At 56.7% G+C, this 55,245-nt stretch carries 57 protein-coding genes and 1 tRNA gene (2 of these 58 only partly in view); 36 read left to right on the top strand and 22 right to left on the bottom strand.

All coding sequences use genetic code 11. The annotated features are described in order from the left end of the window. From phoR to B9Z51_RS10030, 3 genes are all read left to right on the top strand, one after another. Positions 1-1,041, top strand: partial view of a phosphate regulon sensor histidine kinase PhoR gene (gene phoR, locus B9Z51_RS10040; RefSeq protein ID WP_108374162.1) — the 3' portion only. Its footprint begins 288 nt before the window's first position; only the last 1,041 of its 1,329 coding nucleotides appear in the window; the start codon falls outside the window, past its left edge; it ends in the stop codon at positions 1,039-1,041. Between the two features lie 399 nt (positions 1,042-1,440). Beyond that, entirely contained in the window at positions 1,441-2,325 is an 885-nt protein-coding gene (locus tag B9Z51_RS10035) for a sterol desaturase family protein (protein WP_108374160.1), read from the top strand. Positions 2,326-2,431: 106 nt separating this feature from the next. Next, positions 2,432-3,880 carry a coniferyl aldehyde dehydrogenase gene (locus B9Z51_RS10030; RefSeq protein ID WP_108374937.1) on the top strand — a complete coding sequence of 483 codons (1,449 nt, stop codon included), beginning with the start codon at positions 2,432-2,434 and terminating at the stop codon, positions 3,878-3,880. Between the two features lie 42 nt (positions 3,881-3,922). Here the strand turns inward: B9Z51_RS10030 and B9Z51_RS10025 are convergent, their stop codons facing one another. Continuing rightward, positions 3,923-6,532, bottom strand: coding sequence for a cation-translocating P-type ATPase (locus B9Z51_RS10025; protein WP_108374935.1), 2,610 nt, complete (start codon positions 6,530-6,532; stop codon positions 3,923-3,925). Positions 6,533-7,306: 774 nt separating this feature from the next. Here B9Z51_RS10025 and B9Z51_RS10015 point away from each other — a divergent pair. Continuing rightward, positions 7,307-7,762, top strand: a complete 456-nt coding sequence (locus tag B9Z51_RS10015; RefSeq protein ID WP_108374933.1) for a MaoC family dehydratase — start codon at positions 7,307-7,309, stop codon at positions 7,760-7,762. Here B9Z51_RS10015 and trmL read toward each other — a convergent pair. Both trmL and B9Z51_RS10005 read right to left on the bottom strand, forming a co-directional pair. Continuing rightward, the gene (gene trmL / locus B9Z51_RS10010; RefSeq protein ID WP_108374158.1) at positions 7,753-8,247 is read right to left on the bottom strand and encodes a tRNA (uridine(34)/cytosine(34)/5-carboxymethylaminomethyluridine(34)-2'-O)-methyltransferase TrmL; all 495 of its coding nucleotides are present in this window, start codon (positions 8,245-8,247) and stop codon (positions 7,753-7,755) included. The two genes, B9Z51_RS10015 and trmL, sit on opposite strands and share 10 nt — an antisense overlap. A gap of 46 nt (positions 8,248-8,293) precedes the next feature. Further along, entirely contained in the window at positions 8,294-9,052 is a 759-nt protein-coding gene (locus B9Z51_RS10005) for a ComF family protein (RefSeq protein WP_108374155.1), read from the bottom strand. 101 nt (positions 9,053-9,153) lie between these two features. On the opposite strand from B9Z51_RS10005, the gene B9Z51_RS10000 reads away from it, so the two are divergent. From B9Z51_RS10000 to B9Z51_RS09970, 8 genes are all read left to right on the top strand, one after another. Then, positions 9,154-10,071, top strand: a complete 918-nt coding sequence (locus tag B9Z51_RS10000; protein ID WP_108374153.1) for a biotin synthase — start codon at positions 9,154-9,156, stop codon at positions 10,069-10,071. Between the two features lie 95 nt (positions 10,072-10,166). Next, positions 10,167-10,643, top strand: coding sequence for a DUF2244 domain-containing protein (locus B9Z51_RS09995; protein WP_108374151.1), 477 nt, complete (start codon positions 10,167-10,169; stop codon positions 10,641-10,643). Between the two features lie 78 nt (positions 10,644-10,721). Next, complete coding sequence (gene coxB / locus B9Z51_RS09990) at positions 10,722-11,894, top strand: cytochrome c oxidase subunit II (RefSeq protein ID WP_108374149.1); 1,173 nt, start codon at positions 10,722-10,724, stop codon at positions 11,892-11,894. Positions 11,895-11,928: 34 nt separating this feature from the next. Further along, a complete protein-coding gene (gene ctaD, locus B9Z51_RS09985) occupies positions 11,929-13,545 on the top strand; it encodes a cytochrome c oxidase subunit I (protein ID WP_108374147.1) in 1,617 nt (538 codons plus the stop codon). A gap of 19 nt (positions 13,546-13,564) precedes the next feature. Next, positions 13,565-13,675, top strand: a complete 111-nt coding sequence (locus B9Z51_RS18815) for a cytochrome oxidase small assembly protein (protein ID WP_233254941.1) — start codon at positions 13,565-13,567, stop codon at positions 13,673-13,675. A gap of 10 nt (positions 13,676-13,685) precedes the next feature. Continuing rightward, a complete protein-coding gene (locus tag B9Z51_RS09980) occupies positions 13,686-14,300 on the top strand; it encodes a cytochrome c oxidase assembly protein (protein WP_108374145.1) in 615 nt (204 codons plus the stop codon). Continuing rightward, positions 14,297-14,521 (top strand): DUF2970 domain-containing protein, encoded by a 225-nt coding sequence (locus tag B9Z51_RS09975; RefSeq protein ID WP_108374143.1) that lies wholly within the window; start codon positions 14,297-14,299, stop codon positions 14,519-14,521. The genes B9Z51_RS09980 and B9Z51_RS09975 overlap by 4 nt, the downstream gene beginning before the upstream one ends. Positions 14,522-14,563: 42 nt before the next feature. Next, complete coding sequence (locus B9Z51_RS09970) at positions 14,564-15,445, top strand: cytochrome c oxidase subunit 3 (protein ID WP_108374141.1); 882 nt, start codon at positions 14,564-14,566, stop codon at positions 15,443-15,445. A gap of 65 nt (positions 15,446-15,510) precedes the next feature. Here B9Z51_RS09970 and B9Z51_RS09965 read toward each other — a convergent pair whose 3' ends face one another. Beyond that, a complete protein-coding gene (locus B9Z51_RS09965) occupies positions 15,511-15,744 on the bottom strand; it encodes a twin transmembrane helix small protein (RefSeq protein ID WP_108374139.1) in 234 nt (77 codons plus the stop codon). Positions 15,745-15,759: 15 nt separating this feature from the next. Here B9Z51_RS09965 and B9Z51_RS09960 point away from each other — a divergent pair, with 15 nt between their 5' ends. Genes B9Z51_RS09960 through B9Z51_RS09940 form a run of 5 tightly spaced genes read left to right on the top strand, consistent with a single transcriptional unit; the run spans position 15,760 to position 19,821 of the window. Then, positions 15,760-16,503, top strand: coding sequence for an SURF1 family protein (locus tag B9Z51_RS09960; RefSeq protein WP_108374137.1), 744 nt, complete (start codon positions 15,760-15,762; stop codon positions 16,501-16,503). Further along, positions 16,454-17,167, top strand: coding sequence for a hypothetical protein (locus tag B9Z51_RS09955; protein ID WP_108374135.1), 714 nt, complete (start codon positions 16,454-16,456; stop codon positions 17,165-17,167). Before B9Z51_RS09960 ends, B9Z51_RS09955 begins: the two co-directional genes overlap by 50 nt. 3 nt (positions 17,168-17,170) lie before the next feature. Then, complete coding sequence (locus B9Z51_RS09950) at positions 17,171-18,334, top strand: heme A synthase (protein WP_108374133.1); 1,164 nt, start codon at positions 17,171-17,173, stop codon at positions 18,332-18,334. Next, positions 18,331-19,221: a heme o synthase gene (gene cyoE / locus B9Z51_RS09945; protein ID WP_108374131.1), complete on the top strand. Its 891-nt coding sequence runs from the start codon at positions 18,331-18,333 to the stop codon at positions 19,219-19,221. The genes B9Z51_RS09950 and cyoE overlap by 4 nt, the downstream gene beginning before the upstream one ends. Before the next feature lie 6 nt (positions 19,222-19,227). Continuing rightward, the gene (locus B9Z51_RS09940) at positions 19,228-19,821 is read left to right on the top strand and encodes an SCO family protein (protein ID WP_108374129.1); all 594 of its coding nucleotides are present in this window, start codon (positions 19,228-19,230) and stop codon (positions 19,819-19,821) included. Between the two features lie 107 nt (positions 19,822-19,928). Here the strand turns inward: B9Z51_RS09940 and B9Z51_RS09935 are convergent, their stop codons facing one another. From B9Z51_RS09935 to B9Z51_RS09910, 6 genes are all read right to left on the bottom strand, one after another. Next, positions 19,929-20,555, bottom strand: coding sequence for a 50S ribosomal protein L25/general stress protein Ctc (locus B9Z51_RS09935; protein ID WP_108374127.1), 627 nt, complete (start codon positions 20,553-20,555; stop codon positions 19,929-19,931). A gap of 100 nt (positions 20,556-20,655) precedes the next feature. Further along, positions 20,656-21,633, bottom strand: a complete 978-nt coding sequence (locus B9Z51_RS09930; RefSeq protein WP_369958930.1) for a ribose-phosphate pyrophosphokinase — start codon at positions 21,631-21,633, stop codon at positions 20,656-20,658. A 41-nt stretch (positions 21,634-21,674) separates the two neighbouring features. Beyond that, positions 21,675-21,751: transfer RNA gene (locus B9Z51_RS09925), tRNA-Gln, on the bottom strand. Positions 21,752-21,778: 27 nt separating this feature from the next. Then, complete coding sequence (gene ispE / locus B9Z51_RS09920; RefSeq protein ID WP_108374125.1) at positions 21,779-22,630, bottom strand: 4-(cytidine 5'-diphospho)-2-C-methyl-D-erythritol kinase; 852 nt, start codon at positions 22,628-22,630, stop codon at positions 21,779-21,781. Between the two features lie 48 nt (positions 22,631-22,678). Beyond that, a complete protein-coding gene (locus B9Z51_RS09915) occupies positions 22,679-23,176 on the bottom strand; it encodes a lipoprotein insertase outer membrane protein LolB (RefSeq protein ID WP_108374123.1) in 498 nt (165 codons plus the stop codon). Further along, the gene (locus tag B9Z51_RS09910; RefSeq protein ID WP_233254899.1) at positions 23,173-25,059 is read right to left on the bottom strand and encodes a lipopolysaccharide assembly protein LapB; all 1,887 of its coding nucleotides are present in this window, start codon (positions 25,057-25,059) and stop codon (positions 23,173-23,175) included. The genes B9Z51_RS09915 and B9Z51_RS09910 overlap by 4 nt, the downstream gene beginning before the upstream one ends. Here B9Z51_RS09910 and mutM point away from each other — a divergent pair. Continuing rightward, entirely contained in the window at positions 24,971-25,786 is an 816-nt protein-coding gene (gene mutM / locus B9Z51_RS09905; RefSeq protein ID WP_108374119.1) for a bifunctional DNA-formamidopyrimidine glycosylase/DNA-(apurinic or apyrimidinic site) lyase, read from the top strand. The two genes, B9Z51_RS09910 and mutM, sit on opposite strands and share 89 nt — an antisense overlap. Beyond that, on the top strand, positions 25,771-26,811 hold the full coding sequence (gene mutY / locus B9Z51_RS09900) for an A/G-specific adenine glycosylase (protein ID WP_108374117.1): 1,041 nt from the start codon (positions 25,771-25,773) through the stop codon (positions 26,809-26,811). The genes mutM and mutY overlap by 16 nt, the downstream gene beginning before the upstream one ends. A gap of 89 nt (positions 26,812-26,900) precedes the next feature. On the opposite strand, the gene rapZ is transcribed toward mutY, so the two are convergent. From rapZ to B9Z51_RS09885, 3 genes are read right to left on the bottom strand one after another with little or no spacing between them, the layout of a single operon-like run. Then, positions 26,901-27,758: an RNase adapter RapZ gene (rapZ, locus tag B9Z51_RS09895; protein ID WP_108374115.1), complete on the bottom strand. Its 858-nt coding sequence runs from the start codon at positions 27,756-27,758 to the stop codon at positions 26,901-26,903. A gap of 2 nt (positions 27,759-27,760) precedes the next feature. Then, on the bottom strand, positions 27,761-29,446 hold the full coding sequence (recN, locus tag B9Z51_RS09890; RefSeq protein WP_108374113.1) for a DNA repair protein RecN: 1,686 nt from the start codon (positions 29,444-29,446) through the stop codon (positions 27,761-27,763). 5 nt (positions 29,447-29,451) lie between these two features. Beyond that, on the bottom strand, positions 29,452-30,345 hold the full coding sequence (locus B9Z51_RS09885; protein ID WP_108374111.1) for an NAD kinase: 894 nt from the start codon (positions 30,343-30,345) through the stop codon (positions 29,452-29,454). A gap of 29 nt (positions 30,346-30,374) precedes the next feature. Here B9Z51_RS09885 and hrcA point away from each other — a divergent pair, with 29 nt between their 5' ends. Further along, the gene (gene hrcA / locus B9Z51_RS09880) at positions 30,375-31,379 is read left to right on the top strand and encodes a heat-inducible transcriptional repressor HrcA (protein ID WP_108374109.1); all 1,005 of its coding nucleotides are present in this window, start codon (positions 30,375-30,377) and stop codon (positions 31,377-31,379) included. Between the two features lie 368 nt (positions 31,380-31,747). On the opposite strand, the gene B9Z51_RS09875 is transcribed toward hrcA, so the two are convergent. Next, positions 31,748-32,515, bottom strand: a complete 768-nt coding sequence (locus tag B9Z51_RS09875) for a Crp/Fnr family transcriptional regulator (RefSeq protein WP_233254898.1) — start codon at positions 32,513-32,515, stop codon at positions 31,748-31,750. Between the two features lie 113 nt (positions 32,516-32,628). On the opposite strand from B9Z51_RS09875, the gene cysM reads away from it, so the two are divergent. From cysM to B9Z51_RS09860, 3 genes are read left to right on the top strand one after another with little or no spacing between them, the layout of a single operon-like run. Beyond that, positions 32,629-33,531, top strand: a complete 903-nt coding sequence (gene cysM, locus B9Z51_RS09870) for a cysteine synthase CysM (RefSeq protein WP_108374105.1) — start codon at positions 32,629-32,631, stop codon at positions 33,529-33,531. 14 nt (positions 33,532-33,545) lie between these two features. Then, positions 33,546-34,103, top strand: coding sequence for an NUDIX domain-containing protein (locus B9Z51_RS09865; RefSeq protein ID WP_108374103.1), 558 nt, complete (start codon positions 33,546-33,548; stop codon positions 34,101-34,103). Then, a complete protein-coding gene (locus B9Z51_RS09860; RefSeq protein WP_199227501.1) occupies positions 34,103-34,330 on the top strand; it encodes a sulfurtransferase TusA family protein in 228 nt (75 codons plus the stop codon). Before B9Z51_RS09865 ends, B9Z51_RS09860 begins: the two co-directional genes overlap by 1 nt. A 141-nt stretch (positions 34,331-34,471) precedes the next feature. Here B9Z51_RS09860 and galU read toward each other — a convergent pair whose 3' ends face one another. The 5 genes from galU to B9Z51_RS09835 form a co-directional block, all read right to left on the bottom strand. Beyond that, positions 34,472-35,356 carry a UTP--glucose-1-phosphate uridylyltransferase GalU gene (galU, locus tag B9Z51_RS09855; RefSeq protein ID WP_108374099.1) on the bottom strand — a complete coding sequence of 295 codons (885 nt, stop codon included), beginning with the start codon at positions 35,354-35,356 and terminating at the stop codon, positions 34,472-34,474. A 28-nt stretch (positions 35,357-35,384) separates the two neighbouring features. After that, positions 35,385-38,282: a valine--tRNA ligase gene (locus B9Z51_RS09850; RefSeq protein ID WP_108374097.1), complete on the bottom strand. Its 2,898-nt coding sequence runs from the start codon at positions 38,280-38,282 to the stop codon at positions 35,385-35,387. Between the two features lie 108 nt (positions 38,283-38,390). Continuing rightward, positions 38,391-39,014: an L-threonylcarbamoyladenylate synthase gene (locus B9Z51_RS09845; protein WP_108374095.1), complete on the bottom strand. Its 624-nt coding sequence runs from the start codon at positions 39,012-39,014 to the stop codon at positions 38,391-38,393. Between the two features lie 17 nt (positions 39,015-39,031). After that, on the bottom strand, positions 39,032-39,928 hold the full coding sequence (locus B9Z51_RS09840; RefSeq protein ID WP_108374093.1) for a DMT family transporter: 897 nt from the start codon (positions 39,926-39,928) through the stop codon (positions 39,032-39,034). Continuing rightward, on the bottom strand, positions 39,925-40,767 hold the full coding sequence (locus tag B9Z51_RS09835; protein ID WP_108374091.1) for a 3',5'-nucleoside bisphosphate phosphatase: 843 nt from the start codon (positions 40,765-40,767) through the stop codon (positions 39,925-39,927). The genes B9Z51_RS09840 and B9Z51_RS09835 overlap by 4 nt, the downstream gene beginning before the upstream one ends. Before the next feature lie 188 nt (positions 40,768-40,955). Here B9Z51_RS09835 and B9Z51_RS09830 point away from each other — a divergent pair, with 188 nt between their 5' ends. Then, complete coding sequence (locus B9Z51_RS09830; RefSeq protein WP_108374089.1) at positions 40,956-41,204, top strand: YfhL family 4Fe-4S dicluster ferredoxin; 249 nt, start codon at positions 40,956-40,958, stop codon at positions 41,202-41,204. A 57-nt stretch (positions 41,205-41,261) separates the two neighbouring features. Here the strand turns inward: B9Z51_RS09830 and pth are convergent, their stop codons facing one another. From pth to ftsY, 3 genes are all read right to left on the bottom strand, one after another. After that, positions 41,262-41,897, bottom strand: a complete 636-nt coding sequence (pth, locus tag B9Z51_RS09825; protein WP_108374087.1) for an aminoacyl-tRNA hydrolase — start codon at positions 41,895-41,897, stop codon at positions 41,262-41,264. Between the two features lie 259 nt (positions 41,898-42,156). Then, the gene (rpoH, locus tag B9Z51_RS09820) at positions 42,157-43,089 is read right to left on the bottom strand and encodes an RNA polymerase sigma factor RpoH (protein ID WP_108374085.1); all 933 of its coding nucleotides are present in this window, start codon (positions 43,087-43,089) and stop codon (positions 42,157-42,159) included. A gap of 135 nt (positions 43,090-43,224) precedes the next feature. After that, a complete protein-coding gene (ftsY, locus tag B9Z51_RS09815; protein ID WP_108374929.1) occupies positions 43,225-44,289 on the bottom strand; it encodes a signal recognition particle-docking protein FtsY in 1,065 nt (354 codons plus the stop codon). A 28-nt stretch (positions 44,290-44,317) separates the two neighbouring features. Between ftsY and B9Z51_RS09810 the strand changes: the two genes are divergently transcribed. The 12 genes from B9Z51_RS09810 to B9Z51_RS09755 all read left to right on the top strand — a co-directional run. Next, positions 44,318-45,769, top strand: a complete 1,452-nt coding sequence (locus B9Z51_RS09810; protein WP_108374083.1) for a pitrilysin family protein — start codon at positions 44,318-44,320, stop codon at positions 45,767-45,769. A 55-nt stretch (positions 45,770-45,824) separates the two neighbouring features. Then, a complete protein-coding gene (locus tag B9Z51_RS09805; RefSeq protein WP_369959060.1) occupies positions 45,825-47,195 on the top strand; it encodes a M16 family metallopeptidase in 1,371 nt (456 codons plus the stop codon). Between the two features lie 124 nt (positions 47,196-47,319). Then, positions 47,320-47,637: a cell envelope biogenesis protein TolA gene (locus tag B9Z51_RS09800; RefSeq protein ID WP_108374081.1), complete on the top strand. Its 318-nt coding sequence runs from the start codon at positions 47,320-47,322 to the stop codon at positions 47,635-47,637. A 329-nt stretch (positions 47,638-47,966) separates the two neighbouring features. Continuing rightward, positions 47,967-48,611, top strand: a complete 645-nt coding sequence (gene rsmD / locus B9Z51_RS09795) for a 16S rRNA (guanine(966)-N(2))-methyltransferase RsmD (RefSeq protein WP_108374079.1) — start codon at positions 47,967-47,969, stop codon at positions 48,609-48,611. A gap of 45 nt (positions 48,612-48,656) precedes the next feature. After that, a complete protein-coding gene (gene coaD, locus B9Z51_RS09790; protein WP_108374077.1) occupies positions 48,657-49,151 on the top strand; it encodes a pantetheine-phosphate adenylyltransferase in 495 nt (164 codons plus the stop codon). A 141-nt stretch (positions 49,152-49,292) separates the two neighbouring features. Further along, the gene (locus B9Z51_RS09785; RefSeq protein WP_199227500.1) at positions 49,293-50,096 is read left to right on the top strand and encodes a GntR family transcriptional regulator; all 804 of its coding nucleotides are present in this window, start codon (positions 49,293-49,295) and stop codon (positions 50,094-50,096) included. A 22-nt stretch (positions 50,097-50,118) separates the two neighbouring features. Further along, positions 50,119-51,321: an ABC transporter substrate-binding protein gene (locus B9Z51_RS09780; protein ID WP_108374075.1), complete on the top strand. Its 1,203-nt coding sequence runs from the start codon at positions 50,119-50,121 to the stop codon at positions 51,319-51,321. 26 nt (positions 51,322-51,347) lie between these two features. Next, complete coding sequence (locus tag B9Z51_RS09775) at positions 51,348-52,220, top strand: branched-chain amino acid ABC transporter permease (protein ID WP_108374073.1); 873 nt, start codon at positions 51,348-51,350, stop codon at positions 52,218-52,220. Then, positions 52,217-53,197: a branched-chain amino acid ABC transporter permease gene (locus tag B9Z51_RS09770; protein WP_108374071.1), complete on the top strand. Its 981-nt coding sequence runs from the start codon at positions 52,217-52,219 to the stop codon at positions 53,195-53,197. Before B9Z51_RS09775 ends, B9Z51_RS09770 begins: the two co-directional genes overlap by 4 nt. After that, positions 53,194-53,961, top strand: a complete 768-nt coding sequence (locus B9Z51_RS09765; protein ID WP_369958917.1) for an ABC transporter ATP-binding protein — start codon at positions 53,194-53,196, stop codon at positions 53,959-53,961. Before B9Z51_RS09770 ends, B9Z51_RS09765 begins: the two co-directional genes overlap by 4 nt. Further along, on the top strand, positions 53,958-54,671 hold the full coding sequence (locus tag B9Z51_RS09760) for an ABC transporter ATP-binding protein (RefSeq protein ID WP_108374067.1): 714 nt from the start codon (positions 53,958-53,960) through the stop codon (positions 54,669-54,671). Before B9Z51_RS09765 ends, B9Z51_RS09760 begins: the two co-directional genes overlap by 4 nt. Before the next feature lie 7 nt (positions 54,672-54,678). Beyond that, a protein-coding gene (locus B9Z51_RS09755; RefSeq protein ID WP_108374065.1) for a tripartite tricarboxylate transporter substrate binding protein crosses the window boundary here: on the top strand, positions 54,679-55,245 show its 5' portion. It continues 411 nt past the right edge of the window; only the first 567 of its 978 coding nucleotides appear in the window; its start codon is at positions 54,679-54,681; its stop codon lies beyond the right edge, outside the window.

The raw sequence follows: 55,245 nt of genomic DNA, 5'->3' as shown, positions 1-55,245 counted from the left end.
TTTCTCGCGGCGATTCAGGCGTCTCCCAATGGTGTGACCTTGCTCGATAAGCAGGGGAGAATCGAGTGGTGTAACGAAACGGCGTCCAGTCATCTGGGGTTGGATGTCCGCCGCGACATGCTGCAGCATGTGGTGCATTTGGTGCGCGACCCTGTTTTTTCCAGATACTTTGCACAAAAAACGCACGATACCGAGGTGATCATTGATGGTCCTTCGAACTCTTTGACGCAAAACGTTAAATTGTCAGTTCAGTTGCACGCTTTTGGTGAAGGCCAACAACTGCTGCTCACACGTGACATCACCTCCGTGGCTCTGGCCGATGCCATGCGGCGTGATTTTGTGGCCAATGTATCTCACGAAATTCGGACACCTCTGACGGTGCTCAGTGGCTTTGTGGAGACCTTGCAGTCCATCCCCTTGGAAGAACAAGAACGCCAAAGCTATTTGAATCTGATGTCGCTTCAGGCTGATCGAATGCAAAGTCTTGTGGCTGATTTGCTCACCTTGTCGCAACTCGAAGGCAGCTTGCCCCCAGGCAAGCATGAAAAAACAGCTGTGCCAGAGTTGATGACCCAAGTTTTTGCTGATGCCAGAGCTTTGTCCGCCGTACTGTCAGGGCAAGAGGGGGAGGATCGTGGCCCTGTTCATGAATTGGTGTTTGAGCCATCGCCGCCATGGGTGTTGCTGGGCGTTCGGTCCGAGTTGATGAGTGCCATGTCCAATCTGGTGAGCAATGCGGTGCGGTACACGCCGGCGGGAGGATTGATACGTGCGAAATGGTCACGTTCTAATGATTGGGTGACTTTTTCGGTGACGGATACCGGACCTGGCATTGCGCCAGAGCACTTGCCCCGTTTGTCTGAGCGGTTTTATCGTGTGGACCGCAGTCGATCACGTGAAACCGGCGGGACGGGTTTGGGATTGGCCATCGCCAAACATGTGGCGCAACGCCACGGTGGCGAGCTGCGGATTGAAAGCCAAGTGGGCGTAGGCTCCACATTCATGCTGGTCTTTCCTGTCAGTCGTCTGGAGATCGTGTGACGATTCAGATCCCTGTGAATTACAGAAGAGATTCGTTGGCGTTGTGAGAACGACCTGGTCAAAGTGCCGACAAAGACTGAGTCGAATGGGGCGCATGACACACCGCATGTGTACCAAGTAAGCCTTTGCTGCATCAGGGCCGCACGACACTTTATGAATCAGTTGATATTTCATGGCGCATTTTTTTATGCATCATAAAGTTGAGTGCGTGTGGTTTTACCCTTTATGGGGCTTGACGAAATGCTGATTCCATTTGTTAAAAATCGATAATTGATTGAGATTTTTGATAAATGTGAGGGTATTTCCTCGATATCGCTCAGTTGGTTCTTTTGATATCTTCGTGACTACTCCAGTGCCTATCGTCTTGGTCACTGGACATCAAGATATGGAGAGAGATCAATGACTGCTGTGCAGATACAAAACGCCCTGGTGATTTGCATCATCCTGGGTTTTGCCATGATGGAGTTTGTGAGTCGACGCTACAAACAAAACGTGCATGCCACGGGCGATGACACCAAGCTGGAAGTGCTGATGTTCTTGAGTGTGCTGGCGGTCACGCAACCCTTGGCCATATTTGTCACTGCCAAATTGGGTGCCTTGTGGGCGCCTGAATACAAAGGCGCTTTGGCCGATCTGCCTTGGTGGGCCATGATTGGTATCTTGTTGCTGGCGGATGACATGACGCAGTACTGGTGGCACCGGTTGTCGCACACCTCTTTCCTTTGGCCCTTGCACCGGGCGCACCATTCGGCTGAGTACATGAGCATTCGAGTGACTTTCCGCAACAATTTCTTTTATTACCTGATGATGCCCGGCTTGTGGTTTGCCGGTGCGTTGTTGTACCTCGGGTTTGGTGGCATGGTCTATGCAGGCTATATCGTGGTGAAGTTGTTCGTCATCATTGGTGCCCATTGCGCCTGGCGCTGGGATGAGCCGCTGTACCGTATCCGTGCACTGCATCCCATCATGTGGGTGTTGGAGCGCACAATCTCCACGCCGGCCACTCACTGGGCGCACCATGCCATCACGAATGCCGATGGCGTTGGACATTACAAAGGTAATTTTGGCAACCTGCTGTTTTTGTGGGACATCATTTTTGGCAGCGCCCACATCACGCGCCGCTACCCAGCGCAAGTGGGTCTGATTGATGACAAGTTGTTTGGTCAGGAACGCTGGTACTACCAGATGTGGTACCCCATGCTGCAGTCCAAGCGTGAGCACACCGCACTTAAATTTGGTGGCAGTGTGTACGAGGGCCCTGAGGGCCAAAGCTCACCAGTTTGATTCAGCACACGCCGATGTGATGTCGGTATGTGAAATCACAAGCGGGCATCGGTGCATGTTGAACAATGCACAGGCCCGCTTTGTTTTTGGATGAAGGATGTCAGGCATGAATTTATTGGATCCTTCTGCCGACGCCGTGCAGAGCCCCGGCGATTTCAACGATTGTTTTTTGCAGCAAAAGGCGGCGTACCTGGCTCAGCCCGCACCCAGTTACGCACAACGCATTGCAGATTTGAAGTCCTTGGGTCGGATGATCAAGGAAAACCGCGATGTTTTGGTGGCGGCCATCTGTAAAGACTATGGCAACCGTTCTGAGTTTGAGACTTTGTTTGCTGAGTTCTTTGTGGTGCTTGAAACCATCAAGGACGCTCAAAAGAATCTGAAGCAATGGATGAAACCCCAGCGTCGACACATTGATGTGATGCTGTACCCGGGTGCATCAAACCGGGTGATTCCCCAACCCTTGGGAGTTGTGGGTGTGATCGTTCCCTGGAACTTTCCTTTGAATTTGAGTATTTGCCCTTTGGCGGCCATCTTTGCCGCCGGCAATCGCGCCATGGTCAAGATGTCGGAGAATTCCAGGCATCTGGCGCAAGCGCTGATGCAAATCAGTCCACGTTATTTTCCGCAAGACAAGCTGAAATTTTTTGATGATGCGGGTGGCCGTGGCCCGGGCTTTTCTTCCATTGCTTTTGACCATTTGCTCTTCACGGGCTCGGGGGCGACCGGACGGTCTGTCATGGCCAATGCTGCCCGGAATTTGACCCCGGTAACGCTGGAGCTTGGTGGTAAAGCGCCAGCCATTGTGGGACCTGATTTTTCGATCCAGAAGGCGGCAGAACGCATCATGTGGGTGAAGATGTTCAATGCGGGGCAAATTTGCACCAATGTGGACTATGTTTTCATTCCCGAGGGGGCGACTGAAGAGTTTGTTGCCCACTGCCGACGTTTGGTGGCAGAGCGCTTCCCGGATATCAATGGCAATGATTACACCTCCATCATTGATCAGCGCGCTTATGACCGTTTGGCCCGGACGCTTGAGGATGCGCAGGCCAAAGGTGCAAGACTTATCAACTTGACGCCCGAGCAAACGCCCGATCCCCAGCTGCGCAAAATGGCCCCCCATCTGGTGATCAATCCAACGCCCGAAATGATCTTGTCGCAGCGTGAAATTTTTGGCCCCATATTGCCGATTCGCACTTACCGCGACAAACAGGAAGTGGCGGACTACATCAATGCGCATGACCGGCCTCTGGCGATTTATCCTTTCACCCAAGATAAAGCCTTGCAGAATTTCTATATCACGCGGGTCATGTCTGGCGGCGTGTCGGTCAATGAGGCCTTGTTGCATGTGGCGCAGCACGACTTGCCGTTTGGCGGCGTCGGCCCCAGTGGAATGGGGCATTACCACGCACGGGAGGGGTTCAACACCTTCTCCAAACTCCGGCCGGTGTTTTACCAAGGGCCTTTTTCGGCGATCCAGATGCTGTTTCAGCCGCCCTATAAAGGCAAAGCCTTGAAAATCATGCAGCTTTTGATCAAGTTCAAGGGGTGACGGAGGTGGCCATCTGGTTGGTCAGTGCGCCGCTGCAAACCTTCAGGTCCGGTTTGGTGTGAATTTCGCAAATGCCCATTGCAAAAGGGTTGCGCTGAACAGACTCAGCAGACCTGAACCCATGGCCATCACCACCGGCAAGGGTGTCAAGGGTGCAAATTGCAGTGGCTTGGCCAGCCAGGGCCAATAAATGGCCAGCATCAAAAAGCCCAAAGCCAAGCCCATGACGGCGTAAGCGGTGGGGTTGGGGATGCGCAAGCTGGTCCAGAACTCCCCCGCCTTGGCGCGATTGGCCAAAATCAGGGCTGCATTGCCGATCACCAGGGTGATGAAGACCATGGCACGGGTGTGTGTTGCGCTTTGAGGGGGCCATCCCAGGTCCGCAGTCCAGGAACCCAACGCAAAGCCCGTACTCCAGCCTTGGGTGCCCAGGACGTCAGTCAGCGCCACACTGGTCAGCACGCACAGCCCTTGGCCCATTGCCAAGGCGATGGCGCCAGCGCCAAATAAAGGGGCTGCGGTGTCGCGTGGCGGGCATTGCATCACGGAGGCATCGGCCGGTTCGTTTTCAAATGCAATGGAGCAGGAGGGGTCGATCACCATTTCGAGCAGGGCCACATGCAGGGGCAGCAGCAGGGGTGGCCAGCCCATGATCATGGGAATGAGGGCGATGCCTGCAATCGGGATGTGGATGGCAAAGATGTAACGCATTGACTTTTGCAAGTTGCTGAAGATGCGTCGTCCCACCCGGATACCGCGCACGATGGAGGCAAAGTTGTCGTCTACCAGCACCAGATCAGCGGCTTCGCGGGCCACGTCGGTGCCGCGGGCGCCCATGGCGATGCCCACATGGGCCGCTTTCAGGGCTGGGGCATCGTTTACTCCGTCACCCGTCATGGCGACCACTTCGCCTGTGGCCTGCAGGGCCTGCACGATGCGCAGTTTTTGGTGGGGCGAGATGCGTGCGCAAACCGTAGTGCGGGACAGCATGGCTTGCAATTGCGTGTCACTCATGGCGTCGAGGGTGTCGCCAGTCAGCGTCTCGCCCTCGGGCAGTCCGGCTTGGCGGGCAATCACTTTGGCTGTGGCTGGGTAATCTCCGGTGATCATGATGACGCGGATGCCAGCCGTTTGGCATTCGGCCACGGCTTGAGGGATTTCGTGGCGCAAAGGGTCGGTCAAACCAATTAGACCCAACCATTCGAAGTTGAATTCGTGGGCGCTATCCGGCCAGTCATCACCTAAAAATCGACTCTGCGCTACAGCCAGCATGCGCAAGCCTTGGGCAGCCATGAGGTCTACCTGATGTGACCAGGCCAAGCGGGCAGGCGCATCCATATGGCATAAGTCCATCACCGCTTCAGGTGCGCCTTTGGCAGACACGGTTCGCTCGGGTCCCTCGTTCATTTGCCATACGTGCGACATGGCCTTCAGCTCGGGGCTCAAGGCGTAGGTTTGTACCAGTGACCAGTCGGCATGAAGGTGTTCGGTACTCGCTAAATGTGCTTGACCGAGTGCATGGAATGCGGATTCCATGGGGTCAAAGGGGGTTGGGGCGCTGGCCAGAATGGCGTGTTCCACCAAGGCATGAAAGTCTTCGGCAAGCACAGATAGACCAGGGTGCCAGGTGAGGATGGTCCCGTTGCTGGTCGAGTTGTTTGTTTTCACAGCCAATGCGGTCACGGTCATGCGGTTTTGCGTCAATGTCCCGGTTTTGTCGGTGCACAAAACGCTGATGGCCCCCAGGGTTTCGATGGCGTTGATGCGCCGTGTCAGAACGCCTGCGTGTGTCAACCGATGGGCGCCCAGTGCCGGAAAGATGGTGAGCACCACTGCGTATTCTTCAGGCAAGGTGGCCATGGCCAACGCAATGCTCGACAGTATGGCTGGCAACCACTGCCCTGTGCGCCAGCCCAGCGTGAGCACCATGGTCACGCACAAGACGATGACGATGCTGGCCAACACTTTCACCAGGCGTGCGGTTTGTTGTTGCAATGGCGTGGTTTCGGTCATCAGTTCACTGAGGGATTGACCAATGCGACCGACTTGGCTACGGTTGCCGGTGGCGGTGACGTGGGCCAGGCCTTGGCCGCGCACAATGAAGGTGCCCGCATGCACGGTGTCGCCGTCGTTTTCGGATTCGGTGTTGAGCGTTGCGGCTTGCTTGTTCACGGGCACCGATTCGCCGGTGAGCAGTGATTCGTCGATTTGCAGATTGTTGGCGTTGAGCAATCGTCCATCGGCGGCAATCCGGTCACCCTCGGACAGCAGCAACCAGTCCCCGACCACGACCTCCCGTGCGGGAATATGCATGGTCTGGCCAGACCGAACCACCTTGGCTTGAGCCTGGGTCAACTGGCGCAGTGCCTGGATGGATTTTTCCGATTTGCCTTCCTGGTAAAAGGTCAAGGCCAGCACAGCGAGAACAAAAACGCTCAGCGTCAGACCTTCTGTCAGGTCACCTAAAAATATGTACAAAAGGGACGCCGTGACCAGCAGCGCAAACATGGGCTGACGCAGCATGTCGGTCAACCGAAGCCAAATTGGGCGTGTCCGGGCTTGTGCGATTTCGTTGGAGCCATTCCGCTGTAAGCGCTTTGCCGCTTCGGCTGTCGTTAAGCCGTCAAGAGTGTTAATGTGGTTCGTTGTCATGGTGTGCTTTGTGCTCACTGTGCCCTGCATGACGAAGGCATGTCTTGACGCATGTCAGTTCCATTTGAATGCTTTGTCGATGAACTTGCGATCCTCTGTGGTTGTGGAAGGATGAACATGAATACCAACATCAATGAATTTCTGCAGCGCATTCGCCAGCTGGAGATGCAGATTGAGCAGGAATTTCAGCAGCGCAGAGAGCAGTTGCAAGTTGACTTTGAAGAGCGCAAAGTGAAGTTTGAAAAAGAAGTGATTGCTCAGCAGCGCCGCTTCAAGGAAGGGTTTTTACGCTATGTCTTGACGGCCGACTGGCGGCATGTGTTGAGTGTGCCGTTCATCTATCCGGTGCTGGTGCCCATGCTGTTGTTGGATGTGTTCATCACCCTCTACCAATGGGTGTGCTTTCCCTTGTACCGGATTCCTCGTGTCAAGCGATCGCATTATTTTGTGTTTGATCGCACACATCTGGCCTACTTGAACATTCTCGAGAAGATCAACTGTGCCTATTGCTCCTATGGCAATGGCTTGATGGCTTATGGACGGGAGGTGGTGGGCTTGACCGAGCAGTATTGGTGTCCGATCAAGCATGCGCGTCGTGTTTTTCAAGCGCATCCTTACTACCACGACTTTGTGGACTATGGTGATGCGGCCAATTACCGCGAGCAGCTCGAACAAATGCGACAACAGCTGCAATTACTGAGTGGCGGGCAAGGGCAAGGGCCGCTGTCACAGCCTGGACAGCCGCAGTCCTCCAGCCTGTCTACATTTGGGGTCATGAAAACTTTCAATACTTTGGCCGATTTGGCCGCTTGCGTGGGCCAGGATGTGGCCTTGAGTGAGTGGGTCGAGATCACCCAGGAGCAAGTCAACCAGTTTGCTCAGGCGACCGGCGACCATCAGTGGATTCACGTCAATGTTGAGCGCGCCAAGCAAGGCCCGTTTGGTGCGCCGATTGCCCATGGCTTTTTGAGCTTGTCCTTGTTGTCGCAGTTTTTTGACAAAACGATTGTGGTGACCGAGGCGCGCATGGGGGTCAACTATGGCTTGAACAAAGTTCGCTTTATGGCGCCTGTGCCCGTGGGCAGTCGTTTGCGTGCGCATCTGCATTTGAAATCAGCCACTCCGCTGGAGGGCGGTGGTTTGCAATTGCAATGGAACGTGTCGCTGGAGCGTGAGGGCAGCGACAAGCCGGTTTGCGTGGCGGAGTCGCTGGTGCGTCTTTACGCTTGATTGTCTGAAGGGGCTTGGCTTGCCCCTTCAAAATGATTCTGTCGCCAAGCCTCGAACACAGTTACGGCCACGGCGTTGGACAGGTTCAGACTGCGTTGACCTTCGCGCATGGGCAGTTTGATGCGCTGGGCCAGAGGAAATTGTTCCCTTAGTTCAGGCGCCAGGCCACGGGTTTCGGCGCCAAACACCAGCCAATCTCCAGCTCGGAACGTCACAGTGTGCGCAATTTTGCTGCCTTTGGTAGTCAGTGCAAACATCCGATCAGCAGCGGGGTGTTCGGTGTCTAAAAAGGCTTGCCAGTTTTCATGGCGGCGCAAGGAGGCGTACTCGTGATAGTCCAGTCCTGCGCGGCGCATGTGTTTGTCGTCCATGGAAAAGCCCAGCGGTTCGATCAAATGCAGCGTGCAACCGGTGTTGGCTGCAAGTCGGATGACGTTGCCCGTGTTGGGGGGGATTTCGGGTTCGACAAGGACGATGTGAAACATGGCCGGTATTGTGCACTGCCGCGTTCAGCGGTAAAGGAACCGTGGCTTACGCGTGACCATGGCCTGTGCTGTCTGTTTCGGTGCGCGCCAGGACGATGGCGCTGATGTGTGATGCACCTGCTTGTCGCAGTACCTGCGCTGCGGTGTGCAACGACGCTCCGCTGGTCATGACGTCATCCACCAAGACCACCCGTTTGCCCCGGATTTCTTGGGCGCGCAAGGGCTCAACGGCAAAGGCTCCCTGGAGGTTGGACAAGCGTTCCGCTCTGGGAAGCGTGCGTTGGGCGGGTGTGTGGCGTGTGCGCAGGAGCAGCCGGGCATCGGTTTTTGGAGGGCTGAGCTTGTCAGCCAACAGCAGAGCCTGGTTGTAGCCGCGTTCAGCCAGACGTTGTGGGGATAATGGAATCGGCAGGACCCAGTCAGTAGCGTCCAGGGCGTCTTCTACCCCGGGTGCGCTCAACATCAGCGTGGCCAAAGGGCCTGCCCAGCCAGCTTGTTGCTGAAATTTGAGCTTGGCAATCAGTTCAATCCAGGGCCATGCGTAGGCGGTGGCCGTCAGGCATGAGTCCAGTGGTGGTGGTGATTTGATGCAACTGCCGCATTGTGCAGTCAGGGCAGGCAAGGGCAGGGCGCAGGTGCTGCAGCGTTGGACGGGGGGCGCAAAACGGCTAATGCAGAGGTCACACAAGGGCGCATGCGGCCAACTTCGGCACACCGCGCAACGACTGGGTAGCCAGCCCCAAGTCCCGTCAGGCCGGTGCGGTGCCAACGGTGAACTCAACTTTCTGAACAACTTGGCCCACATGAAATCAATATACTGCCGCCAACCCCCTGCCGACAAGTCAGCGTTTTCACCCTGCAGTGACTAAGGGTCGACGCAAATTCAAAATTTTTGATCCTTTAGCCATGTCTGTAACTGAACGCCCCCCCTCCCTGGACCCTGTTGCTGCAGCTCGGTGGGCTGCTCATCCTTTGCCGAGGAATGACTCGCCATGGCTGCACGAAGAAGTGGCTGCCCGCATGCAGGAACGGCTTGATTTCATCAAGTTGACGCCCCAGCGATGGGTACATTGGGAGCCATTGCGGGGCGGTTTGCGGGCACATCGGGCTTTACAGGAGCGTTACAAGGCTGCTCAGGTCTGGCTGGCAAGTGCACATCCGGCACAGGCTCTGGCTGCACAAAAAACGATTCAGAGCGCCTGGTGGCGTGCTTCCAGTTGGTGGGCTCCCAAGGTTCATGTCGGCATGCCACCACAAGGTCAGGCCCAGATGCTCTGGGCCAATATGCTCTTGCACACCAGTGCTGATCCACAAAAACTTATCCAAGCCTGGCATCAAGCTTTGGCGGTGGACGGTTTTCTGATGTTTTCATGCCTGGGGCCTGACACCTTGCGGGAGTTGCGTGATGCCTATGCACAGCAAGGCTGGCCAGCGCCTGCCCATGAGTTCACGGACATGCACGATTGGGGTGACATGCTGGTGCATGCCGGATTTGCAGAACCGGTCATGGACATGGAACGCATCACTTTGACCTATGAAACGCCAGAGCGGCTGCTGGCTGAAATGCGTGAGTTAGGGCGAAATCTGCATGTGCAGCGCTTTGCAGGTTTGCGCGGACGGCGCTGGCGGGAGCAGCTTTTAAAGTTATTGATGTCTTTGGCCAAGCCTGAAGAGGGAGGACGTTTGTCCTTGAGTTTTGAGATCGTTTATGGTCATGCTCTGAAACCTCAGCCTCGGTTGAGGGTTTCACCCCAGACCGAAATCGGCCTGGATCAAATGCGTCAAATGCTGCGCGGCAGGCCGGATATCTCTGACAAAGTTTGAGTTGAATCAAAACCCCTTCGTAACTCAGGTAAAATCCGCCCGAATTTAACCTCGGGGTGTGCCGCAAGGCCCGTTAGGTTGTTGAAAGTTGACGCGTGTCAAATTCGCTCTACCACTTTGCACAGGAGTCTGGCACCGCCATACATTGGCGGCTCCGGCGTAATTGCTCGGTGACGCCATCCCAGCTGGGCTGGCTTTATCTGTCAATGTGCATGGTTTCCTTGGGGATTGGTGGGTTCTTCTGGTTGCAGGGAGCCACTTTGGTGCTGGTTTTTGCCGGTTTGGAGCTTGCATTGGTTGGATTGGCCTTTTTGGCCTATGCCCGTCATGCAACGGATGGAGAGTGGATTTCACTGCAAGGCGCAAGTCTGGTGGTGGAGTGTGAATCTGCTGGTCGCAAAGAGCGGGCAGTGTTTTCGCGTCAATGGGTGAGTGTCGAGCCAAAGTCTGGTGACCACAGTCTGATTGAGTTGTCAGGCCAGGGTCGTTCGATTGAGGTGGGGCGTTTTGTACGGCCTGAATTGCGCCAGGTGCTGGCGCAAGAAATCAGAAAAGCATTGCGCACTGCGTGATGCGGGTTGGCATATCAGAAGAGTTCTGGTTTTGTCAAAGGTGTGGGTTCAACAGAGACTTGGAAGTTAGTGAGAACTATGAAGATCATTTCCAACAAATTGGCTTCGCTGCTGTCCCGCGCGGGCATTTTTATGGGTGCATGGCTGGCCACTGCGGCCCACGCTGTCAAAGATTTGCCGGGTGGCCCATCGGTCAATCAGCTTAATTTTGCGGCCCCAGTGACCAAAATTGCCGAAGAGCAACATTGGCTGCACTGGATGATGCTGATCATCTGTACGGTTGTTTTCATCGCTGTGTTTTCGGTGATGTTTTATTCCATCTGGAAGCACCGCAAATCGGTTGGCCACAAGCCGGCAACATTCAGTGAGTCAGTGACCGTAGAGATTCTTTGGACTGCGGCCCCCTTCCTGATTGTGATCTTGATGGCTTTGCCTGCGACCAAAGTCCTGGTGGCTCAGAAAGATACGACCAACGCTGACTTGACTGTCAAAGTGACTGGTTATCAATGGAAGTGGGGTTATGACTACCTCAAGGGTCAAGGTGAAGGCCTGAGCTATATCTCTACGCTTGACTCTTCCCAGCGTGCCATGTCGGATGCGGGCAAGCCTGAAGGCGACAATTACTTACTGAAAGTGGATTACCCATTGGTCGTCCCTGTCGGTCAAAAAATCCGTGTGATCACGACTGCTAACGATGTGATCCATGCGTTTATGGTGCCCGCTTTTGGCATTAAGCAAGACGCTATTCCGGGTTTTGTTCGGGACACATGGTTTCGCGCGGAAAAAACGGGTGACTACTACGGTCAGTGTGCTGAGTTGTGCGGCAAAGAACATGCTTACATGCCCATTCATGTGAAAGTATTGTCAGCAGAGGACTACACTGCTTGGGTGGATGCTGAGAAAAAGAAACAAGCAGCCAAGGCTGATGATCCAAGCAAGGTTTGGGCTTTGGATGATTTGACAAAGCGTGGAGAAAAGGTTTACGCCGCCAATTGTGCCGCCTGTCACCAAGCAAATGGTAAAGGGGCTGGTCCCATCAAGCCACTGGACGGCGCTGCCGTTGTTCAAGATGCCGATAAGTCCAAACAAATCGCTGTTTTGCTGAAGGGTCAAAACAACGGCGCCATGCCCGCTTGGAAGCAGTTGTCAGACACTGAAATCGCTGCGGTGATTACTTACACCAAAAACAACTGGTCCAACAAGACCGGCCAAATCGTCCAGCCTGCTGAAGTTTTGGCAGCCCGCAAGTAAGTCAGTACCGTAATTCAAAATAGAGGAAGTCAAGATGAGTGCCGTTCTAGACCATCACGATCACGCCCATGACGATCACGGTCACGCTCCTGCGGGCTGGCGTCGCTGGGTTTATGCCACCAACCACAAAGACATTGGTACCCTGTACCTGCTGTTCAGCTTCGCCATGTTGATGGTGGGAGGCGTTTTGGCCTTGCTGATTCGAGCTGAACTTTTTCAGCCAGGTCTGCAAGTGGTCAACCCTGAGTTGTTCAATCAGTTCACCACCATGCACGGCATCATCATGGTGTTCGGTGCGATCATGCCGGCCTTCGTGGGCTTTGCGAACTGGATGCTGCCCTTGCAAGTCGGTGCTTCAGACATGGCTTTTGCACGCATGAACAACTTCAGCTTCTGGCTGATGATTCCTGCTGCAGCAATGCTGGTGGGTTCATTCTTCATGCCTGGTGGGGCACCTGCTGCGGGCTGGACGCTTTATGCTCCGCTGACCTTGCAAATGGGGCCTTCGATGGACGCTGGTATTTTTGCCATGCACATCCTGGGTGCTTCGTCCATCATGGGTTCGATCAACATCATCGTGACCATCCTGAACATGCGCGCTCCGGGCATGACCTTGATGAAGATGCCCATGTTCGCCTGGACTTGGCTGATCACTGCTTACCTGCTGATTGCCGTCATGCCTGTTTTGGCTGGTGCAATCACAATGACGCTGACAGACCGTCACTTTGGTACCAGCTTCTTCAACCCCGCTGGCGGTGGTGATCCAGTTATGTACCAGCACATCTTCTGGTTCTTCGGTCACCCTGAGGTGTACATCATGATTTTGCCGGCCTTCGGCATCATCAGCCAAATTGTGCCTGCTTTCGCCCGCAAGAAATTGTTTGGCTATGCCTCCATGGTGTATGCCACATCGTCCATCGCTATTTTGTCGTTCATCGTGTGGGCTCACCACATGTTTACGACCGGAATGCCAGTGACAGGTCAATTGTTTTTCATGTACGCCACGATGCTGATTGCCGTGCCTACCGCGGTGAAAATCTTCAACTGGATCGCCACCATGTGGCGCGGTTCCATGACATTTGAAACCCCCATGCTGTTTGCTGTGGGCTTCATCTTCGTATTCACCATGGGTGGTTTCACCGGTCTGATTCTGGCCATGGCCCCAATCGACATTCAGCTGCAAGATACATACTACGTCGTCGCCCACTTCCACTATGTGCTGGTGGCGGGCTCTTTGTTCGCCCTGTTTGCTGGCTACTACTATTGGTCACCCAAGTGGACGGGCGTGATGTACAACGAAACACGTGGCAAAGTACATTTCTGGTGGTCGCTGATTTCCTTCAACGTCACTTTCTTCCCTATGCACTTTCTGGGTCTGGCTGGCATGCCACGTCGTTATGCTGATTACCCCATGCAGTTCACTGACTTCAACATGGTTGCTTCGGTCGGTGCCTTCTTCTTCGGTTTTGCTCAGGTGTACTTCTTCTTGTTCGTGGTGTTGCCAACCATGCGTGGTCAAGGCGAAAAAGCAGTTCAAAAGCCTTGGGAAGCAGCAGAGGGCCTGGAGTGGGAAGTTCCTTCGCCAGCACCTTTCCATACATTTGAAAACCCACCCAAGCTGGATGCAAGCGCAACCCGCGTGATTGGTTGATTCGGAGCACCACATGGCGATGACACCCGAACAAAAGAAAAGCAATGTTCGCTTAGGCTTGATTTTGGCTTCGGTGGCACTTGCCATTTTGGTCGGATTTGTCGCCAAGCTTGTTTTGCTCAGTCGCTGAAAGATCCGGCATGAACGTGCGTGGTGAAAACTTGAAGATGGTTGGCAAACTGACAGTGGTCACAGCAGCCATGTTCGGTTTTGGCTATGCATTGATTCCAATTTACAAGCACATTTGTGAAGTGACGGGCATCAATATTCTGACAATTTCAGAACGCTTGGTGCCCGGCAATGGCACTGCAGGAGTGGGAGCCAATCAGCCTGCCAATACGCAGGTTGATAAGTCTCGTACCATCATGGTTGAATTTGATGCGAATGTTCGTGGTCCTTGGGAATTCAAACCAGAAACACGTTCAATTCAGGTTCATCCTGGTGAATTGAATACGGTCATGTACGAGTTTCAGAACGTCCAGAATCGACGCATGTCGGCGCAGGCCATTCCAAGCTACGCACCCCATCAAGCGGCCAGCCATTTCAACAAGCTCGAATGTTTTTGCTTTAACCAGTACACGTTGGAGCCTGGAGAGAAAAAGAGATGGCCTGTGGCTTTTGTGATTGATCCCAAATTGTCAAAAGATGTGAAGACCATCACACTGTCCTACACGTTTTTTGAGGTGGGGGGTAAAACACCTTCGGCACCTGTAGCTGCGCAATCCATGTTGAAAAAACAGGGTGTCGGCTCATGACTGGCCCGGTGTTGCCTGAGCGCAAAGGTTCCCTGATCCGCACTGTTCAAGCGGTGTTGTGGTCATTCATTGGTATTCGCAAAACTGCGGATTATCAGCAAGATATCGAGAAGCTCAATCCATTTCACATATTGGGTGTGGGGATTGCAGCAGCTTTGTTGTTTGTACTGGGGCTGATTGCCTTGGTCAATTGGGTCGTGGGCCAGCCCACGGGTCTGTAACCCCAAGATTTGATTTCGAAAGAAAAGAGAGCAGGAGTCACCATGAGTTCAGCAGCGCACGGCACTACGCCTTATTACTTTGTCCCCCATGAGTCGCGCCATCCGGTGATGGCTGCCATTGGTTTGTTCTTCGTGATTCTGGGCGCAGGCCAATGGATCAATGGTGCAGGCTGGGGTATGTATTCCCTTTTCTTCGGTTTGATTTGGTGGTTAACCGTTCTGTATCAGTGGTTCAAGGAGTCCATCTCTGAAAGTGAAGGCGGTCAATATGGTCGCAAAATCGATTTGTCTTACCGCTGGAGCATGACTTGGTTCATCTTCTCCGAGGTGATGTTCTTTGGTGCATTTTTTACGGCCTTGTGGTGGGCCCGTACGCACTCGGTGCCGGCCCTCGGTAGCCTTGACAACGCCTTACTCTGGCCTGATTTCAAAGCGGTGTGGCCCACACTGGCTGCTGGTGCGACCACTTCACCTGCAGGCATCATCGAGCCCTTCCAGACCATGACACCGTTCTGGCTGCCAACCATCAACACCGCATTGTTGTTGACCTCGGGTGTGACCTTGACAATTGCTCACCATGCCATGCAGCATGGTGATCGCACCAAGACCATCAAATTCATGTGGATGACCGTTTTGCTGGGTATCGTATTCTTGTTCGTGCAAGGCTATGAATATGCACATGCCTGGAGCGACATGAACTTAAAATTGTCCTCAGGTGTCTACGGTTCAACCTTTTACATGTTGACAGGCTTCCACGGCTTCCACGTGTTCGTCGGTATGCTGATGCTGTTGGTCATCACATTGCGTTTGCAAAAAGGGCACTTCACGCCTGAGCGTCATTTCGGCTTTGAAGGTGCTGCTTGGTATTGGCACTTTGTTGACGTGGTTTGGCTGGGCCTGTACATTCTGGTTTACTGGATGTAATGCATCAGCATGTCAATAAAAAAGCGCCGTAAGGCGCTTTTTTATTGATGGCTCGACTGTTGTGTTCAAGCACCAGATGGGATGCCTGTGGGGTGTATCCAGCCCATCTTCCAGGAGATGAGCACACCTACAAAGAGCAAAATGGACAGACCGACGCGAAAAGCGAGGGCTGTAGCCATGTTGCGTTTGGGTGGCGATTCGCCATCATTTCGCGGTGCGCCACTGCGCATCATGTAGATCAAGGCCGAAGCCAAACTTGCCAAAATGGCGACAAAAGCAATGACAACCAGTATTTTCATGAGGCACATTATCCAATGAGTGAGCGAACAGCGCTTTGGCAGCGTGTGCTGATCTTGATCCTGTCCATATTAGGGATGGCTATAACTGTTTATTTGGGCATATGGCAGCTGGGTCGGGGTGCACAGAAGGTAGCTTTACAAGAGTCCAAGCAGCAGCAAGCAGCACTGGCGCCGTTGGATGGCCTGAGTCTTGGCAGTGCCTCCGACTCAGTGGACAACAGGCGAGGAATGATTTACCGGAAATTCCAGATCCAAGGACACTGGCTGAATAAGCATACGGTCTACCTCGAAAATCGACAAATGCACGGCCGTCCTGGATTTTTTGTCATGACCCCCTTCAAACTTTTACAAAGTGACGTAGTCATTTTGGTCCAAAGAGGCTGGGCGCCACGTTCATTCAGCGATAGAGCGGCATTGCCAAACATTGCAACACCCAATGAGGAAGTCCGTATTCAAGGGCATTTGGCCCCATGGCCTTCGCGGCTGTATGACTTTGGCGGAGAGGAGGTGGGGCAGATACGGCAAAATCTCGACTTCGCTCAATACAAGCTGCAATCAGCATTGCCCCTGCTGGAAGTCAGCTTGTTGCAAGATGGTCCTGCATCAGAAGGGTTGCTGCGTGATTGGCCTGCACCAGTCAACGGTGCTGAAAAGCACCAAGGTTATGCTTTTCAATGGTTTGGGCTCAGTGTCCTGATCGCTTTACTTTATGTCTGGTTTCAAATTGTCCAACCTCGAAGATCAAAAAAAGTTGTCTGATATGCCTCTTGGCATGACGGTTCACTCTTTGCCTCATCCCGATGAGGTCGCGCACGCAGATGAGCTGCGCACTCGCATGGGCAGATGGAAAATGGTCGTTTTGATGCTGATTTGTGCATCACCGGTGATTGCGTCATATTTCACTTATTACGTTGTGCGACCCGATGGTCGTCGTAACTATGGTGAACTTATATCGCCACAAAAAGACATGCCACAAGTCCATGCAACTGATTTGAAGGGTCAATCCGTAGCATTGAACAGCTTGAAGGGGCAGTGGCTACTTGTCACCGTGGCAGCGGGCCATTGTGCTGAACGCTGTCAGCAAAACCTGTATTTCCAGCGTCAATTGCGAGAGGTGCTGGGAAAGGATAAAGATCGGGTAGATCGCGTATTGCTAGTGACTGATAAAGCGTCAGTGTCAGACAGTTTGTTGCCCGCTTTGAATCAAGCTTATGTGCTTAGACTAGAGGCATCTATATTGCGGTCTTGGTTGAGTCCTTCACAAGGCTATCAATTAGAAGATCATCTGTATGTCATTGACCCGATGGGTAATTTTATGATGCGTTTCCCCGCCAACATGGATGTGCCCAGTGCCACCAAAGCCAAAAAGGATTTGGAGCGATTGCTGCGTGCTTCTGCATCGTGGGACCAGCCAGGGCGTTGAAATATGGAGCAAGTGAATCTGTTCAACTGGGCCCCTGTATTACAAATCATGGGCGCTGGCTTGGCTGTAGCCGTTGTACCTTTGACCTGGTCGATGTGGCGAAATCGACAGACTTCTGCAAGCGGCCGTTTGCAAACACTGACGTTGCTGACGCTCTTCCTCACTTTTGATCTCATTTTATTTGGTGCGTTTACACGTCTTACAGATTCAGGTTTGGGTTGTCCAGATTGGCCGGGGTGTTACGGTAGTGCGACCCCTCTTGGCGCACAAATGCAAATTCATGCCGCCCAAGCAGCATTGCCTACTGGGCCTGTGACGCATGGCAAAGCCTGGGTTGAGATGGTGCATCGTTACATGGCCACTGGGGTTGGCGTGTTGATTCTCAGTCTGACGGTGCTGACCTGGCGTCAGAAGCACAGCCATCCCTTGACCGCGCGCAATGCATGGTGGCCGGTGTTCACCTTGGTGTGGGTGTGTGTGCAAGGAGCTTTCGGTGCGCTCACGGTGACGATGAAACTGTTTCCGGCCATTGTGACTTTGCACTTGTTATTTGGAATCGGTTTGCTGGCTTTGTTAACTGCTCAGACGGTTCAAAATGACGATAGGGAACGTTTTACTTTGCCAGTCCACATACACAGGGGCTTGATCGTTGCTTGGGTCTTGGTATGGCTACAGATCGCTTTGGGTGGCTGGGTGAGTACCAATTATGCGGTGCTGGCTTGTTCAGGTTTCCCTTCGTGCAATGGCAGTTGGTGGCCAGTGATGGATGGACAAGGCTTTGGGCTTTGGCGTGAGCTTGGCCATGACACTGACGGTCAGCTGCTGCCGTTTGCTGCTTTGACGGCTATTCATTATGTTCACCGCAGTGCGGCATGGCTGGTCCTGACCGTGTTGCTGTGGCTTGGCTGGCGTCTTCGTGCTGTTGAAGGCATGTCACGTTTGTCGAAATTACTGTTGATATTGGTCGGCTTGCAATTGATCACCGGGATGAGCAATGTGGTTTTAGATTGGCCATTGGTCTCAGCGATAGCGCATACTGGTGGAGCATCGGCCATGGTGGTTGTACTCACGTGGGCATTGCGCACGAGCCGCACAACTACTTCTCTTCATTCGGCCGCATATCACGTGACCGGAGCTTCATCTTTTGATTCAAGGCCTGCTGCATGAATGCTGCTACTGCTTCTTCCTCTGCTTGGCGGCAATACAACGCGCTGACAAAGCCCCGTGTCATTCAACTGATTGTGTTTTGTGCACTGATTGGGATGGTGTTGGCCGTGCCAGGTGTGCCTGGCTCGGCTGAACTTGTCGTTGGTTTCTGGGCTTGCCTGGGAATATGGTTGGTCGCTGGCGCTGCTGCGGCGTTTAACTGTTTGATTGAAAAAACCATTGACTCCAAAATGAAGCGCACCGCCTGGCGCCCTACCGCTAAAGGCGAGTTAAGCGATCAACAGGCTTTGCTTTTTTCTGCTTTGTTGTGTACGGCAGGGTCAACCATCTTGTTTCTGATGGTCAATCCACTGACCATGTGGCTGACATTCGCCACATTCGTGGGGTATGCGATTGTCTACACAGTGATTTTGAAACCACTCACGCCACAAAACATCGTCATCGGTGGTGCCAGCGGCGCTATGCCGCCCGTTTTGGGCTGGGCGGCCATGACCGGCGATGTCGGCCCGGAAGCACTGATCTTGTTCCTGATTATTTTTCTGTGGACGCCACCTCACTTCTGGGCCTTGGCTTTGTACCGTGTGGAGGATTACCGCAAATCCGGTCTACCCATGCTGCCGGTCACGCATGGCAATGAATTCACACGACTGCAAATCTTGCTTTACACAGTGGTTTTGATGGCGGCCTGCTTGATGCCTTTCGTGTACGGCATGAGTTCCTGGCTTTACCTGAGTGTGGCCGTGGTGCTCAGCATTGGTTTTATTGGTTATGCGGTGGCGCTTTTCCATGAGTATTCGGATGAACTTGCACGTAAGACGTTTCGTTTTTCATTGATCCATCTGAGTGCTTTGTTTGCAGCCTTGCTGGTGGATCATTATCTTTTTTGAGCGCTCATGAACAAACGACAACTATTCAATGCTTTGGCTTTTGCGGCTGTAGTCAGCTTGACGGCATGCGGTGAAGACAAACCTGCGTTTCATGGAGTTGATATCACTGGAGCAGACTATGCCCAAGGATGGGAACTCAGTGATCAGAATGGTCAGGTGCGTACTCTGAAGGATTTTTCCGGCAAAGTCGTGATCGTGTTTTTTGGATACACCCAGTGCCCTGATGTTTGTCCCACCACAATGCAGGAAATGGTGGAAGTCAAGCGTTTGCTGGGTCCTGATGGCGATCGCGTGCAAAGCGTATTCATCACGATCGATCCGGAGCGCGATACAGCCAACTTGCTCCAGCAATACATGGCCAGTTTTGATCCTGGATTTGTGGCTTTGCGACCAAGCCCTCAGCAATTACCGCAAGTGACCAAAGCCTTCAAGATTTATTACAAAAAGATTGAAGGCAAGTCAACGACCAGTTACACCATGGATCACTCAGCGGGAAGCTTCACTTTTGATCCCCAAGGTCGTGTCCGGTTGTACAACCGTTATGGCAGTGGCGCTCAAGCGCTGGCAGAAGATGTAAAAATTTTGCTCAAAGCGCGATGATTGTGTGCCAATAGCCCCTCTTTGTTTTGAAGAAGCAAAAAGCCCGCATCAGCGGGCTTTTTGCATTGGGTTGAGATGAACTTTCAGTCATCTCGGAGAACAAGAAATTATTTCTTGCCTTTACCCTTGCCTTTGGTTTCTTCAGCAGGTGCAGCAGGAGCTGCCACCACTTCTTCAACTGGAGCTACCACTGACACCAGAACAGGGTTCTTTTTGCCATGGGTCACCGCCTTGCAGCCAGTGGGCAAAGTGATGTCGTTCAGGTGAAGTGAATTGCCTTTGGTCAGGCCCTTCAGATCCACCGCAATGAATTCTGGCAAGTTGGCAGGCAAGCAAGCCACTTCGATGTCTGTCACGACGTGGTTGATCAAGCACTTGTCGGTCTTGACGGCTTCGGACTCTTCTTCGCCGCTGAAGTGCAATGGCACTTTCATGTGCAAAGTGGTGTTGGCATCGACGCGTTGAAAGTCAATGTGTTGCACCAATTGCTTGTAGGGGTGCATTTGGTAATCACGCAATAGCACTTTGCTGCTTTGACCGTTGAATTCCATCTCGAGGATCGAAGCGTGGAAAGCTTCTTTCTTCAGAGCATGCCACAAAGCATTGTGGTCCAGCTCAATGAGCTGAGGGGCCGATGTGGAACCGTAAACGATGCCAGGTGTGCGACCGGCATTGCGCAGACGGCGGCTCGCACCCGTACCCTGCTTGGAACGCTCAAAAGCGACAAATTTCATAGCTATCTCCATCAGAGGGCTCACCGCGACCAGTGATGCCCTGACTCAAAAAAGCCTGCCAGTCCATGTGGACGGCAGGCCGCATGTGGCCCGAACAGGATCAGATTTGATCCGAGAACAGGCTCATCACCGACTCTCCGTTGGCGATCCGGTGCATCGTTTCAGCGATGAGCGGGGCCACAGAAAGTTGGCGAATCTTAGTGCAGGCGGCAGCTTGTGCCGTCAGCGGAATTGTGTTGGTCACGACGACTTCGTCCAGGGCATCGCCTTTGGAGATGCGGTCGATGGCCGGGCCCGAGAAGATCGGGTGTGTGCAATAGGCGTAAACTTTTTTGGCACCGCGCTCTTTGAGCACTTCGGCCGCTTTGACCAATGTGCCTGCGGTGTCGATCATGTCGTCCATGATCACGCAGTTGCGGCCTTCGATCTCGCCGATCACGTGCATGACTTCGCTAACGTTGGCTTTGGGGCGGCGCTTGTCAATGATGGCCAGATCGCAGCCGAGTTGCTTGGCCAGAGCACGGGCACGCACCACACCGCCGACGTCAGGTGAGACGACGATCAGGTCTTCGTAGTTTTTCTGGCGCAGATCGCCCAGCAAAACAGGCGAGGCGTAGATGTTGTCGACGGGGATGTCGAAAAATCCCTGAATTTGGTCGGCGTGCAAGTCCATGGTCAGGACGCGGTCAACGCCCACGGCTTGCAACATGTTGGCCACTACCTTGGCCGTGATCGGCACACGTGAAGAGCGTGGGCGACGGTCCTGGCGAGCATAGCCAAAGTAAGGGATGACAGCGCTGATGCGGCCAGCCGATGCGCGCTTGAGCGCATCAACCATGATCAAAAGTTCCATCAGGTTTTCGTTGGTCGGGGCGCAGGTCGACTGCACTACGAAGACTTCACGTGCGCGGACGTTTTGCTTGAGTTCGACGGTGACTTCACCGTCAGAGAAGCGGCCTACATCGGCAGCACCCAACTGGGTGCCCAGATGGTGAGCAATTTCGGCAGCCAATACAGGGTTGGCATTGCCGGTGAACAGCATGAAGTCGGGGGTGTTTGAAGCAGGCTGCATGTGCATTCCAGCGATCAGAAAATGGGGCCTGTACGAATGAACGTATTTGGCAGGGGAGAAAGGATTCGAACCTTTGCATGCCGGAATCAAAATCCGGTGCCTTAACCAACTTGGCGACTCCCCTACACGGGTTGACTGCTGAAACAGCAGCCTACCTATAATTGTCGCTGGCTGCCCAACCTACAAGAGGATGAGCATCCAAATTGCTGCATCTACGCACTGTCCAGTGGTCAGGGACCAAAACTGTCTGTGTGCCTGGTTTGCAGTGTGCAAATACTGCACTACCAGAACCTGTCATTTTCCCGTCTAATCCCGCGTCATTGAGCACTTTGAGTGCATGTTTGACATCTGGACATAATGTTTCTACGACAGCTTGCAAATCATTGTGACCGAAGTCATATGTCTGTGCAGCGAAGACCGCAATTGTAGCAGCATTTGTGTCCCGTTTTAGGCTTGCGTGAGCAAAAATTTGAGAAGTTTCGATTCCAGCACTGGGTTTGATGACGTAGAAGTCAGCGCGTGGCAGTTCAATGGGGGTAATTTTTTCACCCACACCTTCCACCCAGGCATTCCGGCCGCGCAGAAAAAATGGCACATCGGCACCCAATTGAAGCCCCAATTTTTCAAGTCGTGGAAGATCCAGTTTTAAATTCCACAGTTGATTCAGTGCCAGCAGGCAAGTGGCTGCATCCGAAGAGCCGCCGCCCATGCCTGCTTGGGCGGGAATTCGTTTTTCAACCGCGATGTGCACGCCTTCGGTACAACCCGTATGTTGTTGAAGCAGCCGAGCAGCCCGTGTGATCAAGTCATCGGCTGGCAGTTTGACGGTGAGGTCTTCGCGGCTGATCACGGCGTTTGGCCGTTTTTCAAAATGTAAGGTGTCACACCAGTCGATCAACATGAACACCGATTCAAGCAAGTGATATCCATCATCCCGGCGGCCAGTGATGTGTAAAAAAAGGTTCAGTTTGGCTGGGGCGGGTACATCGTGCAGCGATTTCATGATGTGATTATCGCCAGCAACCGTTTTTGTATCGTGCTTGTGACAGGTTCAGCGGTCGAGCACGATGCGCAAAACGGCTTCAGGCAAAGGTATTTTTCTTTGGGCCAGTACACGACCTTGAGGATGTGCAGACAAATCGACTTGCCAACCTGGCGCATTCGCCGCACGACCAGCCAGCCATTCAAACAAGGCAGAGACGGGCAGTGCGGTTCCAGTCAGTTGCTCACTCAAGGATTGCAAGTTTGCGCTGTGTGTGCGTTGCCCGTTTTGCTCCAGCCAAGCGCTATGTGGCGTCCAGCTCAACATAGCCAAGGTCGTGCCGATGGGGCTGAGCAGCAGCATGTCCCCTTGCTCTGCAGATCCCTGTAGCTCGAAACTGACACTCATTTGTTGGGCAGGATCAGACTGAATCTGTATAGCCATTCGCCCTGACCAGTAAGCGCCGCTGGGGGCAGGCATTTGGTGTGTGGCGCAACCCGCCAACCACAAGGCAAGCAAGGCGCTCAGGCCAAGCCAGGCCAGGCCCTTGAGCATCGGTGACCTCATGGTTTGAAGTTGAACCGTTTGATGGTCTCTTGCAGGGTTTCGTTGCCCGCTTTCAGTTGCAGACCTTCGCGCCAGATGGCTCCGGCTTCTTGTGTTAGTCCCATGTTCCAGAGGACTTCACCTAGGTGTGCTGCAATTTCTGCATCCTGACGCGCTTTGTAGGCTGCACGCAAAATTTCCAAGGCTTCTGCGTGGTTGCCTTGCCGAAAGGCAACCCAACCGAGGCTATCCTGGATAAAAGCATCTTGTGGAGACAGTGCCGCGGCTTGGGTAATGAGCATGCGTGCTTCATCGAGCCTGAGCTTACGGTCAGCCAAAGAGTAGCCCAGAGCATTGAAGGCATGGGGTTCTTTGGGATTGCTTTTCATGATTTGCCGCAACAGGGCTTCCATCTCATCGAATTTTTTGAGCTTTTCGCAAATAAGGGCCAACTCCGTTTGCAATTCTGCATGGTTGGGTGATGCAGCCAATGCGGTTTTCACGAGTGAATAGGCTTGCTCGGCCTGTTGGTTTTCGCGCAACCATTGCGATTGAGCCAAGCTTTTCTGCAGGGCTTGCTCAGGTGTGGTGGTTTTAATTTGTGCCAACACTTGACGTGCTTCGTCAAGCCGACCTTCCAGGGACAGCAACTCGGCTTGTCGACTGGCCAGTTTGATGGGATCTGCACCGACAGGCATTTGGGCCAGCCATTGATGGGCGCGGCCCAGGTGTCCTTGCCGTTGTGCGATTTGTGACAACGCAAACAAGGCTTCAGTGCGGCCCGCTTGATGTTCAGGGTCTTTGTTTTGAGCAGTCAGTCGAACATATTGCTGCAGCCGTGATTCGGCATCGGTGGCTTGGTTGTTTTCAAGCAGCAGCAAACCATGCACCAGCCAGCCATCGAAAAATTCGGGAAATTTCGTGTTCAGCAGGCTCAGTTGTGCCAGAGCTTCAGGAGTCTGCTGCAATGCGATCAAAGTGCGCGCATAACCCAGACGCAATGGCGCGGAGGTGTCCTGCTTCATCGCTGCATCCAGCAAGGGTTTGAGTGTGTTGCTGGAGGTGCTCATCAGGCTGAGCGACAAGATCAAAGGGCCCTGTGCATGAGGGTCAGCCGTATGGCCTTTGACCGCGGCGTCTACGGCTTGTGGTATTTGGTTGGCATCGCGACGCATGCGCCCGATGGTTGTCCAGGCACTGGCGGCGGTTTCCGGTCTCTTGAGTGCTTTGGCCAAGGCTTTTTCCACCACATCCGCAGCCAAGGATTTGTCCTGTACACGCCCAAAGACGCCGGGTACTGACGCAATGGCTGGTGCTTGCTCAGCCAATGGCAATTCATTGATTGACACAGCTAGGGCATGACCTGCTTCTTCTATTCGGTTGAGTGCCAGCAAAATTTGCAGAATGTAGCGATTGGGCTCCGTCGCTTGAGACAGTTCTTTTTTCCAGGTTTGTGCAGCTTGTAATGCGGCCTCTCCGGATCGAGCTTGCAGGGCAATGTCTACTGCCCGTTGAAAAAGTGCCGGGTCGCGTGTTTTACGCGCTGCATCCAGCATGATGGAAAACCCGCTGCCCGCAGAGCCTTCCCGGACATTCAACTCGCCGAGCAACACCTGATAAAACAAAACCGCGTCCAACGCTGAGCGCTCTGGCAGTTTGTCCGCTTGAGGCGCGGCAGATTGGGCCAAAGCACCAGTGATGCAAGAGGACAAGACAGCAAGTTGATACCAGAATTTCATGCAGACGATCATAATCCAGTCACTCTTTTGACATGCGCACGAGAGGCGGATATCCGCCTCTTGATCTGGAAAAAACATGCCCGAGCTCCCTGAAGTTGAAGTCACTCGTCGCAGCTTTGTCGACCGCATCGTTTCATCTACGATCCTGGATTTGCGCTTGGGCAAGCCCTTGCGCTGGCCTTTGAGCATCTCCGCTCAAAGCTTGGTCGGACGGCAAGTGCTTGCAGTCAGGCGCCGGGGCAAATACCTTTTGCTGGACTTGGACGAAGGCTTGTTGCTGTTGCACTTGGGCATGTCAGGCAGTTTAAATTTTTCGCCAAGCCAGCCTGTGGCAGGTCCCCATGACCACATGGATTTGGTGACCACTCAGGGTGTTTTGCGTTTGCACGACCCCCGCCGATTTGGTGCGGTGGTCTGGGCACCTTCGGAGGTGTCGCCTCAAGCTCAGAAACTGTTGGGACATTTGGGTGTTGAGCCCCTCGACGGCGGTTTTGATGTTGCTGAGTTTGGCCAAGCGCTCAAGAAACGCCACGCAGCCATCAAGCAGGTCTTGCTGGCGGGTCATGAAGTGGTGGGGGTCGGCAACATCTATGCATCCGAATCACTGTTCATGGCAGGCATTCGCCCGACCGCCCGGGCTTCACGCTTGTCCCGGCCCCGCGTGGCCAAATTGCATGCGGCCATCATTCAAGTGCTGACCCGTGCCGTGCAGCAAGGCGGCAGCTCCTTGAAAGACTTTGTGAATGCCGAAGGCCGCACCGGTTATTTTCAGCTGGAGGCAGCGGTTTACGGTCGCGCGGGAGAGCCCTGCCGCATGTGTCACACACCCATTCGATCCATGCTGCAAGGTCAGCGTACCACTTTTTACTGCCCAACATGTCAGAAACCGTGACCCCATTTCCTGCAGATTTTGCCGATCACATGGTGCGTTGGCAACGCCTGCATGGGCGGCAAAGCCTGCCTTGGCAAAACACGCAAGATCCTTACCGGGTCTGGCTGTCCGAGATCATGCTGCAACAAACCCAAGTCAGCACCGTGCTCGATTACTTTGCGCGGTTCTTGAGCCGATTCCCGGATGTGGCCGCGCTGGCTGCGGCCGAGCAAGACGATGTGCTGGCTTTGTGGAGTGGTCTGGGTTACTACAGCCGTGCCCGCAATATGCACCGCTGTGCACAGGAGGTCATGAGCCGATTTGGCGGCGAGTTTCCACGGCAGGCCCAGGACTTGGAAACTTTGCCGGGTATCGGTCGTTCTACGGCCGCAGCGATTGCGGCGTTTTGTTTTCAGGAGCGTGTGGCCATTCTGGATGGCAACGTCAAAAGGGTTCTGACCCGTGTTTTGGGTTTTGCCGATGATTTGGCCGTCTCCAGGCATGAGCGTCAACTCTGGCATTGGGCTGAAAAATTGTTGCCCAAGCAAGCGGCCGATATGCCCCGTTACACCCAAGCCTTGATGGATCTGGGGGCCACATTGTGTTTGCCGCGCAAAACGCAATGCGCTACGTGTCCAGTTCATCAGATGTGCAAGGCTCGGGCGCAAGGAGAACCCCTCGCGTACCCGGTCAAAACTCGCAAACTCAAACGCAGCAGTGCGACGCTTTGGCTCTTGTGGGCCGAAAACTCATTGGGCCAGGTGTGGTTGCAAAAGCGGCCACAAAACGGCATATGGGCAGGTTTGTTCAGTTTGCCGGTGTTTGATTCAGAAGCCCAATTGTTGGCCGCTTGGCCGCACGGACAAGACGCACAGTACGTTGAGCCCTGGAAGCATGTGCTAACGCATCGGGATTTGCATTTACATCCGGTGCGATTGAGTGGTTCAGTGCCTGCCCCATTGGGTGACGGACAGTGGATTGACGCGACCGATTGGCCAGAATTGGGTTTGCCTGCGCCCATACGCACTTTGTTGTCCAGTCGCTGAATTACTGGTTCCCTTTTTTCCCAGAATGGGTAATGCGTGAGCAACGGGTTCTTGCGCCAAGCAGTGACAGTTGCCCACAGGGCGCGTTGTCAGCGCGCATCCAGCTCCCGATGCCGTTTGAGTGTGAGCCAACGCGCCCCAAAGTTTTTGGCCAGTTGTTCCACCATGAACACAGAGCGGTGTTGCCCGCCGGTACAACCGATGGCAACGGTGACATAACTCCGGTGATCCCGCTCGATCGCAGGAATCCAATGTTTCAAGAAGCCTTCGATTTGCAACTGCATTTGCACAAACTCTTCCGATTGGCGAAGGTAGTCTTGCACCGGTGGATCTTGTCCCGTCAGGGGTTTCAAGGCACTCTCGTAATGGGGATTGGGCAGCATGCGAACGTCAAAAACGTAGTCTGCATCGGTGGGAATGCCCCTCTTGAAGGCAAAGGATTCGAACACCAGCGTCAATTGGGCCAGGGGAGCAGTCACCAGTGTCTTGATATAGGTTTGCAGTTGCGCCGAACGCAGCAAACTGGTGTCGATGACGTGTGCCATATCTCGCAAATTGGCCAGCAATTCGCGTTCAAATTCAATGGTTTCAAATAGCGCTTTGTCGTTTTGGGGTTTGTCTCCCCCTGACAATGGGTGTTTGCGCCGGGTCTCTGAATAGCGCCGCTGCAAGGTGTCAGAGGTTGCGTCCAGAAAAACCGATTTCACGGTCATGCCCATATTGCGCAAAAGGCCCATTTGCTCGGGCATCATGTGCAGCGAATTGGCACTGCGCACATCAATGGCGATGGCCAGGCGTTGCTCCTTTTGCTGTTCTTCGAGTTTGACGAAAGAAATCAGCAGTTCGGGCGGCAGGTTGTCGACACAGTAGTAGCCAGCGTCTTCAAGCGCGTGCAGTGCGACCGATTTGCCAGAGCCGGACATGCCGGTGATCAAAATGATGTCCATGGTTACTTGGATGGGGTTTTGCTGCTTGGGGCTGCGGTTTCGGGTTGGCCGAGCATTTCCCGGGCATGGGCCAGGGTTGTTGCAGAGCGCTTTTCTCCGCCGAGCATGCGGGCTATTTCGTTCACACGTTCTTCGTTGACCACGTTGCGCACCTGACTGCTGATCTGGCCATTGACAGCAGCCTTGCTGACCAGCAGATGGTGATCGGCACAGGCAGCCACCTGCGGCAAGTGGGTCACAGCCAAAACCTGGCGGTGCTGGCCCAGTTGTTTCATCAGACGTCCGACGGTCTCTGCAACCGCACCTCCCACGCCAGAGTCCACCTCGTCAAAAATCAGCGTTCCGGCTTCTCCCAATTCGCTGGTCGTCACGGCAATTGCCAGCGCGATGCGAGACAGCTCGCCGCCCGAAGCGACTTTGCCCACGGTCCGGGGCGTGCTGCCCTCGTGGCCCGCCACCAGGAAACTGACTTCTTCCAAACCGTGCTGTGCTAGCGTTTCGAGTGTTTGCAGGCTGACTTCAAAGCGACCCCCTTGCATGCCCAGTTGTTGCATGGCTGCGCTGACCGCTTTGGCCAGAGGGGCAGCTGCATTTTTGCGTTGCCTGGAGACTTGTTGTGCTAATTGAATACAGATTTTGTGCGCTGCTTGCTCGGCCTTTTGCAGGCTGTCCAGGTCGACAGCCGCGTCCAGCTTGGCCAGTTCATCTCGCCATGCAGACAGCGTCACAGGCAAGTCTTCGGGTGTTCTTTTGTAGCGGCGTGCCAGTGACAACCACATGCCCATGCGATCGTCGAGCTGGGCCAAGCTTTGTGGGTCCAGATCGGTTTTGCGCAAATAGCTGTGTAGGCTGTGTGCCACGTCTTCTGCCTGGGCTTGGGCCGACATGAGCACATCGGCGAACGCATTGAATTCAGGCTCCACATGGCCGAGGGATTGCAAGCACTGAATGGCCCGTGACAATTCGCTCAGCGCGCCACCTTCTTCTTCACCTTCCAGCCAGATGGCTGCCTGGTTAGCGCCATCCATCAGGGCTTGCGCATTGGCCAGTCGGCTGTGTTGGGTACTCAGCTCCTCCCACTCGCCTTTGGCTGGATTGAGTTTTTCGAGCTCCCCGATTTGCCAAGCCAGGCGTTCGCGCTCATGGGTCAGCGTGCTTTGCGCTTTTTGTGCATCAGTCAGCGTTTGCTGGGTCAGTCGCCAAGTTTGCCATGCGGCTTTCAGGGGTCGGATGTCTGTTCCTGCATAAGCGTCCAACAAGCCCCGTACTGCATCAGGACGGGTCAGGCTTTGCCAGGCATGCTGGCCATGGATGTCCAGCAGGTGCTCCCCCAGCTCCCGCAGTTGCGTCGCGGTGGCTGGGCTTCCGTTGATCCAGGCCCGGCTTTTGCCTGATGCATCCACAGTGCGCCGCAAAAGCAAAGTGAAGTCGGCCTCAAAACCTGCTTCTTGCAGCCAGATTTGCACGGCGGCAGGTGTTTCGAATTCAGCGCAAACTTCGCATCGGCTAGCACCTTCGCGCACCACGCTGGATTCTGCTCGGGCGCCCAGTGCCAATTGAAGGGCATCGATCAGGATGGATTTGCCAGCCCCCGTTTCGCCTGTCAAGACGCTGAAACCACTGCTCAAATCCAGTTCCAGCTCGTGCACGATCACAAAATCGCGCAGGGTGATGTGCGTCAGTGCCACAGCAGTCAGGCTCCTTCATTCCAATGCATTTTTTTACGCAAGGTGTCGAAATAATTCCATCCTTCGGGATGCAAAAACCGCACCGTGTGCTCTGAGCGGCGAACCTTGATCTGGTCACCGATCATCAAGTCCGCCAGTGATTGCATGTCGAAATTTGCGCTGGCGTAGCGACCTGACACGATTTCGATGTTGATTTCGGAGGATTCAGGCAACACGATGGGCCGATTGGACAAGGTATGTGGCGCAATGGGCGCCATGACCCAGCCGCCAATCGACGGGTGCATCAAGGGGCCGCCCGCAGACAAGGAGTAGGCCGTGGAACCTGTCGGCGTGGCAATGATCAAACCGTCGGCCCGTTGATTGGAAACAAAACGGCCGTCGACACTGACCCGCAGCTCCAGCATGCCCGAGGTGCCGCCCCGGTTGACGACCACATCGTTCATGGCCAGAGCACTGAACACACAGTGTTGATCTCGCATGACCTCTGCGTGCAGCAAGCTGCGGTCTTCGGTCTGATGCCGACCTTGCAACATGGGCTGCAAAATGTCCTGATAGGTCTGAATCGGGATGTCAGTGATGAAGCCCAAGCGGCCTTGGTTGATGCCAATCAGCGGCAAACTGTACCGTGCCATTTGCCGCCCGATGCCCAGCATGGTGCCATCGCCACCGATGACCAAGCCCAAATCGCATTGAGCGCCAATGGCGGGCATGTCCAGCGTTGGGTAGTGGCTCAAACCAGTGTGCAGCGCTGTTTCTTTGTCCAGCACGACTTCGCAGCCTTGCCGGATCAAAAATTGGGCGACATCGTCCAAAACCTGGCGCGAACTCTCCAGAGCACCCCCGGTGACGGTGGCGTGGTATTTGCCAAAAAGCGCAACGTGACGGAATTTGGATCTCATGTCGCAAATTACATCATTAAAATGAACCAATGCTCGATGATCGCGCCAAGTTATTGCTCAAGGCCCTGGTGGAACGCTACATTGCGGACGGCCAACCGGTGGGGTCTCGCACGCTCTCAAAAGCATCAGGATTGGATTTGTCGCCAGCGACCATCCGCAACGTCATGGCCGATCTGGAGGAGCTGGGCCTGATCGCCAGCCCCCACACTTCTGCGGGGCGCATCCCCACTACACGCGGCTACAGACTGTTTGTGGACACCATGCTGACGGTTCAGCGTGAACGCTTGCAAGCCCCCGCCCTGACGCCCGACCAACCACAAAAAGTCATTGCAAGCGCGGCCAATTTATTGTCCAGCCTGTCGCAGTTTGTGGGGGTGGTCATGGCGCCCAAACGGGCATCGGTGTTTCGGCACATTGAATTTTTACGATTGTCCGAGCGACGATTTCTGGTGATCATCGTCTCGCCCGAGGGAGATGTGCAAAACCGCATACTGTTCACGGAAACTGACTATTCGCAAAGTCAGCTGATCGAAACCTCCAACTATTTGAACACCCATTACGCCGGTATGGCCATTGAACAAGTGCGAAATCGTGTGCAGCAAGAGCTGGTCAGTTTGCAGGGCGAAATTGCCGCCTTGATGCAGGCGGCGGTTCAAGTCAGCACAGAGGCCTTGACTGAAGACCATAAGGAAGTGGTCATTTCGGGCGAGCGTAACTTGTTGTCAGTCAGTGATTTCTCCAGTGACATGGGTCATTTGCGGCGTGCTTTTGAGCTCTTTGAGCAAAAAACCCAGCTCATGCGTTTGCTGGATGTGTCCAGCCAAGCCGAAGGCGTGCGCATCTACATTGGTGGCGAAAGCCAGATTGTTCCCCTGCAAGAGCTGTCCGTCGTCAGCTCACCCTACGAAGTGGATGGTCAGGTGGTGGGCACCTTGGGTGTTATTGGCCCCACCCGCATGCCCTATGACCGGATGATCCAGATCGTCAACATCACCTCACGCCTGGTTAGCAATGCTTTGAGCCAGTCCAAATAAAACAAGCTCCAAGGCCACTACAATCTCGACTTCGGTTGGGGCGTTAGCTCAGTTGGTTAGAGCAGAGGACTCATGAAAATTGTGCACCGAGGTAGGAAACTCTTCGTGTGAATGGCGTCAAATTCGGTGAAAGCTAAGTGCAGTGATGCATAAGCCAATGCCGAGCCAAGCTTCAAGTGGAAACGCTTGTTGAAGGTGTAGAGACTAGACGGCGCCCACCTAAAGCGAAAGCCAAGGTGAAGGCATAGTCCAGGGAGTAGTGAAAGCTACACAAACCAGAATCCTTTGGTCCACGGTTCAAGTCCGTGACGCCCTACCATTGAGGATGGAAAAAGAGGTCGCTATGGCGACCTCTTTTTGCTTCTGGTTCATGCGGGCATGGAATCAATGGCCAGTTTGCTGAAAACGGTCTGATTGCGCCGGATGGTTTCGTAGCATTCACACGACATGCTCAGCAAGCGTGCTTTGTCTACGACCTTGAGTTTTCCTCGTGTGCAGGCGATGGCACAGAAAGCAATGAGTTTGCCCATCACCATGGACACAGATTCTCTACGTACCCCCAACATCCGTGCGATTTCGCCTTGTGTGATGGTGATTGAGTCACCATCGATTTTGTCCAGCGTGGTCAGCAGCCATTTGACGACTTGCTGCTCAATGCTGTGATATCTGGCGCAAACGGAACTTTGGGCCATTTGCATGATTTGCTCTCTGGCTGCACTCAACAAGATGCGCATCAGGCTTTCTGTCCGCATGAATTCCAGGTTGAGCTCATTAACGCTGAGCCGATAGGCAAAACCGGAGCATCGAACGTAGGCACGGTTAAAACTTCGCGGATTCCCCAAAACGCCGATCCCGACCATGCCATCTTTGCCAATCATCGCAGTGTCGGCGGTGTATCCATCGGCCAATGCAATGGTTAATGAGACGATGCAATTGGTTGGAAAATAAACATGCTGGATGTTTTCTCCCATGTCAAAGAGTTCTTGCCCTGCGCTCAGAGATCTCAGTTCCAGACAAGGCACCAGTCTCTCGTAGTCTGGTGGAGGCAATTGGGCTAACAGTTTGTTGTTTTTAGGTGTTTGCACTAATAAATCTGAGCATGGAAGGGCCTGTTTCAATATAGACATCTGCCACATGTTTGTCTGTTTGATATCGCACATAGTCAGAATTAACGAAAACCCAGTGGTGGATTAGATCGTGATCGCTTTAGTCAGTCAGAGACTTTTGAGACTTATGGCACAGTACGGGCATGATTTATCCAACCATTGAAGATGCGATTGGCAAAACCCCTTTGGTGGCTTTGCAGCGAATGGGGGCGGCTGATCTGGCAGTCCGAGGCAACGTGATTTTGGGCAAGCTCGAAGGCAATAACCCCGCGGGGTCGGTGAAGGACCGACCGGCCTTGTCCATGATTCGGCGTGCAGAAGAACGCGGCGAAATCAAGCCGGGCGATACGCTGATTGAGGCCACTTCGGGCAACACCGGCATTGCCCTGGCCATGGCTGCGGCCATCAAGGGCTACCGCATGATTTTGATCATGCCCGAGGACTTGTCCATTGAGCGTGCCCAGACCATGAAGGCGTTTGGCGCCGAGTTGATCCTCACCCCCAAGAGCGGTGGCATGGAATATGCCCGTGATCTGGCCGACAACATGGCGGTGCAAGGCAAGGGGCGCATCCTGGATCAATTTGCCAATGCGGACAACCCACGCATCCACTACGAGACCACTGGCCCCGAGATCTGGGAGCAGACCGGCGGGCGCATCACGCATTTTGTGAGCGCCATGGGCACCACCGGCACCATCACCGGCGTGTCGCGCTTTCTCAAGGAAAAAAATCCCGCCATCCGCATCATCGGCGCCCAGCCCAGCGAAGGCTCACGCATTCCGGGCATTCGCAAGTGGCCACAAGAATATTTGCCCAAAATTTATGACCCCGCTGGGGTGGATGAGCTGGTGTATGTGAGCCAAAGCGACGCCGAAGAGACGTGCCGACAGCTGGCGCGCACAGAAGGTATTTTTGGTGGAATTTCCGCCGCAGGTGCCTGCTGGGTCGCGCAGGAGATTGCAAAAACGGCACAAAACGCGACCATCGTGTTCATTGTTTGCGATCGCGGTGATCGCTATTTGTCCACAGGCGTGTTTCCCGCCTGAACCCAGGATGCTCCATGGCTGAATTCCGTTTTTGTCCGAAGTGCGCCACCCCATTGGCCTGGCTCTCTCAAATGGAGGACGGCGGCGAGACTTTGCGTCTGCGCTGCACGGCCTGCGATTTCACGCATTGGAACAACCCCACCCCCGTGTTGGCGGGCATCGTGCAGGTGGGCGATCAGATTTTGCTGGCCCGCAATGCCGCCTGGCCAGGGCGTCGCTTTGCCCTGATCACAGGCTTCATGGAGGCCGGCGAATCGCCCGAAGAGGGCATTACGCGCGAGATTGCCGAAGAAACTAACCTGAAGGTGTCGGCCCTCAAGCTGATTGGGGTGTACGACTTTCAGCGCATGAATCAGGTCATCATCGCTTACCACGCCGTGGCCGAGGGCGATGTTCGCCTGTCCCCTGAATTGGCCGAATACAAGATGTTTGATGTTCAGGACCTGATTTGCTGGCCTGCAGGAACGGGCTATGCCTTGGGGGACTGGTTGCGCAGCATCGGGGTTGAGCCGACCTTCATGAGCTGGGCTGACCGAGAGGCACAAAGCCAAGAGTCGAATCAGGAAACATGATGCAGATTGACAAAGAAATTGACACCAGCGGCCTGAATTGCCCGCTGCCCATCCTGAAAGCCAAAAAGGCCCTGAATGACATGACAAGCGGTCAGGTGCTCAAGGTCATCGCCACTGACCCCGGTGCCTGGCGTGACTTTGAAGCCTTTGCCCGGCAGACGGGCAATGAACTGGTCATGCAGGAAAAGACCGAAACCAACTTTGTGTTCGGCCTCAAGCGGCGCTGATTGCAAGTCATTGTCGGGGTCTTCGACCTGCGACCTGCAAAAATCTGAGCCTTCGTCAGTCCGCAATTGAAGCGCCCGGACCTGTCGCAGGTCGGCACTCGAAGAGTCAGACACGTGCGGCAAAGTGGCCGCAAGGTTTGATCAGAGGCTCAAACCCTTCAGATAATCACGAAACGCAGCGCCCACTTGCGGGTGTTGCAAGGCCAATTCCACGGTCGCTTCCAGAAAACCTTCCTTGCTGCCGCAGTCGTAGCGCTTGCCTTCGTACTGGAAGGCGTACACCGCCTCGCGCTGCATCAGGCGGGCAATCGCGTCGGTGAGCTGGATCTCGCCGCCCACACCCGTGGGCTGGTTGCGGATTTCGTTGAAGATGCCTGGTGTCAGGATGTATCGACCCGCCACGCCCATGCGTGAAGGTGCTTTATCGGGACTGGGTTTTTCGACGATCTGCTCGACGCGGATCAGCTGACGACCGGCTGATTCACCCGCCACGATGCCGTAGCGTTTGACTTGGTCGAGTGGCACTTCCTGTACAGCCAGGATGGAGCGTCCTTGTTGCTGGTAGGCGCTGACCATCTGGCCCAGTATCGAGGGACTTCCCGTTTGGCTCACCATCAAGTCGTCAGCCAGCAGCACGGCAAATGGCTCATTTCCTACCAGCGGCTCGGCGCAGAGCACCGCGTGCCCCAAGCCCAGCATGCGGTTTTGGCGCACATAGGCGCACACCATGTCGTCGGGCTGCACCGAGCGCACCAAGGCGAGCAATTCGTCCTTGTGCGCGGCTTCGAGTTCGCTTTCGAGTTCGTAGGCCGTGTCAAAGTGGTCTTCGATGGCGCGTTTGCTGCGACCCGTGACAAAAATCATGTGCCGCACGCCTGCGCTGTAGGCCTCTTCCACCGCGTACTGGATCAGCGGTTTGTCCACCACGGGCAGCATCTCTTTAGGCGCGGCTTTGGTGGCGGGCAAAAAGCGGGTGCCGAGTCCGGCCACGGGGAAAACAGCTTTGCGGATAACTTGATTGCTCATGGCGGTTCCTTGATGACGGGAAAACTGTTCAGTCCAAACGTTGCAATTGTTGACGGATTTTTTCCACCGTGGCAGTGAAGTCGGCCACACGTTTTTTCTCTTGCTCAATCACAGCGGGCGGGGCTTTGGCCACAAAAGCTTCATTGCTCAGCTTGCCGGTGGCTTTTGCGATTTCACTTTCCAGGCGGGTGGCCTCTTTGGTCAAGCGGGCTTTTTCAGCAGCCACGTCCACTTCCATGAACAGGCACAGGCGCGCTTCGCCGACCACGGCCACGGGCGCGGCTTGTGCAGCAGCCGCCCACTCGGCTTCGGTGTCAAAAACCTTGACTTCACTGAGCTTGGCCAGCGATTGCAACACCGGCGCCACGCTTTGCATGAAGGCGGTGTCGCCCAGCACATACATGGGCATGCGGGTGGCTGGCGAGACGTTCATCTCGCCGCGCAGGTTGCGGCAGGCATCCACCAGGGTCTTGAGCTTGGCCACATGGGCTTCGGCTTGCGCATCAATGCGCTCGGGTTGGCTCACGGGGTAGGCCGCGATGCTGACCGATTCGCCCGGGCGACCTGCGACCACCGAGACTTTTTGCCAGAGCTCTTCGGTGATGAACGGAATGATCGGGTGCGCCAGGCGCATGATGACCTCTAACGTCCGAATCAGGGTGCGGCGTGTGGCGCGTTTTTGCGCGTCATTGCCGGTGTTGATCTGCACCTTGGCAATTTCGAGGTACCAGTCGCAGAACTCGTTCCACACGAAGTCATAGATCGTGTTGGCGACGTTGTCCAGGCGGTACTCGGCAAAGCCCTTGGCCACGTCGGCCTCGACGCGTTGCAGCTGCGAGCTGATCCAGCGGTCGGCTTGGCTGAAAGCCAGGTAGCCATGCACGGGGCCGCCCACTTCGCACTCGGCTTTGGTGTGCTCTTTCAGGCCGCAGTCCTGGCCTTCGCAGTTCATCAGCACAAAGCGGGTGGCGTTCCACAGCTTGTTGCAGAAGTTGCGATAGCCCTCGCAGCGTTTGGAGTCGAAGTTGATGCTGCGGCCCAGGCTGGCCAGCGCCGCAAACGTGAAGCGCAGCGCGTCGGCACCGTAAGCCGGAATGCCTTCGGGGAACTCTTTTTCGGTTTGCTTGCGCACCTTGGGGGCGGTTTCGGGCTTGCGCAGGCCTTGGGTGCGTTTGTCCAGCAGGGGTTCGAGCGTGATGCCGTCGATCAGGTCGACGGGGTCGAGCACGTTGCCTTCGGACTTGCTCATCTTCTTGCCTTGGGCGTCGAGCACCAGGCCGTGGATGTAGACGTGTTTGAACGGCACTTTGCCGGTGAAGTGCGTGGTCATCATGATCATCCGGGCGACCCAGAAGAAGATGATGTCGTAGCCGGTCACCAGCACGGAGGAAGGCAGGTACAGGTCGTAGTCAGGCGTCTTCTCAGGCCAGCCCATGGTGCTGAAAGGCACCAGCGCCGACGAGTACCAAGTGTCCAGCACGTCTTCGTCGCGCTTGAGCGTCTTGCCAGGAGCCTTGGCCTGCGCTTCCGCCTCGTTGCGTGCCACGTACACATTGCCGTCTTCGTCGTACCACGCCGGGATCTGGTGGCCCCACCACAGCTGGCGCGAGATGCACCAGTCCTGGATGTTTTTCATCCACTGGTTGTAGGTGTTGACCCAGTTCTCGGGCACAAAACTCACTTCACCAGACTGCACCGCGTCGATGGCTTTTTGGGCGATGCTCTTGCCGGTTGCGTCGCCTTTGCCGACCTGGTTCATGGCTACAAACCACTGGTCGGTCAGCATGGGCTCGATCACCTGGCCGGTGCGGGCGCAGCGGGGCACCATCAGCTTGTGTTTTTTGACTTCGACCAATGCACCTGCGGCTTCCAGATCCGCCACCACGGCTTTGCGGGCCACAAAGCGGTCCAGGCCTCGGTATTTTTCGGGGGCATTGCTGTTGATGGTCGCGTCCAGGTTCAGCACGCAGATCATCTCCAGCTTGTGGCGCTGGCCGACTTGGTAGTCATTGGTGTCGTGTGCCGGCGTGACCTTGACCACGCCGGTGCCGAAGGCTTGGTCCACGTAGTCGTCCGCAATCACCGGGATGGTGCGGCCGCACAAAGGCAGGTTCACTTGCTTGCCGATGAGGGCACTGTAACGCTCGTCCTCGGGGTGCACCATCACGGCCACGTCGCCCAGCAGGGTCTCAGGCCGGGTGGTGGCCACCGTGAGGCTGCCACTGCCATCGGCCAGGTCGTAGCGGATGTGCCACATCGAGCCGTCTTCTTCTTCGCTCTCGACTTCGAGGTCCGACACCGCGCTCATCAGCACCGGGTCCCAGTTGACCAGGCGCTTGCCACGGTAAATCAGACCCTGTTCGTAGAGCTGCACAAAGGTTTCGGTCACGGTCTTGGACAGCTTGGGGTCCATCGTGAAGTATTCGCGGCTCCAGTCCACGCTGTCGCCCATGCGGCGCATCTGGCTGGTGATGGTGCTGCCGGACTCTTCTTTCCACTCCCAAACCTTGGCCACAAAGTTCTTGCGGGCTTCGGCAGGTGTGGGCCCCATGTCGTGGCGGCTGATGCCTTTGGCTTGCAGTTGGCGCTCCACCACGATTTGCGTAGCGATGCCCGCGTGGTCGGTGCCCGGAATCCAGGCGGTGTTGTGGCCCAGCATGCGGTGGTAGCGGGTCAACGAGTCCATGATGGTCTGGTTGAACGCGTGGCCCATGTGCAGGGTGCCCGTCACGTTGGGCGGGGGCAGCTGGATGGCAAATGCGGGTGCGCCGTCTTTGGCGGCTTGGGTGCCACGGAAACCGGCCACGCCGTAACCGCGCTTTTCCCACTCGGGGCCCCAATGGGCTTCCAGGGCGGCGGGCTCGAACGATTTGGACAGGCTGTTCAAACCGGGTTGTTCGATGGGGGTAGCGGGGGCGTTGCTCATGGCGGCAGTCTTTGAATAAAAAGAAACGGCATCTCTGCAGATGCCGTGGCGGACTTCAACAGTCGGAATGGGCTGATTTTAACGAGTCAGGCGGATGCCAAGCCCTGTTCAGAGCCCCAGCAGCGCGCGGTCACCTTGCCCTTGGCGCAGCACTTCGGGCGTGTTACCCGTCATGTCGATCACCGTGGTGGGCTCCAGCGAGCAAGCGCCCGCATCAATCACGGCCCCGACCTGGTGTTCCAGACGTTCGCGGATCTCTTCGGGATCGTTCAAAGGAAGCGCTTCGCCCGGCATGATGAGGGTGGCCGCGAGCAGGGGGGCGCCATGCAGTTCCAACAGCGCTTGCAAGACCTTGTGCTCGGGCACGCGCAGGCCAATCGTCTTGCGCTGTGGGTGGCTGACCCGGCGTGGCACTTCCTTGGTCGCTTCCAGAATGAAGGTGAACGCGCCGGGCGTGGCCTGCTTGATGGCGCGAAACTGCCGGTTGTCCACTCTGGCGTAATTGGCCAGCTCGCTCAGGTCGCGGCACAGCAGTGTCAGGTGGTGCTTGTCATCCACCCCACGGATGCGGCGCAATTGGTCGGCGGCATTTTTGTCGTCCAGATGGCAGACCAGGGCGTAGCTGGAATCGGTGGGCACCGCCAGAACGCTGCCCTGGTTGAGCAATTGCACCGCTTGCTTGAGCAAACGGGCTTGCGGATTGTCGGGGTGAACGCTGAAAAACTGTGCCATGGCGATATTGAGGAATTTTAGGATTCTGGTGGTTGAATCGTCAGGCGATTTTCGCGCACTGTGAGCCAGGCCCCCAAAGCGCCGCACAACGCCACCATGCCCATGCCCACAAAGGTCCACTGATCGGGCAGGTGGTCAAAGACGACCCAGCCTCCCAACACCCCAAAGCCGATCTGTGTGTACATATAGGGTGTGAGCGTGGCTGCCGGGGCTCGGCCATAAGCCAGGATCAGGAAAAAATGCCCAATGGTGGCCAGCACGCCCATCAGCAAAAGCTGTAGCCAGATGGTCCAGTCATGCGGCATTTCCCAAACAAAGGGCAGGATCATGGAGGCCAAAATCGTGCCGATCCAGCCGGTGTACAGGTGCATGGTGATCGGGTCTTCGGTTTTGGCCATCTTGCTTGTCAGGATCTGGAAACCCGAGTTGGTCACCACCAGCATCAGGGGCAAGATCACCGTCCAGTCAAAGTGGTGGCTGCCGGGGCGGATGATGACCAAGGTGCCTGCAAACCCGCCCACCACCAGCAGCCAGCGCAGGGGGCGAATCTGTTCCTTGAGCATGCAGGCCGCGAACAAGGTGATGACCAGTGGCGCCAGCAGCGCAATGGCCGTGAACTCGCCCACGGGCATGTATTTGAGGCTGTAAAACGCCAAAATGCTGCAGGCAAAAAGGAGCATGCCCCGGGCCCATTGAAAACGCGGGTGCAGGGTGTGCAGCACCTTGACCCCGCGTCCCGGCCAGACGACCACCGTGGTGATCACCGCCTGGATGGCATAGCGAAACCACAGGGCCACCAGCAAGGGGGTGCTGGTGCTGATGTGTCGGGTGGTGGTGTCCAGTGAGGCAAAACAGGCCAGCGCAAGCACGGCAAAACCAATGCCTTGAAGGGTGTGGTGCGCGGACTTGTTCACTGAATGCGGTCAGCCAGCAGTTCCCATACTGGGGTCAATTGGCTGGGCAGCCAGGGCAGGGTGCCCAGGTCGATGCGGCTCTCGTCGGGGCTGTGGAAGTCACTGCCGCGTGACGCGGCCAAGCCAAACTCCAGCGCTGTCTCGGCGTAACGTACGGCCTCTTGAGACGAGTGGCTGCCGGTGATGACTTCGACCCCGCGCCCGCCATGGGCTTTGAATTCGCTGAACAGGGCGTACTCTTCGTTGGGGGTGAAGCCATAGCGTGCTGGGTGGGCGATCACGGCCATGCCGCCTGCATCGGTGATCCATTGCACCGCCTCTTGCAGGCGTGCCCAGCGGTGTGGCACGTAGCCGGGTTTGCCTTCGGTCAGGAATTTGCGGAACACCTCCGAGGTGTCGCTGCACACGCCCGTGTCCACCAGATGTCGGGCGAAGTGGGTGCGCGAGATCAGTTCCGGGTTGCCCACGTACTTCAAGGCACCTTCGTAGCAGTTGAGGATGCCGACTTTGGCCAGTCCTTCGGACATTTCCTGGGCACGTTCGCTGCGGCCACCGCGTGTGCGGCGCAAACCTTCGGTCAGGGCGGTGTTGAGGTGGTCAAAGCCCAAACCGACGATGTGCACCGTCTGATTGGCAAAGGTGACCGAAATTTCAGTGCCCGTGAGGTACGGCAGTCCCAAAGCCCGTGCGGCGGTCAAAGCCCGCTGCTGGCCGCCAACTTCATCGTGGTCGGTCAAGGCCCAGAGTTCAACGCCATTGGCTTTGGCGCGTTCGGCCAGGACTTCGGGGGTGAGGGTGCCGTCAGAGATGACGGAATGGCAGTGCAGGTCGGCGTTCATGATGGATTCCACAGTTCATTTTAGGCGCATGCGCCGTGGTGCCCGATGCAGGCCTGCAATGACCCACCAAAATGGGGAAACCGCAACTCGAGCGCGAGTGTTTGGTGAACAGCCTTGCACCCGGTCGGGGTGTTGTGCCTGGCCGATAATCGTGCCATGAACCTGATGACCCTGCCGGAGCCTGCGACATGGCACTGATGATCACCGACGAATGCATCAACTGCGATGTGTGTGAGCCCGAATGCCCGAATCAGGCGATTTATCTGGGCGAAGAAATCTATGAAATCGACCCCAGCAAGTGCACCGAGTGCGTGGGGCATTTTGATGAACCGCAGTGTGTTCAGGTCTGCCCGGTGGCATGCATTCCAGTTAACCCACAGCATGTGGAAAGCCAGGAATCCTTGTGGGCCAAATACCGGCGCCTGCAAAAACCGTAAAAGCGGTTTGAGCCCATTCCTGCCCTTGCCATGGCGGACAGCAAGTCCCGCTGGCTTTCACGCTGCCGCAGGGGTTTCCGGTGGTGTCAGTTTGGCGGGCTTGGGCGGTTTGGGGCGCGGGGGCTTGCTGGTGTGGATTTGGGCCATGGCTTTTTCCATGTCGCCCGCCAGCAGCAAAGGCAAGGCCTTGACGGAACGGGCGATGCTGTCTTCGATGGCCTGACGGTGTTCTGCCATCGGTTTTTTCAACACCCAGTTCACCACTTCTGCTTTGACCCCCGGATGGCCCACGCCAATGCGCAGGCGCCAATAGTCGGCTGTTCCCAACTGGGCATGGATGTCGCGCAGCCCATTGTGTCCGGCATGGCTGCCGCCCAGCTTGAGTTTGGCTTCGCCTGGCGCAATGTCGAGTTCGTCGTGCGCCACCAGAATTTCTTGCGGCTGGATTTTGAAGAACCTGGCCAAGGCGCTGACTGATTTGCCCGACAAATTCATGAAAGTTTGCGGCTCCAGCAGCCACAGGTTTTGCCCATTGACCGTGGTCCGGGCCATCAGGCCATGGTAGCTGCGCTCGGGCACCAGGGACACCTTGAGTTCGCGGGCGACCGCATCCATCCACCAGAAACCGGCGTTGTGCCGTGTGTCTTCGTATTCACTGCCGGGATTGCCCAGGCCGACTAAGAGTTTGATCATGGGTCTGGATTATCCCTGTCCCAAGCATCGTGCCCTGACGCCGACGGCCCGCCCATGTCGGGGTCTTAGACCGCTGACCTACGAGGTCAGATGGTTGCTGTAGGGCGGTACTCGAAGAGTCCGACAATGCTTGTGCACCGAAGTCATCGACACGGGCATTGCCACATGGCAGACGGGTCGACAAGGGGCGTTGTGGGTGGATTCAGCAGGTGTCGGGGTCCTCGACCACCGACATGTCACAGCCGCTCTTGACGCTTGATCAAGCGAACTCGACCAATGCTTTTTTCATTTTTTTCATGGCTGCGACTTCGATCTGGCGAATGCGTTCGGCGCTCACGCCATACTCATCCGCCAAGTCGTGGAGCGTCATGCCGCCCGAACCGTTGTCGTTGACCTTGAGCCAGCGCTCTTCCACGATGCGGCGGCTGCGTTCGTCCAGTGCGTTGAGCGCCGTGGCCAGACCGTCGCTGGCCATCACGTCACGCTGGTGCGCTTCGATCATGGCGGTGGGCTCATGGTTCACGTCAGCCAAGTAAGCGATCGGGCCAAATGCCTGTTCGCCGTCATCAGAGGGTGCCGGGTCCAGCAGCACATCGCCACCGGACATGCGCATTTCCATTTCCCGTACCTCTTCGCGCTTGACATTCAGGCTGTGCGCCATTGAGTCGACCTGGTCTGGCGTCAGGGTGTCGCGGTGTGTGCCCACATCTGCGTCGGCCTTGAAACCCTGCTTCATTGAGCGCAGGTTGAAAAACAGCTTGCGCTGAGCCTTCGTAGTGGCCACTTTGACCATGCGCCAGTTTTTCAGGATGTACTCGTGAATTTCTGCCTTGATCCAGTGCAGCGCGTAGCTGACCAGACGCACGCCCTGATCGGGATCAAAGCGCTTGACGGCTTTCATCAGGCCCACATTGCCTTCCTGAATCAGGTCGCCGTGGGGCAGGCCGTAACCGAGGTATTGGCGCGACACCGACACCACCAGGCGCAGGTGCGAGAGCACCAGTTTGCGGGCGGCTTCGAGGTCGTCGTTGGCTTTGAGTTGGCGGGCGGCCTCTTGCTCTTCCTCAAGGGTGAGCATGGGCATGCGGTTGACCGCGGAGATGTACGCATCCAGGTGACCCAGCGAAGGCACCACGGCCCAAGGATTGGTCAATGCGATAGCTTGGGTGGGGGATCCAGTTTGAACAGACATACCAGAACTCCTTTCAGAGAATTCCTTGAATATTAGCACTCTCCTGGGTGGAGTGCTAAATCGGAGGGCCTACACCCTGGAGTAATTAGGGTTAACCCTTGATTTGTCGAGGTGTTACTTCTGGAGCGCTTCTTTTTAGTTCAGCAGCGCCTGGGCAAACTCCCGGGCATCGAAGGTTTCCAGGTCTTGCAGTTGCTCGCCCACCCCAATGAAATAGACCGGGATCGGCCTCTCGCGTGCAATGGCGCACAGAACGCCGCCTTTGGCGGTGCCGTCCAGTTTGGTCACGATCAGGCCGGTCAGGCCCAGGGTTTCGTCAAAGGCTTTGACCTGGGCCAGGGCGTTTTGGCCGGTGTTGCCATCGATCACCAGCAAGACCTCGTGCGGTGCCGTGGCATCGGCTTTTTGAACCACGCGTTTGATTTTTTTCAGCTCTTCCATCAGGTGTTGCTGGGTGGGCAGGCGTCCGGCGGTGTCCACCAGCACCAGATCCCTGCCCCGGGCGCGCCCAGCGGTCACTGCGTCAAAGCTCACGGCCGCCGGGTCGCCACCTTGCTGGCTGACGATTTCCACCGTGTTGCGGTCGGCCCAGACGGCCAACTGCTCTTTGGCCGCAGCGCGGAAGGTGTCGGCAGCGGCCAGCAACACGCTCAAGCCGTCATCGGCCAGGTGTTTGGTGAGCTTGCCAATCGAGGTGGTTTTGCCTGCGCCGTTGACGCCCGCGACCATGATGACGGTCGGGTGGTGGGCACCGATTTCGAGCGGTTTTTGCAGCGGTTGCAGCAAATCGGCAATGGCATCTGCCAGCAAAGCCTTGACTTCGGGGGGCTGCGTGGCTTTGGCTTCCTTGACCCGGCGTTTCAGGTCTTGCAGCAAATACTCGGTCGCCTTGACGCCGGTGTCGGCCATCAGCAAGGCGGTTTCCAGTTCCTCGTACAGGTCGTCGTCAATGCGGGTGCCCGTGAAGACGGTGGTGATGTTGGAGCCGGTTTTGCGCAAACCGGCCTTGAGCCGATCCATCCAGCCTTGTCGCGCAGCGGGCGCAGGCACGTTGGCGTCTGTTGCTTGTGCACTGGACACGTCGGTGGAGCTGGCTATCGCTACAGGCGGTTTGACCGGGGCCATTGGCGCTTGAGTGGGGGCAGCAGCAGGGGATTGGACGTCAGGGGGAGGGGATTTTTTTTTGAAGAAACTGAACATGGCTGGGTTTTCAAGGATCATGCATTCTATGAAACCCCACTTTCTTTCCGGAATTTTCCTGAGTGCCACCTTGCTGGCATCCCCATTGACCTTGTGGGCGCAGACATCCACCAGCCCCGTCAGTCAAACGGGCAAGCCCGGCATTACCAGCAACGCAGCAGCTGCCTCGGTTCAGACATTCACCTTGGCCAACGGCATGAGCTTGTGGGTCAAGCCCGACCGCCGTGCCCCCACGGCCGTGCACATGGTCTGGCTGCGTGTGGGCGCCATGGACGAGGTGGATGGCACCAGCGGCGTGGCCCATGTGCTGGAACACATGCTGTTCAAGGGCACTCCTTTGTTGCCTGCGGGCGAGTTTTCGCGCCGGGTGGCCGCTTTGGGGGGGCGCGAAAACGCCTTCACCTCCAAAGACTACACCGGCTACTACCAGCAGATTCCGTCCAACCAGCTCGAAGCGGTGATGCGTTTGGAGGCTGACCGCTTTGCCAACAACCAATGGCCTGACGCCGAATTTGCCAAAGAACTCGAGGTCGTCAAGGAAGAGCGCCGCATGCGCACCGAAGACAACCCTCGAGCGCAATTGCATGAAATCCTGTCGGCCACGGCCTTGATGGCCTCGCCTTACCGTCGTCCCATCGTGGGCTGGATGAGCGACCTCGATGCCATGACGGCGCAAGACGCCCGCGACTTTTTCCGCAAGTGGTACACCCCTGCCAATGCCGTGGTGGTGGTGGCTGGAGATGTGGACCCGGCACAAGTCAAAGCCTTGGCCGATCGCTACTACGGCGGTATCACCGGGGGGGCCGTGGCTGAACGCAAGCCGCAGCAAGAGCCCGCGCAACAAGGCGTGCGGCGTTTTGAATTCAAGGCCCCAGCGGAACAGTCTTATGTCACTTTGGCGTTCAAAGTGCCGCGTTTGGCCAGCCTGGACGTCACGCCAGAGCATGACGATGCGCTGGCCTTGACGGTGCTCGCGGCCGTGCTGGATGGCTACAGCGGTGCCCGTTTGGAGCGGACGCTGACCCAAGGCGAGAACCGCCTGGCCGACAGCGTGGGTGCACACAACGGCTTGATGGGCCGTGGCCCGCAGTTCTTTTATCTGGACGGTGTGCCCGCCAAAGGGCAGACCTCTGAAGCGCTGGAGGCTGCATTGCGCGCACAAGTTCAGCGCGTGGCCGAGCAAGGCGTGGCCGAACATGAATTGCAGCGCGTCAAAACCCAGTGGGTCGCCAGTGAAATCTACAAACTGGACTCGGTCTTTAACCAGGCCCGAGAGTTGGGCGTGGCCTGGGTTTTGGGCATGCCCCCCGATCAAAGCACGCAAATCATGGCCCGTTTGCGCCAGGTGACGGCTGCACAGGTGCAAGCCGTGGCTCAAAAATACTTTGGCGATGACAGCCTCACCGTGGGCATCCTGCGTCCCCAAGCGCTGTCAGGCAAGCCCCGTCCACGCCGTGCCCCTGCGGGTGCGCGGCATTGAGCGCGTTGTGCTTGACCCTCGTTACCCCATGAAAGTGAATTTCTACATGTCCAAGATGTTGTCATTGCCTGCGGCACCGGTTCTTCGGCTGCGTTCGGTGTTGGTGGGGGCCAGCCTGTGCTGTGCAGCTTGGGCGCAAGCAGCCTTGCCCATCGCGCACTGGACGCAAGCCAGCGGTGCGCGGGTGTACCTGGTCGAAACCCATGCCCTTCCGATGGTGGATGTGCAGATTGACCTGGACGCGGGCAGCCGCCGTGACCCTGCAGCCCAAGCGGGTTTGGCTTCGGTCATGGCCGGGCAAATGGCCAGTGGCCTGCGTGCCGATCCGTCTGGAAAAGGGCCGTATGCCCAGGCCCTCGATGAAAACCAAATCGGCGAGGCATGGGCCGATTTGGGCGCCAGTTTTGGCGGCAGCGCCAGCGGTGACCGCTTGAGTTTTTCCTTGCGCAGTTTGAGCTACCCGGATTTGCTGAGCAAGGCGGTGGCCCTGGCCGCAAGGCAAATGGCGCATCCGGCCTTTCCCGAAATGGTCTGGGTGCGGGACCGGGAAAAGCTGTCGGCCAGCCTGCGTGAATCTTTGACCCAGCCCGGCACCGTGGCACAAAACCGTTTTGCGCAGGCCGTGTATGGGCCGCACCCTTACGGCTACCGAGCGACGCCCGAGTCCTTGTCACGCATCACCGCGCAAGATTTGCGTGCCCTGCACGGCAAAGCACTGCGGGTTTGCCAGGCATCGGTCAGCGTGGTGGGCGACATGACGCGTGCGCAGGCCGATGACCTGGTCAAACGCCTGCTGGCGCTGTGGCCCAGCGAGTCGGGTTGCCAGCCCTCGCCCGCAGTGCCTGAAGTGGCCGCTTTGACCCAGGCCCAGGATTTGACGGTGCCTTTTGACTCGGCACAAGCCCAGGTACTGATGGGCCAGCCCGGTTACAAGCGCAACGACCCCGACTTTTTCCCCCTGCTGGTGGGCAACCACATTCTGGGCGGTGGCGGTTTTGTCTCGCGCCTGACCGAACAGGTGCGCGAAAAGCGGGGCCTGAGTTACAGCGTTTACAGCTATTTTTCGCCGGGCTTGCATGCCGGGGCCTTCACGGTGGGTTTGCAAACCCGTCCTGACCAAGCTGCTCAAGCATTGCAGGTGGCCAAAGATGTGGTGCAAACCTTCGTGCGCGAAGGCCCGACCGAGGCTGAATTGAAAGCGGCCCAATCGAATCTGATCGGTGGCTTTGCTCTGCGCATCGACAGCAACCGCAAACTGCTGGACAACGTGGCCAACATCGCCTGGAATCGACTGCCCTTGAATTACCTGGACACCTGGACGCAGCAGGTCGAGCGCGTGACTGCTGCCGATGTGCGCCGGGCCATGGCGCGGGTGTTGCAACCCGAGCGCATGGTCACCGTGGTGTTGGGCGCCAGCGCGCCCTGAATGATCGGACACACCGCGTTACAACTGCACCCAGCACTTCGTCCTCACCAAGTCATCGGGCCGCGTTGTAGTTGCAAGTCCAACAAGGTGTTGGGCTTCAAACCTGAATGAAAGAAGTCTTCTCATGAACAAGTTGCTCGCTACCCTGGTTGCCGGTTTCTTCGCTGCCGGTGCATTCGCTCAAGCGCCTGCCGCCCCAGCGGCGACCGCCACACCCGCAGCAGTTGCTGCGCCCGCCAAGGCTGACATGAAAGATGCCAAGGCCGAAGCCAAAGCGGCCAAAGCCGAGAAAAAAGCCGCCGCCAAAGCTGAACAGAAAGCTGCCAAAGAAGCTGCAGCCAAGTCCGCAGACAAAGCAGCCGCTCCTGTCACCAAAGGCGCTGAAAAGGCAGCCCCCAAAGCAGAAGTGAAAACTGACGTCAAAGCCCCACAAGGCAAATAAGCGGTGAACGCCAGACACACAGTCTGGCGTCGCATGAGGCATGCGACCCTGCCCTGAAAAACCAGCCGAGTGCTGGTTTTTTCTTGCCCTGGCCGAAGCAAAAAACGTCGGAGCTGAAGCTACCGACCTACGGGGGGCTGTATTCGTAGGTCGGTGGTCGAAGACCCCGACATGGGGCCTGTGCCGTAGTGGACAACCGTCAGAGCCGACCTGCGGGGGCCGTATTTGTCGGCGGCTTGAGCCCCGACATCGACTGTTGCCCAGGCCCGCAATCCATCCAGACCCGGTGCGCAGTCATGGCTTGCTCGCGGCCTTTACACTTGCCGCCTATGCCTCCAACTCCCAAAAAACGAACCGTGGCGTCGTCTGCGCGCAAGCCTGCAGCCAAGCCAACCACGCAGCGTGGCCCCAAGGGGCACGCCGCACACGAAGTGCGCATCATTGGTGGCCAGTGGCGCAGAACCCGCCTGAAAGTGATCGACAAGCCCGGCCTGCGCCCCACGCCCGACCGCGTGCGTGAAACCCTCTTCAACTGGCTGGGGCAAGACCTGCGCGGCTGGCGTTGTGTCGATGCCTTTGCGGGCACGGGCGCGCTCGGGTTCGAAGCGGCATCTCGCGGCGCTTCGCATGTGCTCATGCTCGAACAAGACCCTTTGCTGGTGCGTGCCCTGCAGGAATACGCTGTGCGTTTGCAGGCCGGCATGGTGCAGGTGCAACGCAGCGACGCCATCAGCGCCTTGCAGCGCTTGCCTGCGGGCAGCGTGGACCTGGTTTTCATCGATCCGCCCTTTGAGGGCCTCTTGTTTGAGCCTGCACTCCAGGCTGCTGTCAGGGCAGTGCCTGTGGGCGGCTGGATTTACCTCGAAGCCCCGGTGGTCTGGACGCCAGAAGCACTCCAGGTGCTTGGCTTGCATGCCGAGCGCCACCTCAAAGCCGGTGCGGTTCATGCGCACTTGCTCAAGCGCACTGCATAATTTTCCGACATCCATTTGCCCTGCCATTCGTCCAAGGACAAGCCCATGAGCCGATCTGTTACCGCTGTGTATTCCGGTACCTTTGACCCCATCACCCTGGGGCACGAAGACGCCATCCGCCGAGCAGCCCGGATGTTTGACCGGGTCATCATCGCTGTGGCCAAAGCCCACCACAAAAACACGATGTTTACCCTGGACGAACGGCTGGCGCTGGCGCAGGCCGCCCTGGCCGATTGCCCGAATGTCAGCGCGCTGCCTTTTGATGGCCTGATCGTGAATTTTGTGCAGGCACACAACGCCCAAGTCATCGTGCGCGGCCTGCGCTCGGTGACCGACTATGACTACGAAACCCAGATGTCGGGCATGAACCGACACCTGGCCCCCGAGCTGGACACCGTCTTCCTGCACACCAGCGCCGCCGTTCAGCACATCAGCAGCACCCTGGTGCGTGAAATCGCCAAACTGGGCGGCGACGTTTCGGGTCTGGTGTCTGCCCCTGTGCTCCAGGCCTTGCGGGCCAAGGTGACGCTCAAGGCCTGAGCCTCCCAAAATGGTCAGCCCAAGGCTTTTGGGCGGCCTGCTCGGCAGTCTGAATTCAGGGTAAATCCTGATCAAATGTCTCATGCATGGGACCTGTTTGTCCTATTGACAGAACATTAGGACTGATTGACGATCCAAAGCATGAATCCCGCCTTGCCATTGCCCAAGTACCACCAGATTTATCTGGTGCTGCGTGAGCAGTTGCGTGAAGGGCGTTTTGATGCGGGGCTGCCTGGTGAGATCGCCTTGATGGGGCAGTTTGGCGTGGCGCGTGTCACGATTCGGCGGGCCTTGTCGCAATTGGCCCAAGAGGGCCTGATTCGCCGCGAACCCGGGCGGGGTACACGGCCGGTGGCGGATCGTGCGCAAGAGGTGCAGATGCAAGCGGCCACCATGGCCACGGGGCAGCAGGCGCGCCTCACGGGACTGCTTGAAAACCTGGTGACCATGGGTTTGCGCACCAAGGTCAAGGTGTTGTCGGTGGAGCGCATGCGTGCGCCGGTGGATGTGGCGGCGGCTTTGCAATTGCAGTCGGGTGCGGCTGTGCAAAAAGCTGAGCGGGTGCGCAGCACGCCTGAAGGCCCGCTGTCCCACATCACCACCTGGGTGCCTGAATCAATTTCTGCGGGCTTTGGCAAACGCGAGCTGGCGCAAAAGCCCATCCTGGTGTTGCTCGAAGAGTCGGGTGTCAAAGTAGGGCGGGCCGAACAAACCATTTCGGCCCGGCTGGCCGATGTGCTCATGGCCCAGCACCTGGATGTTGCCGTCGGATCGGCCTTGTTGGCGGTGCGGCGTTTGATTTACGACGAGGATGACCGTCCCGTCCAATGGCTGCATGGCCTGTACCGACCGGACCGGTACGAATACCAGATGCAGCTGTCGCGCGTTGGCAGCATCGATGCCAAGGTGTGGGTGAGCCAAGAGTTGTCCGCCAACTTTCATTGACCTTCACAAAAAGGATGTTTCCATGACCACACGTCGCCATTTCATGGGCCAGTCTGCAGCCGCAGCCTCGGCACTCGCGTTTCCGTTGGTGGGAGGGGCGCAACCCAAGCCCGTCAAAGTCGGTGTTTTGCACCCCGTAACGGGCGCTTTGGCTTACTCGGGCCAGCAGTGCCGCATGGGTGCGCAAATGGCGATCGACGACATCAACAAGGCCGGTGGCATCAAGTCACTGGGTGGCGCCAAGATCGAGGCCATGCTGGGCGATGCACAGTCCAATCCGCAAGCAGGCATTGCCGAAATCGAGAAGATGAACGAGGCCGGTGTCAGCGCTGTCGTCGGTGCCTTTGCATCCGCCATTTGCCTGGCCACCACACAAGCCGCCGCCAAATACAACCTGCCCCATGTGGTGGACGTGGGCGTGGCCGATCAGATCGTCGAGCGCGGCCTGAAAAACACTTTCCGCTTTGGCCCTGGCTACAAGAAAAGCGCCGAGGTGGCGGTGGCCAGTTTGCACGCCCTGAACACCGCCGCAGGCAAACCCGCCCGCACCGTGATGATCGTGCACGAAGAGTCGCTGTTTGGCACCGGCACTGCCAACCTGCTGGCCAAAGAGTTGCCTGGTTATGGCTACGAAGTCAAAGAGATCATCAAGCACGCCAACCCCACGCGTGACTTCAACAACATCGCGCTGCGCATCAAGCAGGTCAATCCTGACATCCTGATCCCGGCCAATTACTACAACGAATACGCCTTGCTGGTGCGCACCTTGCAGCAGCAAAAAATCACGCCCAAGGCCATTTGTTCGGTGTTGGGCGGTGCGGCTTCGAGCTACAAGTTTGTCAAGGAATTTCCCGAAGCGGCCAACGGCATCATCGACTGCAACCATTGGTTCAACCCCAGGGACAAGCGCTCGGCCGAACTCAAAAAACGTGTCGAAGCGCAAGGCCAGTTCTTCAGCTACGAAGTGTTCATGACCTACACCGCCATGATGCTGCTGGCCGATGCCATTGAGCGCGCCAAGTCGCCAGACCGTGCGGCCATCACCGACGCGCTGGCTTCGAGCAAGTTTGCCAACCACATCATGCCGTATGGCCCGACGCAGTTTGTGAATGGGCAGAACATGGGTGCGCAACCTTTGATGACCCAAGTTCAAAAAGGTGACATCAAGGTGATCGTGCCGCGCGATTACCGCGAGGCAGAGCCGATCTTCCCGCTCAAGGGCTGATCTGGCGTTGAACTGGAAGATCCCCGATGCTCGACTTGAACATCCTGTTTCCGTCAGTGCTCAACGGCATCACCACCGGTGCCGTGTACGCGCTCATTGCGCTGGGCCTGACGCTGATTTATGGCGTCCTGCACATCATCAATTTCGCGCATGGCGCGGCTTTGATGGTGGCGCTGTACGGTGTCTACATGCTCAAGGAAAAGCTCGGGGTCGACCCCTACCTGGCCTTGCCCATCATGGTGCCCGCCATGTTTGTGCTGGGCTATGCCTTGCAGCGCGGCGTCATCAACCGCGCCAGCCACGGCAAGGACGAAAACATTTTGCTGGTCACGCTGGGCCTGTCCATCGTGCTGGAAAACCTGGCGCTGTTGTTCTTCAAGTCCGACACCCGCAGCATCGACACGGCGTACACCTTGAGCACGGTCGAGATCGGCCCGGCCTTCATCGCCTTGCCCAAGCTGGTGGCTTTTGGTGGGGCTCTGGTGGTGTCGGCGGTGCTGCTGTGGATCGTGCAAAAAACCGATCTTGGCCGCGCCATCCGTGCGGTGTCCAAAGAAAAGCAGGGTGCCCGTTTGATGGGCATCGATGTGGACCATGTGTACGCCATGTGCTTTGGTTTGGGCCTGGCCAGCCTCGGAGCCGCAGCTTGCTTTTTGATGCCGGCCTATTACGTCAACCCGCAGGTGGGCAACGGCTTTGTGTTGGTGGCCTTCACCATCGTGGTGCTGGGCGGTATGGGCAGTTTTGCTGGCGCCTTGCTGGGCGGTTTGCTGATTGGTGTGGTCGAGTCGCTGGGCGGTTTGCTGCTGGGTGAATCGCTCGGGCAAGTGGGTATTTTTGTGATCTTCATTGCGGTGCTGATGCTCAGGCCGCAAGGATTTTTTGGAGCGAAGGCATGAAAGACTTTCGCGCCATTGTGCTGTTTGTGCTGGTCATCGGCGCTGTCCCGTTTTTCACCCAATCGGGTGTGGTGCTCAACTTCGTCATGACGGCTTTGTATGCCTGCCTGCTCTCGCAGGCCTGGAACGTGCTGGGTGGTTTCGGCGGGCAATTTTCTTTCGGGCATGCGCTGTTTTTTGGCACTGGGGCTTATGTCCAGGCCATCGCGCAAATGCAGTGGGGCCTGAACCCTTGGCTGGCCCTGCCCCTGGCCATGGCCTTCTCAGCCGGTGTGGGCGCTTTTGTGGGGGCGGCTTCGTTCCGCTATGGCCTCAAGGGCTCGTACTTCGCGCTGGTCACGCTGGCCTTTGCCGAGGTGTTCCGCATCGTGGCGACTTCAGTGCCTTTCACCGGTGCCGGTGTGGGCCTGATGCTGCCGCTTCAGGAGTCGGCCGCCAACATGCAGTTTGTCAGCCGGTCGGGCTTCATCTGGCTCATGCTGGGCTTGGTCACGCTGGCGCTGGGCATCACGGCCTGGCTGCGGCACTCGCGCTTTGGTGCTTACCTGCAAGCCGTGCGCGACAACGAAGACGCGGCGCGGGCCATTGGTGTCAACCCCTTCAGCGTCAAGCTGGTGGCCACCATCTTGTCGGGTGGCTTGATGGGCGCAGGCGGCGCGTTTTACGTGCAGGTTTTTCAATACATTGACCCAGGCATTGCCTACGGCTCGCACACCTCGGTCGAGGCCTTGGTGGGGGCGATTGTGGGGGGGCTGGGCACGCTGTGGGGGCCACTGCTGGGGGCCATCAGCCTGCACATCCTGGCCGACCTCACGCGCAATTTATTCGGCCAGTTGCCGGGCATCAACATGGTGATTTACGGCTCGGTGCTGATCCTGATTGTGATGTTCTTGCCCCGAGGCATCGCAGGCCTGGGCACGATCACGCCCATGCAGTGGCTGCGTGGCAACAAATCGTCTGACGGAGACAAATCATGAGCACGCTGCTGCACATCGACGGCGTGGGCAAATCCTTTGGCGGCCTCAAAGCCGTGCAAAACGTCAGCCTGTCGGTGACCGAAGGGCGCCTGAGTGCGCTGATCGGCCCCAATGGCGCGGGCAAGACGACCTTGTTTGCGCTCATGTCGGGCTTCCTCAAACCCGACACGGGCCGTGTGGCCTTGGCGGGTCACGACATCACCGGCCAGTCGCCGCACTTGAATGCCCGCATGGGACTGACCCGCACCTTCCAGATCGTGCAACCCTTTGCCGCCCAAACCGTGCGTGAAAACATCGCCGTGGGGGCGCATCTGCATCTGCCACGCCGCGCTCAGGCCTTGGAGCAGGCCGAGTCGGTGGCGCAACAAGTGGGCCTGACACCGCAACTCGACAAGCTGGCCAGTGACCTCACGGTGGCGGGTCGCAAGCGGCTGGAGCTGGCCCGGGCGCTGGCCACGCGTCCGCGCCTTTTGTTGCTGGACGAGGTGCTGGCGGGCCTGAACCCGCAAGAGATTGCCGAGATGATTCCGGTGGTGCAGGGCATTGCGCGAAGCGGCGTGACGGTGCTCATGATCGAGCACGTCATGCAAGCGGTCATGAGCCTGGCGCAAGAAGTCTGGGTGTTGGCACAAGGCCAGTTGATCGCCCACGGCACACCGGCCGAGGTGACGAACAACCCCGCCGTGGTCGAGGCCTATCTGGGCCACGGCACGGCCGAGCGGCTGCGCAAGAGCGCCGCTCAAGGCCAGGAGGTGTTGGCATGACCGAAGCCTTGCTGGATGTGAAAGGCCTCCAATCGGGCTATGGCGCGGTCGAGGTCTTGCGCGGTGTGGATCTGCAGGTCATGCCCGGCGAGCTGGTGGCGCTGTTGGGCAGCAATGGCGCAGGCAAGACCACGCTCAACCACACGCTCAGTGGCCTGGTGGCCACCCGCGCTGGCCGGGTGCAGTTTGACGGCCACGACCTGACGGGCCAGCACAGCAAACAGGTGGTCATGCAGGGGCTCATTCAGGTGCCTGAAGGCCGCAAGGTCTTCCCCAATTTGAGCGTGCATGAGAACCTGGAGCTGGGGGCCTTCACCCGGGGTCGCGAGCGCCGAGTGCAGAACCTGGACAAGGTGTATGAAACCTTCCCGCGCCTGAAAGAGCGTGTGACGCAACTGGCTGGCACCTTGAGTGGCGGCGAGCAACAAATGCTGGCCATCGGTCGCGGCCTGATGGCCGAGCCGCGTTTGCTGATTCTGGACGAGCCCTCATTGGGTTTGTCGCCGTTGCTGGTGGAAGAGATGTTTGGCCTGATGTCGCAATTGCGCAGCAGCGGTTTGGCGGTCTTGCTGGTGGAACAAAACGTGGGCCAATCACTGGACATCGCGGACCGGGCCTATGTGATGGAAAACGGCCTCATCCGTTTCACCGGCACGCCCTCTGAACTGCTGGCCAGCGACACGCTGAGACAAGCCTATCTGGGCATGTGAGGACAGCATGAAACAAACGCTGCGCGTGACCGTGCAACAAGGTCTGCGATGGGGGGTGTGTCTGCTGGCTTGCGCAGGCGCAGCCGCCTGGGCGCAAACCCCACCGCCGATCCGGATTTTGGTGGGCGCACCGGCCGGGGGCACCACCGACACCATGGCCCGTGCACTGGCACAGGCACTGGGCCAACAGCTGGGACGCACGGTGTTGGTAGACAACAAAGCTGGCGCCGGAGGCAATCTGGCTGCCGAGGCTGTGGCCAAGGCCGCACCCGATGGCAACACCTTGCTCATGAGCTTCACCAGCCACGCCATCAACGCCTCTTTGTACCCTTCCTTGCCCTTCGATCCGGTCAAGGACTTCACCCCGCTGACCATGGTGTCCACCTCGCCTTCCATGCTGGTGGCCAACCCCAAGCTGCCGGTCAAGAATGTCGCCGAGCTGATCGCCTTGGCCAAGGCCAAACCAGGCCAGCTGAACTTTGCGATCGGGGCCATGGGCTCGTCGCTGCATCTGGCAGGTGATGCTTTCAAGATGAAATCGGGTGTGTACATCGTCAACATCCCTTACCGCGGC

This window comes from Limnohabitans sp. T6-5 (genome assembly GCF_003063315.1).
In the GTDB taxonomy this organism is placed as follows: domain Bacteria; phylum Pseudomonadota; class Gammaproteobacteria; order Burkholderiales; family Burkholderiaceae_C; genus Limnohabitans_A.
The sequence above is the reverse complement of the archived record's forward strand: the minus strand, read 5'-3'. Positions and strand labels throughout refer to the sequence as shown.

What these genes read in the sequence shown, in the direction of transcription:
- B9Z51_RS10035 (WP_108374160.1), top strand. Translation starts at nt 1,441, where the DNA reads ATGACTGCTGTGCAGATACAAAACGCCCTGGTGATTTGCATCATCCTG.
- B9Z51_RS10030 (WP_108374937.1), top strand. Translation starts at nt 2,432, where the DNA reads ATGAATTTATTGGATCCTTCTGCCGACGCCGTGCAGAGCCCCGGCGAT.
- B9Z51_RS10025 (WP_108374935.1), bottom strand. Translation starts at nt 6,532, where the DNA reads ATGACAACGAACCACATTAACACTCTTGACGGCTTAACGACAGCCGAA.
- B9Z51_RS10015 (WP_108374933.1), top strand. Translation starts at nt 7,307, where the DNA reads ATGAAAACTTTCAATACTTTGGCCGATTTGGCCGCTTGCGTGGGCCAG.
- trmL (WP_108374158.1), bottom strand. Translation starts at nt 8,247, where the DNA reads ATGTTTCACATCGTCCTTGTCGAACCCGAAATCCCCCCCAACACGGGC.
- B9Z51_RS10005 (WP_108374155.1), bottom strand. Translation starts at nt 9,052, where the DNA reads ATGTGGGCCAAGTTGTTCAGAAAGTTGAGTTCACCGTTGGCACCGCAC.
- B9Z51_RS10000 (WP_108374153.1), top strand. Translation starts at nt 9,154, where the DNA reads ATGTCTGTAACTGAACGCCCCCCCTCCCTGGACCCTGTTGCTGCAGCT.
- coxB (WP_108374149.1), top strand. Translation starts at nt 10,722, where the DNA reads ATGAAGATCATTTCCAACAAATTGGCTTCGCTGCTGTCCCGCGCGGGC.
- ctaD (WP_108374147.1), top strand. Translation starts at nt 11,929, where the DNA reads ATGAGTGCCGTTCTAGACCATCACGATCACGCCCATGACGATCACGGT.
- B9Z51_RS18815 (WP_233254941.1), top strand. Translation starts at nt 13,565, where the DNA reads ATGACACCCGAACAAAAGAAAAGCAATGTTCGCTTAGGCTTGATTTTG.
- B9Z51_RS09980 (WP_108374145.1), top strand. Translation starts at nt 13,686, where the DNA reads ATGAACGTGCGTGGTGAAAACTTGAAGATGGTTGGCAAACTGACAGTG.
- B9Z51_RS09975 (WP_108374143.1), top strand. Translation starts at nt 14,297, where the DNA reads ATGACTGGCCCGGTGTTGCCTGAGCGCAAAGGTTCCCTGATCCGCACT.
- B9Z51_RS09970 (WP_108374141.1), top strand. Translation starts at nt 14,564, where the DNA reads ATGAGTTCAGCAGCGCACGGCACTACGCCTTATTACTTTGTCCCCCAT.
- B9Z51_RS09965 (WP_108374139.1), bottom strand. Translation starts at nt 15,744, where the DNA reads ATGAAAATACTGGTTGTCATTGCTTTTGTCGCCATTTTGGCAAGTTTG.
- B9Z51_RS09960 (WP_108374137.1), top strand. Translation starts at nt 15,760, where the DNA reads ATGAGTGAGCGAACAGCGCTTTGGCAGCGTGTGCTGATCTTGATCCTG.
- B9Z51_RS09955 (WP_108374135.1), top strand. Translation starts at nt 16,454, where the DNA reads ATGTCTGGTTTCAAATTGTCCAACCTCGAAGATCAAAAAAAGTTGTCT.
- B9Z51_RS09950 (WP_108374133.1), top strand. Translation starts at nt 17,171, where the DNA reads ATGGAGCAAGTGAATCTGTTCAACTGGGCCCCTGTATTACAAATCATG.
- cyoE (WP_108374131.1), top strand. Translation starts at nt 18,331, where the DNA reads ATGAATGCTGCTACTGCTTCTTCCTCTGCTTGGCGGCAATACAACGCG.
- B9Z51_RS09940 (WP_108374129.1), top strand. Translation starts at nt 19,228, where the DNA reads ATGAACAAACGACAACTATTCAATGCTTTGGCTTTTGCGGCTGTAGTC.
- B9Z51_RS09935 (WP_108374127.1), bottom strand. Translation starts at nt 20,555, where the DNA reads ATGAAATTTGTCGCTTTTGAGCGTTCCAAGCAGGGTACGGGTGCGAGC.
- B9Z51_RS09930 (WP_369958930.1), bottom strand. Translation starts at nt 21,633, where the DNA reads ATGCACATGCAGCCTGCTTCAAACACCCCCGACTTCATGCTGTTCACC.
- ispE (WP_108374125.1), bottom strand. Translation starts at nt 22,630, where the DNA reads ATGAAATCGCTGCACGATGTACCCGCCCCAGCCAAACTGAACCTTTTT.
- B9Z51_RS09915 (WP_108374123.1), bottom strand. Translation starts at nt 23,176, where the DNA reads ATGAGGTCACCGATGCTCAAGGGCCTGGCCTGGCTTGGCCTGAGCGCC.
- mutM (WP_108374119.1), top strand. Translation starts at nt 24,971, where the DNA reads ATGCCCGAGCTCCCTGAAGTTGAAGTCACTCGTCGCAGCTTTGTCGAC.
- mutY (WP_108374117.1), top strand. Translation starts at nt 25,771, where the DNA reads ATGTCAGAAACCGTGACCCCATTTCCTGCAGATTTTGCCGATCACATG.
- rapZ (WP_108374115.1), bottom strand. Translation starts at nt 27,758, where the DNA reads ATGGACATCATTTTGATCACCGGCATGTCCGGCTCTGGCAAATCGGTC.
- B9Z51_RS09885 (WP_108374111.1), bottom strand. Translation starts at nt 30,345, where the DNA reads ATGAGATCCAAATTCCGTCACGTTGCGCTTTTTGGCAAATACCACGCC.
- hrcA (WP_108374109.1), top strand. Translation starts at nt 30,375, where the DNA reads ATGCTCGATGATCGCGCCAAGTTATTGCTCAAGGCCCTGGTGGAACGC.
- B9Z51_RS09875 (WP_233254898.1), bottom strand. Translation starts at nt 32,515, where the DNA reads ATGTGGCAGATGTCTATATTGAAACAGGCCCTTCCATGCTCAGATTTA.
- cysM (WP_108374105.1), top strand. Translation starts at nt 32,629, where the DNA reads ATGATTTATCCAACCATTGAAGATGCGATTGGCAAAACCCCTTTGGTG.
- B9Z51_RS09865 (WP_108374103.1), top strand. Translation starts at nt 33,546, where the DNA reads ATGGCTGAATTCCGTTTTTGTCCGAAGTGCGCCACCCCATTGGCCTGG.
- B9Z51_RS09860 (WP_199227501.1), top strand. Translation starts at nt 34,103, where the DNA reads ATGCAGATTGACAAAGAAATTGACACCAGCGGCCTGAATTGCCCGCTG.
- galU (WP_108374099.1), bottom strand. Translation starts at nt 35,356, where the DNA reads ATGAGCAATCAAGTTATCCGCAAAGCTGTTTTCCCCGTGGCCGGACTC.
- B9Z51_RS09850 (WP_108374097.1), bottom strand. Translation starts at nt 38,282, where the DNA reads ATGAGCAACGCCCCCGCTACCCCCATCGAACAACCCGGTTTGAACAGC.
- B9Z51_RS09845 (WP_108374095.1), bottom strand. Translation starts at nt 39,014, where the DNA reads ATGGCACAGTTTTTCAGCGTTCACCCCGACAATCCGCAAGCCCGTTTG.
- B9Z51_RS09835 (WP_108374091.1), bottom strand. Translation starts at nt 40,767, where the DNA reads ATGAACGCCGACCTGCACTGCCATTCCGTCATCTCTGACGGCACCCTC.
- B9Z51_RS09830 (WP_108374089.1), top strand. Translation starts at nt 40,956, where the DNA reads ATGGCACTGATGATCACCGACGAATGCATCAACTGCGATGTGTGTGAG.
- pth (WP_108374087.1), bottom strand. Translation starts at nt 41,897, where the DNA reads ATGATCAAACTCTTAGTCGGCCTGGGCAATCCCGGCAGTGAATACGAA.
- rpoH (WP_108374085.1), bottom strand. Translation starts at nt 43,089, where the DNA reads ATGTCTGTTCAAACTGGATCCCCCACCCAAGCTATCGCATTGACCAAT.
- ftsY (WP_108374929.1), bottom strand. Translation starts at nt 44,289, where the DNA reads ATGTTCAGTTTCTTCAAAAAAAAATCCCCTCCCCCTGACGTCCAATCC.
- B9Z51_RS09810 (WP_108374083.1), top strand. Translation starts at nt 44,318, where the DNA reads ATGAAACCCCACTTTCTTTCCGGAATTTTCCTGAGTGCCACCTTGCTG.
- B9Z51_RS09805 (WP_369959060.1), top strand. Translation starts at nt 45,825, where the DNA reads ATGTTGTCATTGCCTGCGGCACCGGTTCTTCGGCTGCGTTCGGTGTTG.
- B9Z51_RS09800 (WP_108374081.1), top strand. Translation starts at nt 47,320, where the DNA reads ATGAACAAGTTGCTCGCTACCCTGGTTGCCGGTTTCTTCGCTGCCGGT.
- rsmD (WP_108374079.1), top strand. Translation starts at nt 47,967, where the DNA reads ATGCCTCCAACTCCCAAAAAACGAACCGTGGCGTCGTCTGCGCGCAAG.
- coaD (WP_108374077.1), top strand. Translation starts at nt 48,657, where the DNA reads ATGAGCCGATCTGTTACCGCTGTGTATTCCGGTACCTTTGACCCCATC.
- B9Z51_RS09785 (WP_199227500.1), top strand. Translation starts at nt 49,293, where the DNA reads ATGAATCCCGCCTTGCCATTGCCCAAGTACCACCAGATTTATCTGGTG.
- B9Z51_RS09780 (WP_108374075.1), top strand. Translation starts at nt 50,119, where the DNA reads ATGACCACACGTCGCCATTTCATGGGCCAGTCTGCAGCCGCAGCCTCG.
- B9Z51_RS09775 (WP_108374073.1), top strand. Translation starts at nt 51,348, where the DNA reads ATGCTCGACTTGAACATCCTGTTTCCGTCAGTGCTCAACGGCATCACC.
- B9Z51_RS09770 (WP_108374071.1), top strand. Translation starts at nt 52,217, where the DNA reads ATGAAAGACTTTCGCGCCATTGTGCTGTTTGTGCTGGTCATCGGCGCT.
- B9Z51_RS09765 (WP_369958917.1), top strand. Translation starts at nt 53,194, where the DNA reads ATGAGCACGCTGCTGCACATCGACGGCGTGGGCAAATCCTTTGGCGGC.
- B9Z51_RS09760 (WP_108374067.1), top strand. Translation starts at nt 53,958, where the DNA reads ATGACCGAAGCCTTGCTGGATGTGAAAGGCCTCCAATCGGGCTATGGC.